At 70.5% G+C, this 56,843-nt stretch carries 50 protein-coding genes and 1 pseudogene (1 of these 51 running past the window's edge); 27 read left to right on the top strand and 24 right to left on the bottom strand.

Annotated features, from left to right (window positions below; all coding sequences use genetic code 11):
* Positions 1–1,210 carry the 5' portion of an NCS1 family nucleobase:cation symporter-1 gene (locus tag IG84_RS0125630; RefSeq protein ID WP_031061870.1) on the bottom strand. Its footprint begins 272 nt before the window's first position, so the window shows 1,210 of its 1,482 coding nt (coding positions 1–1,210); it begins with the start codon at positions 1,208–1,210; the stop codon falls past the left edge of the window.
* A gap of 277 nt (positions 1,211–1,487) precedes the next feature.
* Between IG84_RS0125630 and IG84_RS0125625 the strand changes: the two genes are divergently transcribed.
* Complete coding sequence (locus IG84_RS0125625; protein WP_031061869.1) at positions 1,488–2,333, top strand: nitrilase-related carbon-nitrogen hydrolase; 846 nt, start codon at positions 1,488–1,490, stop codon at positions 2,331–2,333.
* Between the two features lie 48 nt (positions 2,334–2,381).
* On the opposite strand, the gene IG84_RS0125620 is transcribed toward IG84_RS0125625, so the two are convergent.
* Genes IG84_RS0125620 through IG84_RS0125595 form a run of 6 tightly spaced genes read right to left on the bottom strand, consistent with a single transcriptional unit; the run spans position 2,382 to position 10,177 of the window.
* The gene (locus IG84_RS0125620) at positions 2,382–3,590 is read right to left on the bottom strand and encodes an MFS transporter (RefSeq protein ID WP_031061868.1); all 1,209 of its coding nucleotides are present in this window, start codon (positions 3,588–3,590) and stop codon (positions 2,382–2,384) included.
* Positions 3,587–5,284, bottom strand: coding sequence for a glycoside hydrolase family 13 protein (locus IG84_RS0125615; RefSeq protein ID WP_051862406.1), 1,698 nt, complete (start codon positions 5,282–5,284; stop codon positions 3,587–3,589). The genes IG84_RS0125620 and IG84_RS0125615 overlap by 4 nt, the downstream gene beginning before the upstream one ends.
* A 51-nt stretch (positions 5,285–5,335) precedes the next feature.
* Positions 5,336–6,217 (bottom strand): carbohydrate ABC transporter permease, encoded by an 882-nt coding sequence (locus tag IG84_RS0125610; protein WP_031061864.1) that lies wholly within the window; start codon positions 6,215–6,217, stop codon positions 5,336–5,338.
* On the bottom strand, positions 6,217–7,149 hold the full coding sequence (locus tag IG84_RS0125605) for a carbohydrate ABC transporter permease (RefSeq protein WP_031061862.1): 933 nt from the start codon (positions 7,147–7,149) through the stop codon (positions 6,217–6,219). The genes IG84_RS0125610 and IG84_RS0125605 overlap by 1 nt, the downstream gene beginning before the upstream one ends.
* A gap of 26 nt (positions 7,150–7,175) precedes the next feature.
* Positions 7,176–8,489: an ABC transporter substrate-binding protein gene (locus tag IG84_RS0125600; RefSeq protein WP_211266519.1), complete on the bottom strand. Its 1,314-nt coding sequence runs from the start codon at positions 8,487–8,489 to the stop codon at positions 7,176–7,178.
* An 11-nt stretch (positions 8,490–8,500) separates the two neighbouring features.
* Positions 8,501–10,177: a glycoside hydrolase family 13 protein gene (locus IG84_RS0125595; protein WP_037800872.1), complete on the bottom strand. Its 1,677-nt coding sequence runs from the start codon at positions 10,175–10,177 to the stop codon at positions 8,501–8,503.
* 173 nt (positions 10,178–10,350) lie between these two features.
* On the opposite strand from IG84_RS0125595, the gene IG84_RS0125590 reads away from it, so the two are divergent.
* A complete protein-coding gene (locus tag IG84_RS0125590; protein WP_051862404.1) occupies positions 10,351–11,520 on the top strand; it encodes an ROK family protein in 1,170 nt (389 codons plus the stop codon).
* Here IG84_RS0125590 and IG84_RS0125585 read toward each other — a convergent pair.
* A complete protein-coding gene (locus tag IG84_RS0125585) occupies positions 11,517–12,299 on the bottom strand; it encodes an IclR family transcriptional regulator (protein WP_051862402.1) in 783 nt (260 codons plus the stop codon). The two genes, IG84_RS0125590 and IG84_RS0125585, sit on opposite strands and share 4 nt — an antisense overlap.
* 108 nt (positions 12,300–12,407) lie before the next feature.
* Between IG84_RS0125585 and IG84_RS0125580 the strand changes: the two genes are divergently transcribed.
* The 3 genes from IG84_RS0125580 to IG84_RS0125570 are packed head-to-tail and all read left to right on the top strand — an operon-like array spanning position 12,408 to position 15,810.
* Entirely contained in the window at positions 12,408–13,319 is a 912-nt protein-coding gene (locus IG84_RS0125580; RefSeq protein ID WP_037800870.1) for a dioxygenase family protein, read from the top strand.
* Positions 13,316–14,146 carry a fumarylacetoacetate hydrolase family protein gene (locus IG84_RS0125575; protein ID WP_031061844.1) on the top strand — a complete coding sequence of 277 codons (831 nt, stop codon included), beginning with the start codon at positions 13,316–13,318 and terminating at the stop codon, positions 14,144–14,146. The genes IG84_RS0125580 and IG84_RS0125575 overlap by 4 nt, the downstream gene beginning before the upstream one ends.
* Positions 14,143–15,810: an FAD-dependent monooxygenase gene (locus IG84_RS0125570; RefSeq protein WP_051862400.1), complete on the top strand. Its 1,668-nt coding sequence runs from the start codon at positions 14,143–14,145 to the stop codon at positions 15,808–15,810. Before IG84_RS0125575 ends, IG84_RS0125570 begins: the two co-directional genes overlap by 4 nt.
* A 38-nt stretch (positions 15,811–15,848) precedes the next feature.
* Here the strand turns inward: IG84_RS0125570 and IG84_RS0125565 are convergent, their stop codons facing one another.
* Entirely contained in the window at positions 15,849–16,463 is a 615-nt protein-coding gene (locus IG84_RS0125565) for a TetR/AcrR family transcriptional regulator (protein ID WP_031061839.1), read from the bottom strand.
* Between the two features lie 181 nt (positions 16,464–16,644).
* Between IG84_RS0125565 and IG84_RS0125560 the strand changes: the two genes are divergently transcribed.
* The 3 genes from IG84_RS0125560 to IG84_RS0125545 all read left to right on the top strand — a co-directional run bounded on the left by IG84_RS0125560 (position 16,645) and on the right by IG84_RS0125545 (position 19,848).
* Positions 16,645–18,033: an MFS transporter gene (locus IG84_RS0125560; protein ID WP_078649381.1), complete on the top strand. Its 1,389-nt coding sequence runs from the start codon at positions 16,645–16,647 to the stop codon at positions 18,031–18,033.
* A 30-nt stretch (positions 18,034–18,063) separates the two neighbouring features.
* A complete protein-coding gene (locus IG84_RS0125555) occupies positions 18,064–19,356 on the top strand; it encodes a glycoside hydrolase family 1 protein (RefSeq protein ID WP_031061833.1) in 1,293 nt (430 codons plus the stop codon).
* 192 nt (positions 19,357–19,548) lie between these two features.
* Positions 19,549–19,848 (top strand): 5-oxoprolinase subunit C family protein, encoded by a 300-nt coding sequence (locus IG84_RS0125545; protein ID WP_382467508.1) that lies wholly within the window; start codon positions 19,549–19,551, stop codon positions 19,846–19,848.
* A gap of 7 nt (positions 19,849–19,855) precedes the next feature.
* On the opposite strand, the gene IG84_RS0125540 is transcribed toward IG84_RS0125545, so the two are convergent.
* Positions 19,856–21,364, bottom strand: a complete 1,509-nt coding sequence (locus tag IG84_RS0125540) for an AAA-type ATPase lid domain-containing protein (RefSeq protein ID WP_245659606.1) — start codon at positions 21,362–21,364, stop codon at positions 19,856–19,858.
* 174 nt (positions 21,365–21,538) lie between these two features.
* Here IG84_RS0125540 and IG84_RS0125535 point away from each other — a divergent pair, with 174 nt between their 5' ends.
* The 3 genes from IG84_RS0125535 to IG84_RS0125525 are packed head-to-tail and all read left to right on the top strand — an operon-like array spanning position 21,539 to position 24,334.
* Positions 21,539–22,537, top strand: coding sequence for an amidohydrolase family protein (locus IG84_RS0125535; RefSeq protein ID WP_031061825.1), 999 nt, complete (start codon positions 21,539–21,541; stop codon positions 22,535–22,537).
* Between the two features lies 1 nt (position 22,538).
* Complete coding sequence (locus IG84_RS0125530) at positions 22,539–23,303, top strand: metal-sulfur cluster assembly factor (protein ID WP_051862398.1); 765 nt, start codon at positions 22,539–22,541, stop codon at positions 23,301–23,303.
* A gap of 5 nt (positions 23,304–23,308) precedes the next feature.
* Positions 23,309–24,334, top strand: a complete 1,026-nt coding sequence (locus IG84_RS0125525; RefSeq protein WP_031061819.1) for an alcohol dehydrogenase catalytic domain-containing protein — start codon at positions 23,309–23,311, stop codon at positions 24,332–24,334.
* Positions 24,335–24,419: 85 nt separating this feature from the next.
* Here the strand turns inward: IG84_RS0125525 and IG84_RS0125520 are convergent, their stop codons facing one another.
* Positions 24,420–25,400: an AraC family transcriptional regulator gene (locus IG84_RS0125520; RefSeq protein ID WP_031061816.1), complete on the bottom strand. Its 981-nt coding sequence runs from the start codon at positions 25,398–25,400 to the stop codon at positions 24,420–24,422.
* 150 nt (positions 25,401–25,550) lie between these two features.
* Between IG84_RS0125520 and IG84_RS0125515 the strand changes: the two genes are divergently transcribed.
* The 4 genes and pseudogenes from IG84_RS0125515 to IG84_RS42995 all read left to right on the top strand — a co-directional run bounded on the left by IG84_RS0125515 (position 25,551) and on the right by IG84_RS42995 (position 28,999).
* The gene (locus IG84_RS0125515) at positions 25,551–25,730 is read left to right on the top strand and encodes a hypothetical protein (RefSeq protein WP_157848941.1); all 180 of its coding nucleotides are present in this window, start codon (positions 25,551–25,553) and stop codon (positions 25,728–25,730) included.
* Between the two features lie 249 nt (positions 25,731–25,979).
* Positions 25,980–27,200 carry a styrene monooxygenase/indole monooxygenase family protein gene (locus IG84_RS0125510; RefSeq protein ID WP_031061810.1) on the top strand — a complete coding sequence of 407 codons (1,221 nt, stop codon included), beginning with the start codon at positions 25,980–25,982 and terminating at the stop codon, positions 27,198–27,200.
* 74 nt (positions 27,201–27,274) lie between these two features.
* Positions 27,275–28,492: pseudogene (locus IG84_RS0125505) on the top strand (styrene monooxygenase/indole monooxygenase family protein); the annotation flags it as partial.
* Positions 28,493–28,531: 39 nt separating this feature from the next.
* Positions 28,532–28,999, top strand: a complete 468-nt coding sequence (locus tag IG84_RS42995; RefSeq protein WP_425424065.1) for a flavin reductase family protein — start codon at positions 28,532–28,534, stop codon at positions 28,997–28,999.
* Between the two features lie 59 nt (positions 29,000–29,058).
* On the opposite strand, the gene IG84_RS0125500 is transcribed toward IG84_RS42995, so the two are convergent.
* Positions 29,059–31,224, bottom strand: coding sequence for an ATP-binding protein (locus tag IG84_RS0125500; RefSeq protein ID WP_063761852.1), 2,166 nt, complete (start codon positions 31,222–31,224; stop codon positions 29,059–29,061).
* A 248-nt stretch (positions 31,225–31,472) separates the two neighbouring features.
* On the opposite strand from IG84_RS0125500, the gene IG84_RS0125495 reads away from it, so the two are divergent.
* Positions 31,473–32,474 (top strand): NAD-dependent epimerase/dehydratase family protein, encoded by a 1,002-nt coding sequence (locus IG84_RS0125495; RefSeq protein ID WP_031061801.1) that lies wholly within the window; start codon positions 31,473–31,475, stop codon positions 32,472–32,474.
* A gap of 68 nt (positions 32,475–32,542) precedes the next feature.
* Here the strand turns inward: IG84_RS0125495 and IG84_RS0125490 are convergent, their stop codons facing one another.
* Together IG84_RS0125490 and IG84_RS0125485 are read right to left on the bottom strand one after the other, a co-directional pair.
* Positions 32,543–33,655 (bottom strand): sensor histidine kinase, encoded by a 1,113-nt coding sequence (locus IG84_RS0125490; protein WP_031061798.1) that lies wholly within the window; start codon positions 33,653–33,655, stop codon positions 32,543–32,545.
* A gap of 2 nt (positions 33,656–33,657) precedes the next feature.
* Positions 33,658–34,491 carry a response regulator transcription factor gene (locus tag IG84_RS0125485; protein ID WP_051862394.1) on the bottom strand — a complete coding sequence of 278 codons (834 nt, stop codon included), beginning with the start codon at positions 34,489–34,491 and terminating at the stop codon, positions 33,658–33,660.
* A gap of 114 nt (positions 34,492–34,605) precedes the next feature.
* Here IG84_RS0125485 and IG84_RS0125480 point away from each other — a divergent pair, with 114 nt between their 5' ends.
* The 3 genes from IG84_RS0125480 to IG84_RS0125470 are packed head-to-tail and all read left to right on the top strand — an operon-like array spanning position 34,606 to position 36,769.
* Positions 34,606–35,349, top strand: a complete 744-nt coding sequence (locus IG84_RS0125480; protein ID WP_382467510.1) for a glycosyltransferase family 2 protein — start codon at positions 34,606–34,608, stop codon at positions 35,347–35,349.
* Positions 35,346–35,963 carry a TIGR04282 family arsenosugar biosynthesis glycosyltransferase gene (locus IG84_RS0125475; RefSeq protein ID WP_031061790.1) on the top strand — a complete coding sequence of 206 codons (618 nt, stop codon included), beginning with the start codon at positions 35,346–35,348 and terminating at the stop codon, positions 35,961–35,963. The genes IG84_RS0125480 and IG84_RS0125475 overlap by 4 nt, the downstream gene beginning before the upstream one ends.
* Positions 35,960–36,769 carry a class I SAM-dependent methyltransferase gene (locus IG84_RS0125470; RefSeq protein WP_031061786.1) on the top strand — a complete coding sequence of 270 codons (810 nt, stop codon included), beginning with the start codon at positions 35,960–35,962 and terminating at the stop codon, positions 36,767–36,769. The genes IG84_RS0125475 and IG84_RS0125470 overlap by 4 nt, the downstream gene beginning before the upstream one ends.
* A gap of 361 nt (positions 36,770–37,130) precedes the next feature.
* On the opposite strand, the gene IG84_RS0125460 is transcribed toward IG84_RS0125470, so the two are convergent.
* On the bottom strand, positions 37,131–38,378 hold the full coding sequence (locus IG84_RS0125460; RefSeq protein ID WP_031061780.1) for a molybdopterin-dependent oxidoreductase: 1,248 nt from the start codon (positions 38,376–38,378) through the stop codon (positions 37,131–37,133).
* A gap of 112 nt (positions 38,379–38,490) precedes the next feature.
* Between IG84_RS0125460 and IG84_RS0125455 the strand changes: the two genes are divergently transcribed.
* Positions 38,491–39,858, top strand: a complete 1,368-nt coding sequence (locus IG84_RS0125455; RefSeq protein ID WP_031061777.1) for a hypothetical protein — start codon at positions 38,491–38,493, stop codon at positions 39,856–39,858.
* A gap of 37 nt (positions 39,859–39,895) precedes the next feature.
* Here the strand turns inward: IG84_RS0125455 and IG84_RS0125450 are convergent, their stop codons facing one another.
* The 7 genes from IG84_RS0125450 to IG84_RS0125425 all read right to left on the bottom strand — a co-directional run bounded on the left by IG84_RS0125450 (position 39,896) and on the right by IG84_RS0125425 (position 48,222).
* The gene (locus tag IG84_RS0125450) at positions 39,896–41,767 is read right to left on the bottom strand and encodes a transketolase (RefSeq protein ID WP_031061774.1); all 1,872 of its coding nucleotides are present in this window, start codon (positions 41,765–41,767) and stop codon (positions 39,896–39,898) included.
* A 63-nt stretch (positions 41,768–41,830) separates the two neighbouring features.
* Positions 41,831–42,151 (bottom strand): hypothetical protein, encoded by a 321-nt coding sequence (locus IG84_RS39030; protein WP_051862392.1) that lies wholly within the window; start codon positions 42,149–42,151, stop codon positions 41,831–41,833.
* 102 nt (positions 42,152–42,253) lie between these two features.
* A complete protein-coding gene (locus IG84_RS38210; protein WP_051862390.1) occupies positions 42,254–43,198 on the bottom strand; it encodes an MFS transporter in 945 nt (314 codons plus the stop codon).
* Between the two features lie 134 nt (positions 43,199–43,332).
* On the bottom strand, positions 43,333–45,462 hold the full coding sequence (locus IG84_RS0125440) for an acetate--CoA ligase family protein (RefSeq protein ID WP_031061770.1): 2,130 nt from the start codon (positions 45,460–45,462) through the stop codon (positions 43,333–43,335).
* Positions 45,459–45,869: a Zn-ribbon domain-containing OB-fold protein gene (locus IG84_RS38205; RefSeq protein WP_037800869.1), complete on the bottom strand. Its 411-nt coding sequence runs from the start codon at positions 45,867–45,869 to the stop codon at positions 45,459–45,461. The genes IG84_RS0125440 and IG84_RS38205 overlap by 4 nt, the downstream gene beginning before the upstream one ends.
* Positions 45,870–45,874: 5 nt before the next feature.
* Positions 45,875–47,026: an acetyl-CoA acetyltransferase gene (locus IG84_RS0125430; protein ID WP_031061765.1), complete on the bottom strand. Its 1,152-nt coding sequence runs from the start codon at positions 47,024–47,026 to the stop codon at positions 45,875–45,877.
* Entirely contained in the window at positions 47,023–48,222 is a 1,200-nt protein-coding gene (locus tag IG84_RS0125425) for an acyl-CoA dehydrogenase family protein (RefSeq protein WP_211266517.1), read from the bottom strand. Before IG84_RS0125425 ends, IG84_RS0125430 begins: the two co-directional genes overlap by 4 nt.
* Positions 48,223–48,423: 201 nt before the next feature.
* Between IG84_RS0125425 and IG84_RS0125420 the strand changes: the two genes are divergently transcribed.
* Together IG84_RS0125420 and IG84_RS0125415 are read left to right on the top strand one after the other, a co-directional pair.
* Positions 48,424–49,050, top strand: a complete 627-nt coding sequence (locus IG84_RS0125420; RefSeq protein WP_031061760.1) for a TetR/AcrR family transcriptional regulator — start codon at positions 48,424–48,426, stop codon at positions 49,048–49,050.
* A gap of 97 nt (positions 49,051–49,147) precedes the next feature.
* Positions 49,148–49,948: a thioesterase family protein gene (locus IG84_RS0125415; RefSeq protein ID WP_031061757.1), complete on the top strand. Its 801-nt coding sequence runs from the start codon at positions 49,148–49,150 to the stop codon at positions 49,946–49,948.
* Between the two features lie 106 nt (positions 49,949–50,054).
* Here IG84_RS0125415 and IG84_RS0125410 read toward each other — a convergent pair whose 3' ends face one another.
* Entirely contained in the window at positions 50,055–50,717 is a 663-nt protein-coding gene (locus tag IG84_RS0125410) for a sigma factor (protein WP_417829204.1), read from the bottom strand.
* A 19-nt stretch (positions 50,718–50,736) separates the two neighbouring features.
* Between IG84_RS0125410 and IG84_RS0125405 the strand changes: the two genes are divergently transcribed.
* The 3 genes from IG84_RS0125405 to IG84_RS0125395 all read left to right on the top strand — a co-directional run bounded on the left by IG84_RS0125405 (position 50,737) and on the right by IG84_RS0125395 (position 55,108).
* On the top strand, positions 50,737–51,099 hold the full coding sequence (locus IG84_RS0125405) for a hypothetical protein (protein ID WP_031061751.1): 363 nt from the start codon (positions 50,737–50,739) through the stop codon (positions 51,097–51,099).
* 184 nt (positions 51,100–51,283) lie between these two features.
* Complete coding sequence (locus tag IG84_RS0125400; RefSeq protein WP_078649373.1) at positions 51,284–53,929, top strand: SpoIIE family protein phosphatase; 2,646 nt, start codon at positions 51,284–51,286, stop codon at positions 53,927–53,929.
* A gap of 222 nt (positions 53,930–54,151) precedes the next feature.
* Entirely contained in the window at positions 54,152–55,108 is a 957-nt protein-coding gene (locus IG84_RS0125395) for an alpha/beta hydrolase (protein WP_037800868.1), read from the top strand.
* Positions 55,109–55,154: 46 nt separating this feature from the next.
* Here the strand turns inward: IG84_RS0125395 and IG84_RS0125390 are convergent, their stop codons facing one another.
* On the bottom strand, positions 55,155–55,463 hold the full coding sequence (locus IG84_RS0125390) for a hypothetical protein (RefSeq protein ID WP_031061743.1): 309 nt from the start codon (positions 55,461–55,463) through the stop codon (positions 55,155–55,157).
* Positions 55,464–55,613: 150 nt separating this feature from the next.
* Between IG84_RS0125390 and IG84_RS0125385 the strand changes: the two genes are divergently transcribed.
* A complete protein-coding gene (locus tag IG84_RS0125385) occupies positions 55,614–56,252 on the top strand; it encodes a hypothetical protein (protein WP_031061740.1) in 639 nt (212 codons plus the stop codon).
* Positions 56,253–56,411: 159 nt separating this feature from the next.
* Positions 56,412–56,843, top strand: a 432-nt coding sequence (locus IG84_RS0125380) for a WXG100 family type VII secretion target (RefSeq protein WP_031061739.1), incomplete at its 3' end; no start/stop codon positions are given.

Raw genomic sequence — 56,843 nt, 5'->3', positions numbered from 1 at the left:
TACGCAGCAGCCAGTAGTCCGCCATGATCACGCCGAACAGCGGTCCGAGCAGGGCACCGAGGCCGCCGAGGAAGTAGTTGACCACGATCGGGTTGTTGTAGAGGTTCCAGGGTGTGATCACCAGGCCCAGGACGGCGCTCACCACGGCGGCACGCCGGAAGTTCAGCCGGCGCGGGAAGAGGTTCACCAGCGCGTAGATCGGCGCGACGAAGTTGGCCAGCAGGTTCACCGCCACCGTCAGGGCGATGAGCGCGAGGGACGCCGTCGCCAGCAGGAACATGTTCGGGATGGTCCGGACGATGTCGGTGGGGCTGGTGATGACGTGCCCGTCGAGCTTGAACTGAGCCCCGCTGAGGACGGCCACGATGGCGGCGAAGAAGAGCATGTTCACCGGGATGCCGATCACGTTTCCACGGACGATCGAGGTACGGCTCCTGGCGGACCGGGTGAAGTCACAGAAATTCAGGACGAACGTCCCGTAGATCACCACCCACAGGGCGGCGGCCTGCAGAACCTGCAGCCACATCGCGCCGCCGGTGAGCGGTGCGTCGATCGACAGGGAGATCGAGCCGTCCGCGCGGACGAACATCCACACTGCGAGGGCACACATGGTGATCAGCGTCGTGGGCGCGGCGAACGCCATGTACCGGCGGATCATCTGCATCCCGTAACTCGCGATCACCACCTGCAGGGCCCACAGCACGAGGAAGGTGATCCAGCCGAGCGTCGACTGGCCGAGTACGGAGTTGTGGTCCACTCCGCGCAGGTCGGGGAGCATCGCCACCAGCAGGGCGCTCAGCACCACGGCGGCGAGGTAGGTCTGGATGCCGAACCAGGCGATGGCGACGGCACCGCGCACCGCGGCCGGGATTTTGGCCCCGTTGATGCCGAACGCGATGCGGCTCATGACCGGGAAGGGGACGCCCGTCTTGTGCCCCATGAACCCGGACAGGGTCAGCAGGAGAAAGAGCAGGACGGAGGCGATGGCGAAGGCCGCGAGGATGCCCCACACGCTCAGCCCGAGGGCGAAGAGTCCGAGGGCGAACGCATAGTTGCCGAGGCTGTGCACGTCGTTGGCCCAGAGCGTGAAGACGTTGTAGGCGCCCCAGCGGCGCCCTTCCCGCTTGGTCGGGGCGAGGTCGTACGTGTAGAGACCGGGGCTGACGGCGGTGCCGGTCTCCACGGACGACCGGTCATCCAGGGCAGTCATCGAGGCTCCTGGGATCAGGGGATGGGAAGCAACGGATTCCACAAAGTGAAAGGCATTTTTCGTTTCGCAGAACGTAGATTCCACCGATAGACGGAGTCAAGGGTTCTGCCAGGTCGCTCGCGACGAACAGTCGTGGATGCCTTCACTGGCCCCGACCACCCGCATTCACTACGCTCCGTAGTCGCCCAGCCGGATCACCTCCCCCATTCGGCTCGCCCGCCTCCTCACCACACGCCAGACTGGAGAGATCTGCCGGGCGACGTGAGGAGCGGACCGCATGAGGGTGGCGCTGGCCCAGACGGACTGCGTGCTGGGCGATGTGGACGCGAACCTCGCCGTGGCACGCGAGCAGGCCCAACTGTCCGCCGAACAGGGAGCAGACCTCGTCGTCTTTCCCGAACTAAGCCTCAACGGCTATCACTTGGGCGCGCTGCAGCGGGACACCTCCATAGAGGTGCGTGATCCACGGTTGCTGGAGTTGAGCACGTTCGGCCCGGACGTCCTCGTCGGCTTCCACGAGCACACGAGCCTGCGCGCGTACAACACCGCCGCGCACTTCGCCGACGGCGCCCTCACACACAGGCACCGCAAGCTGTATCTCCCCAACTACCTTGCCTGGGAGGAGCGCAAGCACGTCAGCCCCGGCCAGTCACTGCGCGCGTACGACCTCACCAAGTCGCCCACCGGAGGCCGGGGCGCGACGCTGGTCTGCAATGACGCCTGGCAGCCCGCGCTTCCCTGGCTCGCCGTCCAGGACGGCGCCGAGGTCCTCTTCGTGCCGACCAACAGCGCGGCGAGCCTGGACCCTGAGGCCATGGACACCACGCTCTACTGGGACACACTGCTCTCCTATACGGCGCGGATGCTCCAGTGCTGGGTGGTCTTCGTCAACCGCGTCGGCAACGAGAACGGTGCCTCGTTCTGGGGCGGCTCCCGCGTCGTGGACCCGCGCGGCACCGTCGTGGCGCAGGCCCCGAAGTGGGAGCCGTCCCTGGTCACGGTCGACATCGACCTCTCCGAGGCCCGCCGTCAGCGCCGTGCCGTGCCCCTGGTCGCCGAGGCCCGCCTCGGCCTCATCGCCCGCGAGGTCCATCGCCTCATCGACGAGGGAGGCGACAGCTGACCTGGTGGCGCCACGATACGCCGTCAACTGCCGCCCCAGAGACGTCTGTTACTCTCGGCGGGTCTGCAGCACCCCGGCGAGCGCGAGGACGAGAAGTCCGGCGAAGGGCACCACGAGAAGGCCCGCCCGCAAGCTCGTCGCATCGGCGACCTGCCCCACCACCGGCGGGGAGAGCAGGAAACCCAGGCGCATGAGCCAGGAGACAATGGTCAGCCCCGACCCGGGCTTGAGGCCGGGCAGCTCATCGGCTTCGTGCATCGCTGCCGGAACCAGGGTGGCCACCCCGAGTCCGGCCGCGGCGAAACCGAGGATCGTCCCGGGCACCGTGGGCACGGCCAGCGCCAGGGCCATGCCTGCCCCGGCGATGAGGCCACCGCCACGGGCCACGGCACGCTGGCCGAACCGGTCGACGAGCTTGTCACCGATGAGACGGCCGATGAACTGGGCTCCCACCAGGGCGATATAGCCGGAGGCCGCCAGGGCCGCCGGTGCGTGCAGCCAGTTGGAGAGGTAGAGGGCCGCCCAGGAGTTGCCCGCGTCCTCGACGAGCGCACCGGCTGTGGCAATGAGGACCAGGGCAGCCAGTACGTAACCGGTGCGCAGACCTGTTGCCGCGCGTGGTGCCGGCTGAGGTGCGCGGCGGTCGGTCTCCGGTTCCGCGGCCGACTCGGTGTCGGGGCCGGGCAGACAGAACCGCAGGGCGACGCACGCGGCAACGGCGAACACCACTGCCGAGATCAACAGGTGCTGCCCCAGCGGGAGGCCGAGTGCGATCGCGCCGGCGGCCATGGCGCCGCCGGTGACGGCTCCGATGGACCAAATGGCGTGGAAGGAGTTGATGATGGAACGCCCGTAGCGGCGTTGTACGCGAAGGCCGTGGGCGTTCTGCCCGACATCCGTGATCGCGTCCATCGCTCCGGCCAGGAACAAGGCTCCCGCGAACAGCACCGCCGAGTTCGCCAGGCCCGCGGCCAGGATGCCCACGCCGGTGAGCAGGGTGCCGGCGACCGCCACCCGCGCCGAGCCCAGCCGGCGGATGAGTAACCCTGCCGCCAGGCCGGCCGCGATGGCGCCTGTCGGGAACGCCGCGACGGCCAGCCCGTAGGCGGAATTGCCCATGCCGAGGTCCGCCTTGATCTGCGGATACCTCGGAAGGAGATTGGCGAACAAGGCACCGTTGGTGAAGAACAGCACGGCCACCGCCGCGCGAGCCCGCCGTTCGGCCCGCGCAGGGCGGCACAGTACGTCAACGCTCATGCGCGGGACCTCACGGACGGGACGCGCGTTGAGCCGGTGGAACCGCGCAGCCACGCCGTGGCATTCCCGGGAAGCAGCTCCCCTTCCATGGGCGCACTGCTGATCAGCAGCTCGCCCTCCGGCAGGGGAACGGGCTCGCTGCCGAAGTTGGTGATGCAGTGCCACTGCTCGGCCCGTCGGAAGTGGAGGACGTCTGCCGAGCCGGTCTCGATCCAGGTGAAGTCCGCGCCGGTGTTCAGCGTGGCCCGGAGCTGGACGGCCCGTCGGTAGAGACTCAGGGTGGACTCCGGGTCGGCGGCCTGGAGCGCGGCGGCGTACCGTGCGAACCACGCGGGCTGCGGCGGGCGCGCCGGCCCGGGCCCGAAGCCGAAGGAGGGCCCGTCGGCCGACCACGGCAGTGGTACCCGGCACCCGTCGCGGCCCTTCTCGCGCCCGCCGGACCGGGTGGCGAGCGGGTCCTCCAGTACCTCCGGGGGCAGGTCCCCGACCTCGTGCAGCCCCAGCTCGTCGCCCTGGTAAAGGTACGTCGAGCCGGGCAGCGCCAGGGTGATCAGCGCCCCGGCCCTGGCGCGGCGCTCGCCGAGGGCGCGGTCGAGGGCGGGCTCGGTACCGTCCGTCAGCAGCCACTGGTGGGCGACCTGCACGGCCGTCCGCTGCGGGTCGGCGGGCAGCCCGTACCGCGTGGCCACCCGCGGCGAGTCGTGGCAGCCCAGGAGCCAGGTCGTGGTCGAACCGCTCTCCCGGGTCTGGTCCAGCCCCGAGTCGATGGCCTTGCGGAAGTCCGCTGACCGCCAACTCGCGTCCTGCATCTCGAAGTTGAACGCCTGGCCGAGGCCCTTCGCCGAGGCGTAACGGGCCCGCCGGGAGGGGTGGACACACGCCTCGGCGACGGCGAAGCGCGGCGGGTCGTACTCGTCGAAGACCCGGCGCCACTCGGCGTAGATCTCGTGCACGGCGTCACGGTCCCACAGGGGGTGCGAGCCGTCCGTATGCTGGTCCACCACCGCGACCTCCGCCCAGGGGGCGAAGGGCTCGGACAGGTCCTTGACCAGGCCGTGGGCGACATCGACGCGGAAGCCGTCGACGCCCCGGTCGGACCAGAAGCGCAGGGTCTTCAGGAAGTCCTCGCGCACCTCGTCATTGTCCCAGTTGAGGTCCGGCTGCTCCTTGGCGAAGTGGTGGAAGTACCACTGTCCGTCGCCGGCCGGCTCCCAGGCGGGTCCGCCGAAGCCGGACTCCCAGTCGTTCGGGGGCCGTTCGCCGTCGGGCCCGAGGCCGTCGCGAAAAATGTAGCGCTCTCGTTCGGGCGAGCCGGGCCCGGCCTCGAGGGCAGCGCGGAACCACTCGTGCCGGTCGGAGGTGTGGTTGGGCACGATGTCGACGATGACCTTGATGCCCGCGCCGTGCAGGTCCTCGACCATGGCGTCGAAGTCGTCGAGCGTGCCCAGGCGCGGGTCGACGTCGCGGTAGTCGTCGACGTCGTACCCGCCGTCGGCCAGCGCGGACGGATAGAACGGGCTCAGCCAGACCGCGTTCACACCCAACTGCGCGAGGTACGGCACCCGGGAGGTGATGCCGGAGATGTTCCCGATGCCGTCCCCGTCGGTGTCGGCGAAGCTGCGGGGATAGATCTGGTAGACGACGGCGTTCTTCCACCAGTCGCGGGCGGCGGCATCGGTGGTCGTATCGGGCATGCCGGGCTCCTGAGAGACGAGGGGCGAGAAGGCGAGAGGAAAACCGGAGCGCTACTTGATGGCGCCGCGGGTGACACCCGACATGACCCAGCGCTGCGCGAAGAGGTACGCGAGGAGCGTCGGCGCCATGGCCATCAGGTAGGACGCGAAGGCCACGTTGTAATTCGAGGAGAACTTGAGCTGGAAGATCTTCTGCACCACCGGGAGGGTCTGCAGCGAGGGGTCACCGATGATCAGCGACGGCATCATGAAGTCGTTCCACGACATCAGGAAGGCGAAGATGCCCACGGTGGCGTTCATCGGGGCCAGCAGCGGAAAAATGATCTTCCAGAAGGTCTGCCAGGTGGTGCATCCGTCGATGCGGGCGCTCTCCTCCAGTTCGTACGGGACCGAGCGCAGAAACGCCGTGTAGAGAAGGAGGTTGAACGAGATTCCGAACAGGATGTGCAGGACGGCGACGCCCAGCGGGTTGTCCAGGCCCACCATGGACGTCAGCTTCACCTGCGGCAGCGCCACGACCGGGAACGGGATGAACATCGCGGCCAGCAGGTAGAAGTACGACCACCTGAACAGCCGGCGGTGCCAGTTGCGTGCGATCGCGTACGCCGCGAGCGAGGAGACGATGAGCTGGCCGGCCACCGCCAGGACGCTGATCGACAGGGAGACGGCGAAGGCTCTGGGGAAGTGGGTGAGTTCCCAGGCGGCCCGGAAGTTGCCGAATTCGAAGGGCGAGGGCCAGTCGAGCCCGGTCCCCGACGCCGCCTGCCGGCCGGTCTTCAGCGACATGGTGATCGCGAAGTAGATCGGGACCAGCACCGCCAGGGTGCCCAGGACCAGCAGACCGGTCTGCAGCCAGTTGATCCGGTGCTCTTCCTTGGGGGCCTTGATGTGCTCGCTCGCGCCCGGGGTGACCGTGGGGTCGATCGTCGTCATTACAGGTTCACCTCACGGTTGCGCACGAACAGCAACTGGAGCAGGGAAACGGCGACGGTGAAGACGAAGAAGACCACGGCGTTGGCCATCTGGAAGGCGTACTCGCCGCCGTCGAAACCGCTGAAGATCGTCATGGCGACGCTCATCGTGGCGGTGCCGGGGCCGCCGTTGGTGAGGCCGACGATGATGTCGTAGGCGTTGAGGAAGCCCTTGAATCCCAGGATGGTGTTGATCACGACGTAGCCGATGAGCAGCGGGAAGGTGATGCTGCGGAATCGGCGCCAGCCGCCCGCGCCATCGAGCTCGGCCGCCTCGTACACCTCCTTCGGGATGGCCATGAGGCCGGCCAGGTAAATGATCAGGGCGCTCGGTGTGGCCTGCCAGGCCGTCACGATGACCACGGCGACCCACGCCCAGTTCTCGTTGGCGAGGATGCTGCTCTGCCCCGCGGTCCAGCCCAGTTGGGTCGCGAGTGCCGGGGCCGCGGTGGAGAAGAGGTAGTTGAAGACGTAGGCGATGACGATGCCGGAGATGACCATCGGGATGAAGTAGATCCCGCGCAGGCCCGTCTTCCATTTGATACGGCCGTTGAGGCCGATGGCCAGCAGCAGGGCGACGGCGTTGACCACTACCGTCGTGACCACCGCGAACCAGATGGTGAATCCGTACGACTCCAGGATGCGCGGGTCACCCAGCATCGAGGTGTAGTTGCGCAGGCCGATGAATTTCCAGTCACCGAAGCCCGCGTAGTTGGTCAGGCTGTAGAACATGCCCACCAGGCCGGTCAGCGAGATGAACACGGTGAACAGCAGGACGGCGGGGACGAGCATCAGGTAGTAGGTCCGGTCGGCCCTGCGGCGCCGCGCGGTGGCCGGGCTCGGTGGTGCGGTGGATCTGGCAGGGCGGGTTCTTATCGCTGCCGGTGCGCTCATCGTCTGTTTCCTTCCGGGTCACCACGTCACAGGCTGCGCTGGGCGTACCGGGCCCAGTCGTCGTCGAGCTTGCGCAGGAACGCGTCGGCGTTGCCGCCGATCAGCAGTTCCTGCAGGTAGTTGCCCAAGGGGATGGCGCCCGGGAAGTAGGTCCCGGCGCCCTGGTAGAAGCGGCTCGCGTCGACATAGGGCTGGATGCCGGCCACGCGTTCGTCTCGTATCGCGGGTGCGTTCCTGGTCGGGGACCAGGCGAGGTGCTTCGCGTTGTAGGCGTCCATCACCTCGGGCCGCATCAGGTACCGCAGGAACGCGGTGGCCGCGTTGGGTTTCGACGAGGCGTGGGGAATCCACAGTGCCAGGTCGAGGTTGACCCTGACCTTGACGTCCTTGGGGTCCTCGGTGGCCGGCAGGGCGAAGGTCCCCAGCCGCGCCTTCGGGTTGATCTTCTCGATCTCCCCGATGGCCCACGGTCCTTGGAGGTACATCGCCGCCTTGCCGTGGGCGAAGGCGACATTGCCGTCGTAGTACGTACGGCTCGGCGCATCGGCGTTGGTGTACGAGGCGAGGACGAGCATCTTCTCGACGGCGTCCTTGAAGTTTTTGCCGAAGGACACCTCGGCCCCGGGGCCGGCCTTCGGCCCGAGTTCCTTGAGCCGGGTGAAGAATCCGGCGACATCGAGGGCGCTGCCCGAGACGTAGTCGAAGAGACCCTGGGAGAGCGTCCAGGGCTCCTTGTACGTCTGCAGGACCGGGACGATGCCCCGGGCCTTGAACGTCTTGCATGCCTTCAGCAGTTCGGTCCAGGTGCGCGGGATCGCCACACCGGCCTTCTCGAAGAGATCCTTGTTGTAGATGACGCCCGCCGCGGTGATGGAGTACGGCAGCACGCTGGTCTCGGACTTGTACTGGGCGTACTGCCCTACGAGGTCCTGGACCTCGGCGTCGATGCGCCGGGCCTCCGGGAGCCTCCCTAGGTCCGACAGCTCGCCGCGGGCCAGGAAGTTCGAGGTCTCCAGGTTGTAGTTGTAGCAGCCCAGGTCCGGCGGGGCGCCCCGGGCGAACTGCGGGGTCAGCGCCGCGGGCGTGGAGTCGTGCACGACGTAGACCTCGGACTGCGCGCGGTGGAAGTCCTCGATCAGCTCGTCGAAGTACGGGATGGCCTCGGGCTTGTTCTGGAGGAAGCGGATGGTCGTGCGGCGGTCGTCGGACGAGGCGTATCCGGCGAGCAGTGCGCCGCCCGCGGCGGCACCCGCGAGGGCGCCGCCGAGCCGCAGGAGTCCGCGGCGGGAAAGGGAGTGCTGCGACACCGTTCTGGAGCGCATGGCTGTTCTGGAGCGCATGGCTGTTCTCCTCAGTCGGTGAGGTCCGAGTGGGTTTCCGCCGCGGCGGACGGCACCAGCCAGGCAGTCGTGTCCGGCGGGAGCAGTGCCCCGTCGAGCGGTCCGCTGGCGAGGACGGTGCGGCCCGGCGGGAGGGGGACCGGCGAGGTGCCGAAGTTGGTGACGCAGGACCATCCGCCGGGGCGCCGGAAGTGGACGACATCTGGCTTGTCATCGACCCAGGTCAGCGACTCGGCGGTCTGCAGTCGCCGGCGCTCTGCGAGGGCGCGCCGGTAAAAGGCGAGCGTCGAGTCGGGGTCGGCCTGCTGGGCCTCGACGGAGAGCTCGGCGAAGGCGTCCGGCTGGGGCAGATGCGCGCCGCCGGCCCCGAATCCGTACGACGGTCCGTCCGCCGTCCACGGCAGCGGGACCCGGCAGCCGTCCCGGCCCTTCTCGGTGCCCTGCGAGCGCTTCCAGGTGGGGTCCTGCAGGGCCTCGGCGGGCAGGTCGGCGACCTCGAAGAGTCCCAGTTCCTCGCCCTGGTAGAGGTAGGTCGAGCCGGGCAGTGCGAGGGCGAGCAGGGTGACGGCGCGGGCGCGCCGCAGCCCCTGTGCCAGGTCCGGCAGCGGGTCCGTGCCCCCGCTGAGCAGCCAGGCGTGCAGGTCGGTGCCGTTCGGCAGGGCGTAGCGGGTGGCGTGGCGTACGACGTCGTGGTTGGAGAAGACCCAGGTGGACGAGGAGCCGGACGTCCGGACGAGGTCGAGGTTCTGCTCGATGATCCGGCGGAACGCGGCCGGGTCCCATTCCGAGCGCAGCAGGTCGAAGTTGAAGGACTGGCCGAGCCCGTCCGGTGAGGCGTACCGGGGGCGGCGGTGGGTGGGCACCCATGCCTCGGCGACGGCGGTGCGCGGCGGGTCGTACTCGTTGAACACCGCGCGCCATGCGCGGTAGATCTCGTGCACCTCGTCGCGGTCCCGCAGGCGGTGGGCGCCGTCGGGGATGCCGTCTGCGTCGAGCTGGTCCTGGCCGGGCAGTGGCTCGGAGAGGTCCTTGACGAGCATATGGGCCACATCGACCCGGAAGCCGTCGACGCCGCGGTCCGCCCAGAAGCGCAGGGTCGTCAGGAAGTCCTCGCGTACCTCGTCGTTGTCCCAGTTGAGGTCCGGCTGCTCGGGCGCGAACAGGTGCAGGTACCAGTCGCCGTCGCCCACCGGCTCCCAGGCGGATCCGCCGAAGGCGGCGGTCCAGTCGGTCGGTGGCTCCGCGCCGTCGGGGCCGTTGCCGCGGCGGAAGATGTAGCGGTCGCGGGCCGGGGACCCGGGCCCGGCGGCGAGCGCCTCGCGGAACCACCGGTGCCGGTTGGAGGTGTGATTGGGGACGATGTCGACGATGACCCGGATGTCCGCGTCGTGCAGGGCGGTGACGAGCTCGTCGAACTGGTCGAGGGTGCCGATCCGCGGGTCGACGTCCCGGTAGTCGTCGACGTCGTACCCGCCGTCGGCGAGCGCCGAGGGATAGAACGGGCTGAGCCAGACCGCGTCGACGCCGAGGTCACGCAGGTGGTCCACGCGGGAGGCGATCCCGGGGAGGTCGCCGATGCCGTCGCCGTTGGCGTCGGCGAAGCTGCGCGGATAGATCTGGTAGACGACCGCCTGCCGCCACCACTGCTCCGCGTCCGTCGTGGGCCGATCCACAGCCGTGTCCACCATCGCTAATCCCTTTCGGTGGGTATTAAATCTAGGTTCTAGATTTATTAACTGGCTGTAAGCTAGGCGGGTATCCAGAGGGGGTCAAGGGGTTGGTTGACACAAAATCGTCGGCGTCGGCAGGGACGTCGACACGGCAGCTCCGGGAGGCGAACCTCCGCGCCGTACTGCACCGCATGTGGGACTCGGAACCGGTCACGGGCTCCGATCTGATCGCCTCCACGGGCCTGACCAGGGCCACGGTCCACGACGTGTGCGAGGACCTGACCCACCGCGGCTGGATCCATGAGGTGGAGAACCAGCGAGAGCACGGCGGCTACCGCCTGGGCCGCCCCGCGCGGCGCTATTCCTTTCAGCCGATGGCCGGTGTGATCGTGGGCGTCGACTGCGGCCAGCGCATGGCCAGGGCCACGGTCGCGGATCTGCGCGGCCACCCGCTCGCCCGGCACGACCGTGCCTTCTCCAGCCCCGAGCACACCACCGAGGAACGCCTTGACGTACTCGGCCGGACGATCCACGAGGCGCTGACGGCGGCCTCGCTCACGCCCGATCGGGTACTGGCCGTGGCCGTGGGCGTCCCCGCTCCTGTCGACGCCGAAGGACGTACGGTCGGCACGGTCAACGAGTTCTGGGAGCGGATGAACCCGGACATCGCCCAGCACCTGACGCAACGTCATGGCTGGACCGTGCTCGTCGACAACGATGCAAACCTCGCGGCGCTGGCCGAGGGCTGGCAGGGTGCCGGTCACGACCTCAAGAACTACGTCGCCGTGCTCACCGGTGAGCGCATCGGCGCCGGCATCGTGGAGGGGGGCCACCTCCTGCGCGGCGCTCGCGGCGGCGCCGGCGAGATGCGCTTCCTCGACCTGCTGGAAGGCGTCGGCAACGCGGACGGCCTCGCCAAACTGGCCCGGCAGTGGGCCAGGGAAGCGGTCCGCGATCCCGAGGCGCACCCCTCCTCGTTCCTCCGCCAACTCGCCCCCGAGGACATCGACGCCGAGGCCGTCTTCGCGGCCGCGGCCGCCGCCGACCCCCTCGCCACCGAAGTGGTCGAACGCCTCGGCACCCGCTTCGCCCGCATCACCAGCGCCCTCGCCGCCCTCCTCGACACCGAGCGGATCATCCTCGCCGGCGCCCCCGCCCCCTCCTACGCCCCGGTCCTACGAGTCATCGAACGCGAGCTGTCCCAGTACGCCCACCCGCCCTTCCCCGAGGTCGTCGCCTCCCAGTTCGGCGACGACATCGTCTCCGTGGGCGCCCTCGGACGGGCCTTGGACCACGTCCGCGAACACGCACTGGACATAGCGCTGCCAGGCGCCACGAGCGCGGAGCCTCTGCCCCGTTAGGCGTGTGACCGTGTCCCACGTGCCCCCAAGCCGCGGGAGATCGCCATGGCGGTGGCCCTGACCACCTGCTCGTAAGCCCGCGCCTTGCGGGCACCTGCGGGGACGACGATGGACACCGCGGCGACGACCTGCTCGCCGCGGCCGCGGATCGGTACCGCGACGGAGCACACGGGCGCGGGGCGCTGCCGCTCGAACACGGCCAGGCCCGCGTTGCGTACCTCGGCCAGCCGCCGGCGGAGCCGGAGCGCGGCCGACGACGGCTCCAGCCGGTCGATCCACTCGGCGCGGTAACCAGGATCGGCGGCGGCCAGCAGGACCAGGCCGACGCCGGTCTCGTGCAGCGGCAGCCGCCCTCCCACCCGGTAGGCGATCTCCACCGCACCGTGGGCCGAGAGCCGCTCCACGAGCAGCGCCTCGTCGCCGTCCCGCACCGCGAGCAGTACGTGCTGGCGGGTGATCTCGTGCAGATCCTCCAGGTACGGGAGGGCGGCTTCGCGCAGACCGTGGCTGCGCGGTGCCAGTGAGGCCACCTCGAACAGCCGCAGTCCGATGACGTAACGCCCGTGGTCATCGCGCTCCAGCGCGCCCCATCGGAGCAGTCGGGCGGTGAGCCGGGAGGCGGTGCTGGGCGGCAGACCGGCCCGGCGGCTCAGTTCGTTGAGCCCCAACGCCCGGTGTTCGGAACCGAACGCCGCGAGCAGGGACAGCGCGCGGTCGACGACCGGCTCTCCGCTCTTGGGACGTTTGCCGCGTCGGGAGGCGCCGTTGCCTTGTTCCATCGGACGAGTGTGACCGACCGCCCCAACCAATGGAACACCCGCAGACGCGGCGGATCGGCCTTCGCATGATGAGGGACACCACCACGCCCTTACTCCCAAGGAGTGAGCATGGTTCTGCCATCTCTGTCATCTGCCTCGTCCGCAGAGGAAGCCGAGCTCGACCGCCTGCGTACGGAAGTACTGGACCGGATCAAGGCCGCCGACCCGCGGCTGGCCGAAGTCGTCCGTGCGGCCGTGACCCATCTGCACGCGTTTGTACGGGAGGTCCGCCCCACCGAGGAGGAATGGCTGGCCGGCCTGGACTTTCTCGTCCGTACCGGCCATGCCTGCACGGACACCCGCAACGAATTCATTCTGCTCTCCGACATGCTCGGTCTGACCTCCGCGGTGGACGAGGTGAACCACGCCGGACCACCGGAGGCCACCCCGTCATCGGTCGAAGGCCCCTTCCACTCCCCCGCGCCGCCCCGCCCGCTCGGTGCATGGCTCGCCGAGGGGCCCGAGCGCGAGCGGGGCCGACCGATGGTCGTACACGGGCGGGTGACGGACTGCGCGGGCACACCGCTCGCAGAGGCCACCGTGGACGTGTGGCAGGCCGACGACGCGGGGCACTACGACACCCAGGACCAAGCACAACCGCCAGGAAATCTACGGGCGTTGCTCACTACCGGCGAGGACGGCTCGTACTGGTTCCGCAGCGTGTTGCCGAGCAGTTACCCCGTGCCCACCGACGGGCCCGTCGGGGAACTGCTCACGGCGCTGGGCCGGCATCCGATGCGTCCGGCCCACATCCACCTGCGAGTCGAGGCAGCGGGGCACCGGCCGGTCACCACGCATGTGTTCGTGGCCGGTGACCCTTACCTCGACTCCGACGCTGCCTTCGCGGTGAAGGACGCCCTGGTGGTCGATCCCGTGGAGTGTGACGATTCCGATGCGGCCGAGCGGTGGTCGATGAAGGAGCCCTTCCTCGACTTCGCCTTCGACGTCCGGCTGGTGCCGCTGCCGGAGGTGGCGCGGTGAAGCTCATCGGACTGCGGGAGGGGCGGGACACGGTCGTCGGGGTTCTCGTCGGGGATCGAGTCACGCCGCTGACTGAAGTACGGGACTTTTACGGGGACTTGTCCAAGTGGATCGCCCGGGCGGGCGAGGTGGCGTCGGGTGAGAAGCCACTCGCCGACGTGACGCAGGCTCCGCCGGTCCCCCCGTCGGCCCGCGTGCTGTGTCTGGGCCTCAACTACCGTGCGCACGCCGAAGAGGGCGTCTACGGCGTACCGGGCCACCCGACCCTCTTCGGCCGCTGGACGGCCTCGCTGTCGGTGGGTGACGTGCCCGTACCGGTACCCGCCAACGAGCCAGGGCTGGACTGGGAGGGCGAGATCGCCGCCGTGGTCGGCGCGCCACTCGCGAACGCCGACCCGAGCACCGCGGAGGCATCCGTACTCGGGTACGCCGTCTTCAACGACCTCACCGCGCGCACGGCGCAGAAGCTCACCGCGCAGTGGACGCTCGGCAAGAACGCCGACCGCAGCGGTCCGATGGGGCCGCTCATCACCGCCGACGAGGTCGGTCGCCTGTCCGACGGGCTGCGGCTCACCACCCGGGTGAACGGCGAGCTCGTCCAGGAGGGCAACACCCGCGACCTGATTTTTCCCGTCGGTGAGGTGTTGTCGCTGGCCAGCCGCACGTTCACACTCCAACCGGGGGACGTACTGGTCACCGGTACACCTTCGGGCGTCGGCTACACCCGCACGCCGCCGCGCTTCCTGACACCAGGCGACGTGGTCGAGGTGACGGTCGACCGGCTGGGCACCCTGCGCACCCCCGTCGTCGGAGCGGAGCAGCGATGACCGTCCACCGTACAGAGGGGCGGCCCGACCACTACCCCGTCCTCATCGCCGGTGGCGGGCCGAGCGGGCTGGCGGTCGCGATTGAATTGGGGCGAGCGGGCGTCCGGTGCTGCGTCCTGGAGCCGCGGCAGTCCGTGGTCACGGACCGTCCCCGGGCCAAGACCACCAGCGCGCGGACGATGGAGCTGTTCCGCCGCTGGGGCCTGGCGGACCGGGTGCGGGCGGCCGCGCCGCTGCCGGTGTCGTACGCCCAGGACGTGGTGTTCTGCACCGGGCTCACCGGTCGGGAGATCACCCGGTTCCGCAACGCCTTCGCACTGCATACGGAGCGGCGGGACGAGTTCGCCGAGTGCGGTCAGCAGATCCCACAGCCTGTGATCGAAGCGGTGCTGCGCGAGGCGGTGGCCGAGCTATCGTCGGTCGAATTCCTGGCTGGTTACCGCCTGTTGGCCGCCGAAGACGGGGCACGCGGCGTACGGGCACAGGTCGCCGGGCCCGACGGCCGGACCCGCACCCTCACGGCCGATTACCTGGTCGGCTGCGACGGCGCGAGCGGGGTGTCCCGTGCCGCCATAGGAGCGCGGTACGCGGGCAGCAGCGGCCAACTGCCCAATCTCAACATCACGTTCACCGCTCCGGGCCTGAGCGAGCGGGACCTGTGTGCCCGCGCGGTGCATTACTGGGTGCTGGGCAAGGAGGCCGGCGGGATCGTCGGCCGGATGGACCTCGACGGCACCTGGTGGGCCATCGCCCAGGGCGTGGACGCGACGACCGGTACGGTCGATCCGGCCGCCCTGGTACGCCAGTTGATCGGTGCCGACCTGGAGGCACACGTCCAGGCCACCGACCCCTGGTCGGCCCGCATGCTGCTGGTCGACCACTACCGCGGCGAGCGCGTCTTCCTGGTCGGTGACGCGGCCCATCTCAACCCGCCCTGGGGCGGCCACGGTTACAACACCTGCGTCGGCGACGCGGTGAATCTCGCGTGGAAGCTGGTCGCGGTCGTGCAGGGCTGGGCCGGACCTGCACTGCTGGACAGTTACGAGCCGGAGCGCCGGCCGGTCGCCGAGCGCACCATCGCCGACGCGGCGGCGCAGGAATCCCGGCTGGCCCACGCCTTCGCCCATGCCGACCTCGGCGCCGACACCCCGACCGGAGCCGCCCGCCGAACCGCCGTGACACGCGAACTGGAGGCCAAGCGCGGCGAGTTCCACAGCCTCGGCCTGGTACTCGGCTATCACTATGCAGACTCTCCCATCGTCGTGGACGACGGTTCCGCCGTGCCCGCGCACGAGCCGCTGACGTACCACGGCTCGGCCCGCCCGGGCACCCGGCTGCCACACCGCTGGCTGCCCGACGGCACCTCGCTCTACGACCACCTCGGCCCCGGTTTCACCCTGCTGCGCCTGGACGGCACCGCCGATACCACGCCGTTCCTGACAGCGGCGGCCGAGCGCGGCATCCCACTCACCGTGCTGGACCTCCCCCACCTCCCCGACGCCGCCTCGTACGGAGCACCGCTGCTCCTGGTACGGCCGGAACAGCACATCGCCTGGCGCGGACCGGACGCCACCGACGGCGGCGCGGTAATCGACGCGGCGCGTGGTGCGGTTGTCGACACTGTGCGTGGTGCGGCGCACGTCCTCAGCGCGGAGGCCACATGAGTTGTGCCGATCCCACCACTGGACGCCCCGACTCGCGATTACCGCGGGTTTCTGATGAGCGCCATGAACGCTTCGAGGTGCGCGGCCATGTCGATCGAGTCGTCGTAGAGCCAGGCGACCTGGATGCCCTCGATGAGGGAGACGATCTGGCGGGCGAGCACGCCCAGGTCGAGCCCCGGCTTGAGGCGGCCGGCGCCGAGCTCGCGCTCCAGCTCGGAGCGGATCGAGCGGACGAAGTCCGCGTCCCGGCGGCGGATGAACGCACGGGCCGGATGGTCCGGCCGGTCGGCCTCCGCGCGCAGGGTCACGTCGAGCTGGATGACACCGCGGATCTCCGCGTTGTGGCGCATGACCTCGGGCACGGCCGCCAGGAGGCCACGGTCGTCGATGAGTCCCTGACGCCACGGTCCTTCGAGCTCTTCGCGGCGTACGAGCACGGCCTCCAGGAGTGCGTCCTTGGAACCGAAGTGGTGCAGGAGCAGGGTGTGGCTCGTCCCGATGAGTTCCGCGAGCTGGCGGATCGAGAGGCTCTGGTAGCCCTTCTCCGCGAACGCCCGGAAGGCGGCGTCGACGAGCTCGGCACGCTTGCGCTCCCCGTTGGCGTACGGGGCCCGCTTGCGGCTGCGCGCTGAGGTGCGCGTCGCCTCTGCCATCCCAGCCTTCTCCCCTCGGTTCCTGCTCTCGGGCCCGCTCTCGGGCCCGCTCTCGCCCGAGAGGCTATCCCACCGTTTCCTTTTCCACCATGGTCAATAATTCGAGCGCAACCTATTCCAGTTTGGTTCAGGTTCGCCTACGGTCCTCACTGTCCTCACCCAAGGCCGGACGCCAGGCGTCATGTCTCAGCGGTCACACAGAGCCAACGGCGGCTCTGATCCGAAAGAGGAATCCATGAGTGACTCCACACCTGCACCGCACATTGCCGGTCCGGCGAGACCGGAGTCGGAGCCAGGGCTCGAGGGTGCGGAACACCCCGCAGCCGCCCCTGCACCCTCATCCGGCCCTGCGCCCGCAGGACCGACCCGCCGCACGATCGTCCTCGTCCTCGTGGCGGCGGCAGGCATGTACATCATGGTGCTCACCCTGAGCACCGCCCTGTCGCTGCGCCTGGCGAGCATCGACCCGGACGCGAAGGAGACGAGCTACAGCCTTACTGTGTCGGTCAGTTCGATCGCGCTCCTCGTCGCCGTGCCCCTCGCCGGCGCCCTCTCGGACCGTACGACCAGCCGGTTCGGCCGGCGGCGCCCCTGGATCCTCGGCTGTCTCGTCGCGGCACTGCTGGGCACCGCCGTCATCGGCGCCGTCTCGTCGATCCCCGTGATCGTCGTGGCCTACGTGGTCGCGATCATCGCCGCACAGGCCGCCTTCAACGCGTACAGCACGATCCCCGTCGAGGCACTCCCGGACGTGAAACGCGGACGGGTGATGGGGGTCATGGGCATGTTCGGCGCCTTCGCCATGTCGGGCGGCTCCTACCTGGCCGCCGCCTTCGTCGACGTACCACTGGTCATGATGGTGGCGCCCATCCTGCTCGCGCTCGCCCTCGCCCTCCCGCTGTTGTTCTTCTACAAGGACCCCGTGCGCGACCGCAGCGAGCTTCCCCCGCTCGACCTCAAGGGGATCGCGAGGACGTTCGTCGTCAATCCACGCAAGCACCCGGACTTCGGCTGGGCCTGGTTGTCACGGTTCCTCGCGGGCATCGCGATGAGTGCGATGTTCTCGTACTTCGTCTTCTTCCTGATGGACGGCCTGCACATGCCGATCGGGGAGGCCGGGCAGCAGGCGGGCACCCTCTCGCTCATCTCGGCCCCGGTCAGCGTGCTGTTCTTCACCGCCTCCGGGTGGGTCTCGGACAAGATCGGTCGCCGCAAGCCGTTCGTCGTCGTCGCCGCGCTGCTCATGGCGGCCGGACTCGTCATCGGCGGTACCGCGTCGACCTTCGCGCAGTTCATCGCCGCATGGATCGTCTTCTCCATGGGCCAGGCCATGTACCTGACCGTCGACATGGCACTGTGCGCCGCTGTCCTGCCCGACGCCCGCGACACGGGCAAGGACGTGGCGGTCATCGCACTCGCACTCAGCATCCCGAACATCATCGTTCCCGCCGCCGCGCCCACGATCCTCGCGACCGGCGACGGCCACAACTACCAACTGCTGTGGTTCGGCGCCGCCGCGATCTGCGCGCTGGGCAGCTTCACCGTCACCTTCATCAAGTCCGTCCGCTGACGCGGAGTCAGCGGACTCAGAGAGGAACCCATGACCGCCTCCCCCCATCCGTCCCCCTTCCCCGACGGCTTCCTGTGGGGCGCCGCCACCGCCGCGCACCAGGTCGAGGGGAACAACACCAACAGCGACGCATGGCTGCTGGAGCACCTCCCCCACACCCTCTTCACCGAGCCCTCGGGTGATGCGATCGACCACTACCACCGGTACCGGGAGGACATCGCACTCCTCGCGTCCCTCGGCCTCACGAGCTACCGCTTCTCCCTCGAATGGGCACGCATCGAACCCGAGGAGGGACACTTCTCACCGGCGGCGCTGGCCCACTACCGCCGCGTCCTGGAAGCGTGCCGGGAGCACGGCCTCAAGACGGTCGTCACCTACCACCACTTCACCTCGCCCCGCTGGCTCCTCGCCACCGGAGGCTGGGAAGACCCGGGGACGCCCGAGCGTTTCGCGCGCTACTGCGACGCGGTCACCGCGCATCTCGGCGACCTCATCGACATCGCCTGCACACTCAACGAACCGAACCTCCCGCCGCTCCTGGCCACCATGGGCATCGGCGGCGAGGTCCCCGAACAGCGGGCGGACGTACCCGTCTGGGCGGCCGCCGCCGAGTGCCTCGGCATCGCACCGCAACGCGTGGCCCCCTTCCAGTTCACCGCTACCGAGGCCGGTTACGAGGTGAAGCTCGCGGCGCACCGCCGGGGAACGGCAGCCATCAAGGCACACCGTCCGGACCTGATGGCCGGCTGGACCCTCGCGAACTCGGACATCCAGGCGGCCCCCGGTGGCGAGGACCGCGCCGAAGCGGTGCGGCGCGAGGTCAACGAGCGCTTCCTGCTGGCCTCCCGCGAGGACGACTTCGTAGGCATCCAGACGTACGGCCGCACGGTCTTCGGACCCGACGGCGTCGCCCCGCCCCCGGCGGACGCCCAGACGAACCAAATGGGAGAGGAAATCCACCCACAGGGCCTCGAGGCAACGATCCGGGAGGCGGCGGCCATCGCCGGCGTCCCGGTCATCGTCACCGAGAACGGACTCGCCACCGAGGACGACACCGAACGCCTTGCCTACCTCCGCACCGCGCTCACCGGAGTCGCCTCGTGCCTCGCCGACGGAATCGACGTACGCGGCTATCACGCATGGTCAGCGTTTGACAACTATGAGTGGGTCTTCGGCTACCGCCCCAAGTTCGGCCTCATCGCCATCGACCGCACCACCCAGACCCGCACACCGAAACCCAGCGCCCACTGGCTCGGCGAGGTCTCCCGCACAAACGGCGCCTCGCTCGCGTCCGACCGCCGGGCCGTCGGCGCACGAACCTGACAACAATGGCTGGAGTATCAACTGCGACCTGCTCAAGTGAGGGATGACAATGCAGCTCGATCTCAACCCGCCCACCAGTGCCGGTCCGTTGCGCTTCGGCATGCCGATCGCCAGGCCAGGGTGCCGGCGGGGGAGACGATGCCTGCGAGGAGCAGGGTGGCGCCCACGCATCAGGAGTCCAGGGCGATTGGGGTGAGGAAGGTGCCGGCGGCCGCGGCGATCCGGCTGAAGCCGGTGCCGATGCCGACGGCCGTGGCCCGGCCCGCCGAGGGCATGGTCCGCGGCGCCCTCCAGGTCCCGCCGAACGGCCTTCCGGTCCTCTTCCTCGCCGACCACCCGGTCACCGGCGGCTACCCGGTGATCGGCGTGGTCCACGAGGACGACCTGCCACTGGCGGGCCGGATCCCAGCGGGCGCTCCCATACGGTTCAGGCCCGTCGGTTGTTCGCCGGGCGAACCTGGTGCGGCGTCAACGACCGGAGACGGCGGGTGACGGCACGTCAGGATCGCGGATGTTGCGCGCGGCCAGGCACCTTGATGCCGTACTGCGCCATCTTGCGGTAGATGGTCGCGCGGCTCATGCCGAGTTGCTCAGCGGCCTGCGCCACGGTGGTGCCCGGCTCGGTCAGCGAGCGCACGATTTCATCGCGCTCGAATGCCTGGACACGGCCCAGGTTGCGGCCGTCGCCGGTGAACACCTCGGCCGGGAGGTGGTGGGTGTCGATCACGTCGGTCCGCGATGCCGCATCACGGATGACGCGGTGGAGCTGCTTGATGTTCCCGGGCCAGTCATAGGCGGCCAGGGCGCGCTCCGCGGCAGGCGTGAAGGCCACTGCGCGTCCGCGGTGGCGGCGTGCGAAGTGATCGGCGAGCGGCAGGATGTCATCGGGCCGGGAGCGCAGGGCGGGCACCTCGACCACGGTGTCGATCAGTGGGCTGAGCGCCTCGGGAATGGCGGAGTACTGTTCTGCCGTCATGGCGAACGGCTGCAGACAGCGAGCCCCTCCGCCGTCCTTGCGGTGCACCTCGCTGAACCGCCGCGCCAGCTCGGCGGCGGCCCAGGCCGGCAGGGTATCCACTCCGGAGACGATGACGCAGGTACTGTCCTTGTCCAGCTCCGGGGACCACAGCATGAGCCAGGCGTGCACGTCGTCGGGGGCCGGTGGGCGGGCGCTGAGGACACGTTCGCGTGGCTCCGTCTGCCGGCGGGCCAGAGAGATGAGGGCGGTTTTGCCCGCGCCCGGCTCACCGACGACCGCGACGACCCGCCCCTGGGCCAAGGCCGTGCGTGCCGTCGCGACCGCGTCCCTCCAGCCGGGTGAGAGCAGATGGGGAGCGTCGTCGTGCTGCTGGGAACGGTCGGCATACACGCGGAACACCTCACCGCGCGGGGTCGGCCTGACCTTCCGGCCGGTCCCCCGGGCCAGCATGAGCGCGGTGGTGTTCCCGGCCGTGGCCTGGGCCAGGGCCAGTAGCAGTTCCGAGGAGGAGTCGGACCAGGTGGTGAGGTTGACGCTGCCGGCGAGCCCGCCGGTGACCGGGTCGAGGATCGGGACCGCGGCGCAGGTGTATCCCCGCAGGTCAGTGCAGTAGTGCTCGTCGGCCCGTACCAGCGACGGAGCGCGATCGGCCAGGGCGAGGCCGAGGCCGTTGGTGCCCGCGTTGCGTTCGGCGAAGTAGAAACCGGGCGCCAGATGGACCCGGTCGAGGGAACGGTTGATCGATGCGTCGTTGCACAGCCGGTACAGCACCAATCCGTCGCTATCGGTGATCATCATGCTGACCGGCTCGTTGGCGAGCGTCCTGTGGAGCCCCTGGAGCACTTCGTAGCCGCATTCGTAAAGCAGGGAGGCGGTGTCGACCGAGCCCGTGAACACGGGCCGCATCTCCTCCGGTGACAGCCCGTAGTGCTCGCTGCGCTGCCATGACGCGAGCAGTCGCGGGGCCGCGTCACCGCCGGTTGTACAGGGCGAGACGTCCGGGTGTGGCGTGTGTCGACGGTTGTCCACTTCGACCTCCAGAGGACGCGTCACTGCGTCGGCCTCGGTCACGCTAACGCCGGCGAGCGGGGCCACCGCCGCTACGGGTGTCTCACATTGAGACGCCCAGCACCTCGCTGACATGCGTCGGCGCTTCCTAGCGTGCTTCTCGTCACCAAGCCGTACGAATAATGGAGGGACGCCATGTACAGCAAGGACGGCGAAGACTATTTCATCGTGGATGCGCATGTCGCGCTGTGGGACGCGCGCCCCGAGAACCAGCTCAACGTGCACGGGAAGCAGTTCATCGACTGCTTCTACGACTACCACCGCAATCTGGGCCCGGAATCCGAGCACTGGTCGTACGAGGAGTTCCTCTACTACGGCGGCGAGCGTCTGATGAAGGACCTGTTCACCGACGGACATGTCGACCACGCCATTTTCCAGCCGGCGCGGCTCGGGGCCTTCTACCGCAACGGCTTCGGGCAGACCGAAGAATCCTTCGCGCTCGCCCAACGGCACCCCGACAAGCTGACCTACAACCACTGCTGGGACCCCCGTTTCGAGCAGTCGGGCCTCGATCAGCTGCGACGGGACGCCGAGCGCTTCCACCTGAAGGGCGTGAAGCTGTACACCGCCGAGTGGCAGGGCGACTCCCGCGGCTACAAGCTGGACGACCCGTGGACGTATCGCTATCTGGAAACCTGCCAGGAGCTGGGCATCAAGAACGTCCACATCCACAAGGGGCCGACGATCCGGCCGCTGGACCGCGACGCGTTCGACGTCGCCGACGTGGACCGTGCGGCCACGGACTTCCCGGAGCTGAACTTCGTCGTCGAGCACTGCGGGCTGCCTCGGCTGGAGGACTTCTGCTGGATCGCCACCCAGGAGCCGAATGTGCACGCGGGGCTCGCCGTCGCGATGCCCTTCATCCACACCCGGCCGCGGTACTTCGCCCAGATCATCGGGGAGCTGCTGTACTGGCTCGACGAGGACCGCATCCAGTTCTCCAGCGACTACGCGCTGTGGACACCGCGCTGGCTCGTCGAGCGGTTCGTCGACTTCCAGATCCCCGCGGACATGACGGAGTACCCGCCGCTCACGGTGGCGCAGAAGAAGAAGATCCTCGGACTCAACGCGGCGGCCATGTACGGGATCGACGTACCGACCCGGTGCGCCGTCACGGAACCGGCGGTGGTCTGACATGGCCGCCGAGGCGCTGGAACAACTGGAGCGTGCGGCACGCAGGGCGCTGCTCGGCGTTTTCGACCCCGAGCTGGACGAGCCGATCACCGACCTCGGATTCGTCCGGTCCATCCAGGCATCGAACGATGGACGGCTGACCGTGCACCTGCGGCTGCCGACCTCCTTCTGCTCCCCGAACTTCGCCTACCTGATGGCCTCGGACGCCAAGGACGCCCTGACCGCCCTCCCGGGCGCCGAGGAGGTCACCGTCCTGCTCGACGACCACCACGACTCCGACATGATCAACCGCGGTCTGGCCGCCGACGCGGGCTACCGGGGGACATTCGGCGAGGAGGCCGAGTCCGATCTCGAGGAGCTGCGGGTGACCTTCCGCCGCAAGGCACACACCGCGGCGATGGAGCGGGCGCTGACCTCGTTGCTGCGGGAGCGTCCGGAGCTCGACGAGGGGCGGCTCCATGACGTAGTGCTCGGCGACCTGCCCGACGCGCCGGCGACCCGTGCGCTGCTGCGGCGCCGAACCGCGCTGGGCCTGGGCACGGCGCCCGCGGATCCCGTCCTGGTGGACGAGCACGGACACCGCTACCCGCCCGGTGAGACCCCGCTCCGCCTGCGCCTGGCCCGCGCGGTCCGGATCTCGATCGACGGCAACGCGCACTTCTGCCGGGGGCTGCTGCGGACCCGCTATCCGGAGTCCGCGGCCGACCAGTCCCCCCGCGCGTGGGAACCCGCACGCGCCACCTCCCCGAAGGAGAACGTTTCATGAAGGCCATGAAGGCCGTTCAGGTCGTGGGCTACCACCAGAACCTCGAAATGACCGATGTTCCGACGCCCGAGGTCACCGGTCCGTACGACGTGATCGTCAAGATCGGCGGGGCGGGCGTGTGCCGTACCGACCTCCACATCCTGGAAGGTCAGTGGGCGGAGAAGTCCGGTGTCACCCTGCCCTACACGATCGGGCATGAGAACGCAGGCTGGGTGCATGCGGTCGGCAGCGCCGTCACCAACGTCGCCGAGGGCGACAAGGTCATCGTCCATCCGCTGATCACCTGCGGACTGTGCCGGGCGTGCCGGTCCGGCGACGACGTGCACTGCGAGCAGAGCCGCTTCCCCGGCATCGACACGGCCGGCGGCTACGCCGAGTACCTCAAGACATCCGCGCGCAGCGTCGTGCGCCTCGACGACTCACTGGAACCGGCCGACGTCGCGGCCCTCGCCGACGCGGGTCTGACCGCCTACCACGCCGCGGCCAAGGCCGCCCGTCGGCTGCGGCCCGGGGACCGGTGCGTGGTCATCGGCGCGGGCGGACTCGGGCACATCGGCGTACAGGTGCTGAAGGCCCTCACTGCCGCCGAACTGATCGTGGTCGACCGCAACCCCGAGGCGGTGAAGCTGGCCGCGGCCATCGGCGCCGACCACGGCGTCGTCGCCGACGGGCAGCACGTCGAGGAGGTGCTGGAGCTGACCGGCGGGCAGGGCGCCGAGACGGTCATCGACTTCGTCGGCGAGGGCGGAGCGACCAGGGACGGCGTACGGATGCTGCGCCGCGCGGGCGACTATCACGTGGTCGGATACGGCGAGAACATCGACGTCCCGACGATCGACATCATCTCCACCGAGATCAACTTCATCGGCAACCTCGTCGGCTCCTACACCGACCTGTGCGAGCTGATGGTCCTCGCAGCACAGGGCCGGGTCCGGCTGCACACCACCACGTACCGGCTCGACCGGTACCAGGACGCCCTGGACGACCTTGCGGCCGGCCGGGTGCGCGGGCGAGCGATCCTCGTCCCGTGATCACAGCCCCCGCCGCCGACAGCAGATCATCGGCGGCGGGGCGTGGCCCTCGGCCGTCCGCCACCGGATACGACCGCGATGTCTTCTAGGACCGCAACGTCTCCGAAGGTGACTCGCCGAACTGTTGGCGGTAGGCGAGTGAGAAGCGGCCCGGGTGGAAGAAGCCCCAGCGGGAGGCGACGGTGGTGACGGTTGTGGTGCCCGGGTCGGAGGCCAGGAGTTCCTTGCGTACGCGGTCCAGGCGAACCTCGCGCAGGTATGCGATCGGTGTCGTGTCGAGGTGCCGGCGGAAGCCTTCCTGGAGGGCCCGTACGCCAACGCCGACGCATTCCGCGATCTCCGCGACCGTGAGCGGTTCGGCGGCGTGCCCCTCGATGATCTCCATGGCGCGGCGGACCGCGGGCGGTGCGACGCGTGGCTGCTCGCCGTGCAGCGCCGGCGAGTAGTTGTTGGGCTGGGCCATCAACAGCTGGGTCATGAGGAGTGATTCGAGCTGTTTTGTCACGATGGGCTGGCTCGTCATGCCGCCAGGTCCTTCCGCCTCCCGGCGCATGAGGTCGACGATGTTGAGCCAGGAGCGGGAGTCCGGTGTGGTGAGGTTCATGCCGAGCGAGAAGAGGATCGGGCGGCGCACGGTGCGGCCGAGCAGACTGCCCAGGTGCGATTCCAGGGACGATCGGTCGAACCACACGATGAGCTGCGGATTGCCACCACCCCAGCGCATATCCAGCTTTCCGGTCGGAGAGGGGACAGAAGCGAGTTCGGGGGAGGAAATGATCTCCTCGCGGCCGCAGGTGATTTCGGCGTAACCGGCGAGCGGGATCTGGACGAGGAAAAAGCTCTCCAGGTCGCCCGGTGTGATCCGGACTTCCGTTCCGTAATCGAGGTAATACAGGCCCGTCCGGTCGAAGGGCGCGCCGTGCAGCCGGGCGTCGAGCATCGCCGAGCGCTGCGTGATGCGCAGCTCATGCGGACAGAAGGCGCGGCCGACCTCGGCTCGCGCCTCCCAAATGTCCGCTGTATGGAACTGCTGGTGGTTTGCGAGGGGGAGCTCTTTAGAGGGCATGGAAACCTCCACCTACATCTCCACTGCCGAGGCGCGCGATCGGGACAGCAACCCGCGTCATCCGGATAGCGGAGACGATCTTGCCATACCAAGGTTGATCCCCGACCGCCGCGGATCCGAGAAGAAACCAGGGAATCAACGATGCAGGGAGTGCCGGGCCGCACTGCGCTCGTCACGGGCGGAGTCACGCCCAGCGGACAGCTCGTCGCATACGTGCTGCGCGTGCTGCGCGCGACCGGCGCGGCGAGAGCCGCCGAGGTCGCGCCCCCGCACGTCGTGGCCCCCTTGCCGCTGCTGCCCCGGCCCGCCCAGTCGGCCGGGTCCCTTTAGCCCGCCGGGTGCCCCAGGACCCCTCCCCCGGTCGTACGGGACACCCGGCTTCCCGCGGCTGCCCGCCGGATCCCCCCTCCGGCGGGCAGCCGCATTCCGTCTCACCGAACCCCCACTCGCTGACGCCGCCACGTCACCGGAACACTGAACCAGCGCACGGCACTGACCGACCCCGCACCGCACTGCACAGCTCAGCACCGCGCGGCACCGCTCACCACCGCACACCCCGAACCCCCGGAGGTCCCCCTCATGCGCAAGATCACCATCGTCGGAGCCGGTCAGGCCGGCCTCCAGCTCGGTATCGGCCTGCTCGACCGCGGTTACGACGTCACCCTCGTGTCAAACCGCACCGGAGACCAGATCCGCGAGGGCCGGGTCATGTCCAGCCAGGCCATGTTCGGCACCGCGCTGGCCCATGAGCGCAACCTCGGCCTCGACTTCTGGGGCGGCGCCTGCCCGCCGATCGCCGGGCTCGGCGTGAACATCGCCGACGGCCAGGGCGGCCGGGCGCTCGCCTTCGACGCGCGCCTCGACGCCACCGCCCGCTCGGTCGACCAGCGCGTCAAAATGCCGATCTGGATGGGTGAGTTCGCGCGCCGCGGCGGCCGGCTGGACATCCGCGAGGCCGGCATCGAGGACCTGGAGCGCTACGCCGCCGAGTCCGACCTGGTGATCGTCGCGGCCGGCAAGGGCGAGATCGCCGGGCTGTTCGAGCGGGACGCCGAGCGTTCCCCGTACGACGCTCCGCAGCGCGCGCTGGCCCTGGCGTACGTCACCGGCATGGCGCCGCTGCCCGACCGCCCCGGCGTCAGCTTCAACGTCATCCCCGGTGTGGGCGAGTACTTCACCATGCCCAGCCTCACCACCAGCGGCCCCTGCGACATCATGTTCTTCGAGGGCATCCCGGGCGGCCCGCTCGACTGCTTCGACGGGCTCACCCCCGACCAGCAGCTCGCGAAGTTCCAGGAGCTGCTGCGGACGTACGTCCCGTGGGAGGCCGAGCGCTGCACCGACGTCGCGCTCACCGACCAGAACGGCACCCTCACCGGCCGCTTCGCGCCGACCGTCCGCAAGCCCGTCGCCACGCTGCCCTCGGGTGCGCAGGTGCTCGGCCTCGCCGACGTCGTCGTCCTCAACGACCCGATCACCGGCCAGGGTTCCAACAACGCCTCGAAGTGCGCGGCCGCATACCTCGCCACCATCCTGGACCACGGCGAGCGCCCGTACGACGCCGCGTTCATGGAGCTGGCCTTCGGCCGTTTCTGGGACAACGTGCAGTCCGCCACGGCCTGGACCAACGCGATGCTCGGCGCCCCGCCGCAGCACGTCCTGGAGCTCTTCGGCGCGGCGAGCGCCAACTCCCGTATAGCCGCCCGCTTCGTCAACGGCTTCGACGACCCGCGCGACTTCTTCCACTGGTTCATGGACCCGGCCGCTGCGAAGAACTACCTGGCCGAGGTCAGTGCCTGAGCACCCGGCAGCCGTTGCATACTGACGGTGCGTCAGCGGCAGTACGTACGTAACGAGAGCAGGACAGCAGGACCATGAGAAGGATCGCGGTGATCGGCGCCGGGCAGGCGGGTGCCCAACTCGCCCTGGGACTCCAGGCGCACGGCTATGACGTCACCCTGGTCACCGACCGCGGCCCCGACGAGATACGTCGCGGCCCGGTCATGTCCAGCCAGTGCATGTTCGACACCGCGCTGCAGAGCGAGCGCGAACTCGGCCTGCACCACTGGGAGGACCGGGCCCCGGACATCACCGGCATCGCGCTCTCTCTCATCGGTCCGCACGGCACTCCGGAGGTCTCCTGGCGCGCGCCGCTGGAGGGCTCCGCCCACTCCGTCGACCAGCGGGTCAAGTGTGCCGCCTGGATGGAGCAGTTCGCGGAGGGCGGGCGCGGCGAGATCGTGCTGCACGAGGCGGGCGTCAACGACCTCGAATGGTACGCCCGTACGCACGATCTCGTCGTGGTCTCCACCGGCAAGGCCGAGCTGAGCCGCCTCTTCCCGCGCAACGCCGAACTCTCCCCGTACGACCGGCCGCGGCGCGCTCTGGCTCTGACGTACGTCACGGGAACGGCACCGCGGGAGGGGGAGGCCGCCGTCCACTACCGCATGGTCCCCGGCGTCGGCGAATACTTCTCCTTCCCCGCCCTCACCACCACCGGGCCCTGCGACATCATGGTCTTCGAGGGCGTCCCCGGCGGCCCGATGGACTGCTGGGACGACATCCGCACGCCCGAAGCCCACCTCACCCGCTCGCTGGACATCCTCCACCGGTTCTTCCCCGATGAATACGAGCGCTGTCGGCACGCCCAACTCACGGACCCAGGCGGTGTGTTGCGTGGCCGGATCACGCCGACCGTCCGGTACCCCGTTGCCCGCCTCGCCTCCGGCCGGCACGTCCTCGGCATGGCCGACGCGGTCGTCCTCAACGACCCGATCACCGGCCAGGGATCGAACAACGCGGCCCAGGCCGCGGCCCACTACCTCGACAGCATCCTCCGCCACGGCACGGCCGAATTCACCCCGCAGTGGATGCAGCGCACTTTCGACAACTTCTGGCGCGGCTGGGCGCAATGGGCCGTCGGCTGGACCAACTCACTCCTGGCCGACCTGAGCCCGCACCACCGCGAACTCCTTACCGCGGCGGCCGAAATCCCCTCGGTCGCCAGTGCCCTCGCCGCCGGATTCGACGACCCGCGCACGCTGTACCGCTGGTGGTTCGAGGAGGCTGAGGCGCACCGCTTCCTCGCCGAGAAGCGCGCCCAGCACGCCGCCCGCTTCGACGGCCGCGAACTGCGCCGCGCGCTGGGCCAGTACGCCACCGGTGTGACGGTGGTGACGGCCCGCGCCCCCGACGGCCGCAACGTCGGCATGACCGCGAACTCCTTCACCTCGGTCTCCCTGGACCCGCCCCTCGTCCTGTGGTGCCCCGACAAAAACGCTCCGAGCCTCCCGGACTTCACCGACGCCTCGCACTTCGCCGTCCATGTACTGGCCGCCGATCAACACCACCTCTCCCGCCAGTTCGCCACCCCAGCCGACGACAAATTCCGCGGCACCCCCACCACCCCGGGCATCGCCGGCACCCCGCTGCTGGACGGCGCGGTCGCCCGCTTCCAATGCCGCACCGTCCAACGCATCGACGCCGGCGACCACATCATCTTCCTCGGCGAGGTCGAACAGTACGAGGCCGACGGTGGCGCCCCTCTGGTCTTCCACTCGGGGTACTACCACGTGGCGACGAAGCATCCGGATCTGTGAACGGGCATGCGGGGACTGCTCCGTCCGTCTGCGTCACGCCTCGCTGCGCCGGCCCGTGATCAGTCGACCGCGGCATGCGGCGGGGCGGTCTCGGGTGGGTGGAGAGCGTAGGCCATACCGGTACCCGGGACGGCGTCGTAACCGGTGCGGAAGGCGGTCCGGTAGGCGTCGTCGCCGATGAGGCGGCGGGCCTGTTCCTCGCACGCGTTGCGGGCGGCGATGAGTTCGGGCGAGCCCATCTGAGGGGTGCCGACGGTGCGCCAGACCTGCTGGGAGACGCCGAGGAGCCGGGCGGCATGCTCGGCGCGCCCGGAGGCGACGGACGCGGAGGCGAGCAGGTCGAGGGTGATGGCGATGCCGAGGCTGTCGTGGAGGCGCTGTTTGCCGTTGAGGGCGGTACGGGCGTGGATCGCGGCCTCCTCTGCCTGCCCCAGGCCCAGCAGGGCGAGGGCGCTGAGGTAGTCGCCGTAGGCGCGGACCCAGGTCTCGCCGTTCTGGGCGCACTCGGCACGTACCTGCTCGGCGACCGCTGCGGCCTCGGCGAACTGCCCGAGGTGGACGTGGGCGAAGGCGCGGGCGCCGCGGGCCAGGCCCCATGCCGCGTCGTAACTCCCACTGGCCGGCCGGCTGCCCGGCACCGTGTCGAGCACCTCGGCGGCCTGCGTCTGCCGACCGCTCACGGTAAGACTGGCTCCCTCCAGAAAGGCGGCGGCCACCGGGGCGGTCTCGTCGGCTTCGCCCGCCACGGCCTCCCGGAAAACGCGGGCGAGGCGGAGGCTGGTATCCGTGTCGCCCTGCGCGAAGGCCGCCACTCCACGGGACCACAGGGCCTTGGCACGCACCGGTCCAGAGCCTGCTTCGAGAGCGAGGGCCTGGTCCAGGTAGTGCTGTCCTTCCTTGGCGAGGCCGCAGGCGTACCAGAGGAACCACAGTGCACCGCCCATCTCCAGTGCGGACTGTGCGTCCCCGTCGGCGAGACAGTGGTCGAGCACGGCGCGGAGGTTGGCGTGCTCGGCGGCCATCCGGTCGTTCCACATGAGCTGCTCCGGCCCCATCCACGCGTTATCGGCCCGGCGGGCGAGCGTCAGGTAGTACTGCCGTTGCCTGTCGGCCAGGGCGTCTTCCTCGCCCAGCCGGCGCAGCCAGCCGGCGCCGAACTCGCGGATGGTGTCCAGCATCCGGTACCGGTCCCCGCAACCGGTCGGCTGCCACACCAGGATCGACGTGTCGACCAGCGCCTGGAGCAGGCCCGGGATCTGCTCGGCCGGGAGCTGTGCGTCGCCACAGACCGCACTGACCGCCTCGGTGTCGAAGGAGCCGGCGAAGACCGAGAGCCGGGCCCACAGCAGTCGTGCGGACGGGCTGCACAGTTCGTGGCTCCAGCCGATCGCGGTCCGCAGCGCTTGATGCCAAGGGGGTGCCGCTCCGCTCGAGCGCGGCCGAGGGCTCCGTGCGGATTCGGCCCCCTCCCCCACCTCATCGGTCTCGCCGGCCTCGCCGAGAGCCGCGAACCGGTCCGCCAGCCGCTCGGCCAACTCCGCCAGCGGCCACTCCCGCAGCCGGGCCGCGGCCAGCTCCAGGGCCAGTGGCAGTCCCTCCAGCCGCCGGCACAGCCCCACCACCACCGCCCGGTTGGCGTCGGTGACCGTGAATCCGGGCACCGTCTCGGCGGCCCGGGCGGCCAGCAGCACGACCGCGTCGGCCTCGCCGGTCGCCCGGGTGGCGGCCTCCGGCACCGGTAACGGCTCGACGGTGAGCACCTGCTCGCCCACGACGCCCAGGAGGCGGCGGCTGGTGGCCAGGATCCGCAGTCCTGGCGCGGCCCTCAGCAGGATCTCGGTGACCATGGCGCAGGCGTCGGCCAGGTGCTCGCAGGTGTCCAGGATCAGCAGCAGCTCGCGATCGGCGAGGTAATCGGCCAGTACGTCGATCACCGGCCGGGTGCTCCGATCGGCCAGCGGCAGCGCCTCGGCGAGGGTGTGCGTCAGCAGCACGCTGCTGCGCAGGGCTGAGAGCTCCACCCACCAGACACCGTCCCGGAAGGACGGCTGCGCCTCGTACGCGGCCCGCAGCGCCAGCCGCGTCTTGCCGACCCCGCCGACCCCGGTCAGTGTCACCAGCCGGGTCTCTTCGCACAGCCGCCGCACCTGCGCCAGCTCCGCCCGCCGCCCGACCAGCTCCCTCGCCTCCGCGGGCAAATTACCCGCCCGCCGCCGACCGGTCACGTTCGCCCGCCCTTTCTCATGGTCCGAGGACGGGGCATTCTGCCAACTCCTGCCACGCTGAGTAACGATTGGACAGAAAGTGGCCGACCGCGACGGCAGCCGACCGTGACGATGCGGGAGTAGGCGATCCGTGAATCGCCATGCACTGAGCCGTACCTTTTCCGATCGGCCGCGAGCTCGTCTTACGGATCGATGACGGGCGGGTGTGCCCCCGCGGTGCGGCACGGGGTTCGTCCTAGCGTGGAGGCATGCGGGTACTGGTCACCGGCGGCGCCGGGTTCATCGGGTCTCATGTCGTCGACGCGCTGGTGGCGCACGGGCACGAGCCCGTCGTGTTCGATGTGCGCGAGGACCCGGATGCGGACGTACGGGATCGGGAGGCGGTCGCGCGTGCGTTGTACGGGGTCGACGCCGTGTGTCATCAGGCGGCGATGGTCGGGCTCGGCAACGGCTTCGCGGATGCCTGTGAGTACGTGGCGCGCAATGACCTCGGTACCGCCGTCCTGCTCACCGCCATGGCGGACGCGGGCGTACGGCGGCTCGTGCTGGCGGGGTCGATGGTGGTGTACGGGGAAGGGCGGTACGCCTGCGCGCGGCACGGGGTGGTGCGGCCGGGGCCGCGGGCGGTCGCCGATTTGGCGGCGGGGCGGTTCGAGCCCAGGTGCCCGGAGTGCGGCGCGGAGCTGAACTCCGAGCTGGTGGGCGAGGACGCCCCGGTCGACCCCCGGAACGTGTACGCAACGACCAAACTCGCCCAGGAACACCTGGCGGCCGCGTGGGCCCGTGCCACGGACGGCGTGGCGGTGTCGTTGCGCTACCACAACGTGTACGGGCCCCGGATGCCCCGCGACACCCCGTACGCCGGCGTCGCCTCCTTCTTCCGCTCGGCGCTGGCCCGTGGTGAGGCCCCGCGCGTCTTCGAGGACGGCCGCCAGCGACGGGACTTCGTGCATGTGCGGGACGTGGCGGCGGCAAACGTAGCGGCGCTGGAGGCTGCTGCGCCCGCGGGTGCGCTCACGGCGTACAACACCGGCAGCGGCGAGCCGCACACGGTCGGCGAGATGGCCCGGGCGCTGGCCGCGGCGTGCCGCGGCCCCGAGCCGGTGGTCACGGGAGAGTACCGACTGGGGGACGTACGCCACATCACGGCGGACTCGTCCCGGCTGCGGGCCGAACTGGGCTGGCAGATTCGGATCGGATTCGCGGACGGAATGCGGGAGTTCGCGCGGGCGGAACTGCGGGAGGGATGAGCACCGGCGCGCCCCGATCGGAAGGTCCGTCCGCTCAGCAATCCCGTCCGGTCCGCGAGTCGGACGGCTCAGGAATCGGCCGCGGGGAGTGTCACCTCGAAGCGGCAGCCGCCGGAGATGTTGCACACGGCGGCACGGCCCCGGTGGGCCTCGACGATGCCGCGGACGATGGCGAGGCCGAGGCCCGCGCCGGCGGGCGGGGTACGGGCGTGCGTGCCACGCCAGCCGGTGTCGAAGACCCGGGGCAGGTCCTCTTCGGGAATGCCGCCGCAGCCGTCGGTGACGGACAGGACGACACCGTCGGGGCAGCGTTCAGTGGCGATCGCCACCGTGCCGTCGGCAGGGGTGCGCCGGATCGCGTTGAGGAGGAGGTTGCCCAGTACGCGGCTCATCTCCTTGCCGTCCACCTCGACGGGCACGGGTTCGACCCGGTCGCCGACGAGCTTCACCCCGTGTTCGCGCGCGAGCGGGTCGGCTCCGGCGAGGGCGTCGCCGACGAGGTCGTACAGGGAGACGCGGGAGAGGGAGAGCGTGAGGGCGCCGGCATGGATGCGGGAGAGTTCGAAGAGGTCGCCCACCATGTCGTTGAGGCGCTCGACCTCGGCGCGGATCTGCTTCAGGTAGCGGTCCGGGTCGGCGGCCACGCCGTCCTCCAGCGCCTCACTCATGGCGCGCAGGCCCGCGAGCGGGGTGCGCAGGTCGTGCGAGATCCAGGCGACGAGTTCGCGCCGGGACGTCTCCAGGGCCCGTTCACGGTCCCGGGATTCGGCGAGCCTGGCGCTGGTGTGGGCCAACTCATCGCTCAGCGCGGCGAGTTCGGAGACCGCCGGCCGGGCGGGAGCGGCGAAGGCGCCGCCGTCACCGAAAGAGCGGGCGGCGAGCTGGAGTTCCCGGCTGCGAGCGACGACCCATCGGCCCAGCAGCAGGGCGGTGGCCAGGGACACCACGGCGGCCATCGCGACGACCGTGGTGACGACGGTCAGGTCGTGCGGGGACAGGAACATCGCCCACGCGACCACGAGGGTCCCGGCGAGCATGGCGGTCACGGCCACCGCGGCCACCACGGCGAGCGAGGCGGTGAGCGAGCGGCGGCGCAGCAGCCACAGCGCCCCCGCGCCGAGGAGTCCGGCAGCACCGGCGCCGAGGAAGGCGAACAGGGCGATGAGAAGAGTGTCGCGCACGGTCACTCCTCGCCGTCCGCGCCGCCGCCCCCGCGGGCATCGGCGCCCTCGCGGGCATCGCCGTTCGCGCCGTCGCTCTCCAGGGCGCCGTCGCCCGGATCGAAGCGGTAGCCCACGCCCCATACGGTCTGGATCAGCCGGGGCCGGGCCGGATCGTCCTCGATCTTGCCGCGCAGCCGGCGGACATGGACGGTGACGGTCGACAGGTCACCGAACTCCCAGCCCCACACGTCCCGCATCAGGCCCTCGCGGCTGCAGGCGCGGCCGGGGTTGCGGAGGAAGAACGCGAGCAGGTCGAACTCGCGGAGGGTGAGGGCGATTGGGGCGTCGTTCTTGGTGGCGCGGCGGGCGGCGGGGTCGACGGTGAGCCCGGCCGCACTCAGCAGGCGCGTTTCCCTGCCGGAGTGCGCTTCGGCGCGGGGTCGCGTGCGGCGCAGGATCGACTCCACCCGCAGCACGAGTTCCCGTGGGCTGAACGGTTTGGTGACGTAGTCGTCGGCGCCCACCTCCAGGCCCAGGATGCGGTCGTCCTCGTCACCGCGGGCGGTGAGCATGATGACCGGTACCGGGCCGCGTCCGCGCATGCGGCGGCAGACCTCCAGCCCGTCCATCCCGGGCAGCATGAGGTCCAGCACCACCAGGTCGGGCCAGTGCGCCGCGGCGCGGGTGAGCGCGGCGGGCCCGTCCTCGGCCCGGTCCACGACGTGTCCTGCCCGGTCGAGATAACCGGCGACGACCTCGGCGACCGTGGGGTCGTCGTCGACGACGAGGACGCGGGTGGCCCGGGCCCCCTCATCCACCGGCCCGGCCGGCGTCCCGTACGGCGTCTGCTCCATGCGGACAGCCTCGCACCAGTGCCCCGGCACTGCGGACCGTCAGGCGCCCGCAGCCCTTGATGTCCGCGTTTCGTAAGGAGCCGAAGTCCGATATGCGCGTTTTGCGCTCGTAAGGTGAAAGGCGTGAAGATCTCTCCCACCCGGCCGGACGTCGACGTCGTCCTGCCCTGCCTGAACGAGGCCGAGGCCCTCCCCTGGGTACTCGACCGCATCCCGCCCGGCTGGCGGGCGCTGGTCGTGGACAACGGGTCCACGGACGGTTCGGCGGACGTCGCCCGTGGCCTGGGCGCCACCGTGGTCGACGAACCGCGGCGTGGATTCGGCGCCGCCTGCCACGCCGGGCTGACCGCCGCCACCGCCGACATCGTGTGCTTCTGCGACTGCGACGCCTCGCTCGACCCGACGCTGCTCGTTCCCTTCGTGCGGGAAGTACGGGCGGGCGAGGCGGACCTGGTACTGGGCCGGCGGCGGCCCGAAGGTCGGGGCGCCTGGCCCGTGCACGCCCGCGTCGGTAACGTCGCGCTCGCCCGGATGCTGCGTCGCCGCACCGGGCTTCGCCTGCACGACCTGGGACCGCTGCGCGCCGCCCGTCGTGAGCCGCTCCTCGCCCTCGGCCTCACCGACCGGCGCAGCGGTTACCCGCTCCAGATGGTGGTCCGCGCCGCCGACGCCGGCTGGCGCATCGCCGAGCACGACGTGCCGTACCTGCCGCGCAGCGGCACATCGAAGGTCACCGGCACCTGGCGCGGCACCTGGCAGGCGGTCCGTGACATGCGCCGTGTCCTCGCCGAAGCGCCGGCCGCGCCGGTGGCGACCGCGGCATCCCCGGCATCCGCGCAAGGAGGCACCCGTCGATGACCACCCTGCTCGTCATCGCCAAGGAGCCCCGGCCGGGGCGGGTGAAGACGCGGCTCACCCCGCCGTTCACGCCCGCGGAGGCGGCGGAGCTGGCCGAGGCGGCCCTCGTGGACACGCTGCGTACGGTGGCCGCGACCCCCGCGGAGCGCCGTGTGCTGGTGCTGGACGGGAACCCCGGCCCCTGGCTGCCGCCCGGCTTCGACCTCGTACCGCAGTGCACGGGCGGCCTCGACGAGCGGCTGGCCGCGGCCTTCGCGAGCTGCGACGGCCCGGCCCTGCTCATCGGCATGGACACACCGCAGGTGACACCGGACCTGCTGACTGTCGACTTCGCCGGCCACGACGCCTGCTTCGGTGCGGCCGAGGACGGCGGCTTCTGGGCATTGGGCCTGGCCTCCCCCGATCCCTCTCTGCTGCGCGGGGTCCCGATGTCCACGCCCGCCACCGGCGCCGTCCAGCGCGACCGGCTCGTCGCCGCCGGCCTGCGCGTCCGCGATCTGCCGCGGCTGCGCGACGTCGACACGGCGGCCGACGCGCAGGCGGTCTCCGCGTCGGCGCCGCACGGCCGCTTCGCCGCGGAACTGACCCGTCTCCAGGCGGTCGCCGGCCGATGAACACCGCACACGAAGCGATAGCGCAGCACACCACTGGACGTACCGCCGTGGCCCCCTGGGCAGCCGACCCTTACGCCGACGCCCTGCGCGCCGGCCGCGGGCCGCTCTTCCTCCGGCGTACCGACGGCTGGCTGCTGCCGTTGGAGGTGGAGCGGTGGTGTGCGCGCGCCGACGCCGTGGACCGGGAGGTCCTGACCCGCTGCGAAGGCGCCGTGCTCGATGTGGGGTGCGGGCCGGGGAGGCTCGTCGTGGAGCTCGCCGCCTCGGGGCGAGCGGCACTCGGCATCGATGTCAGCGAAGCCGCCGTGGACCGCACCAACCGGCGCGGCGGGCAGGCGCTGCGGCGTTCCGTCTTCGAACCGCTGCCCGGTGAGGGCCGGTGGGGCACCGTCCTCCTGCTCGACGGAAACCTCGGCATCGGTGGCGACCCGCCGGCCCTGCTCGGCCGGCTGGCCCGGCTTCTCCTCCCGGGCGGTCTGCTGATCGCCGAAACGGTCCCGGTGGACGTGGACGAGCTCGCCAGCGTCCGCATCGTCCGTACTGCCGACCTCACCGGTGCCGGCGGCGTCCGGGGCACCGCGGGTGCCCCGTTCCCCTGGGCCCGGCTCGGGACCCCGGCGCTGCTCCGGTGTGCCCGCGCGCGGGGCTGGCATGCCGTCGGTCAGTGGGCGGCCGGTGGGCGCGCTTTCGTCGCACTGCGCAGCCGCAGCACCAGCAGCAGCGCCGAGCCGCCGAACAGCACTGCCGTGATCAGCAACCATCTGGCCGCGAAGCCGTCGCCCGACAGCCCGGCGACCGACCGGTAGCGGTCTGCCACCTGCCCGCTGATCAGCGGGAACCACACGAGCAGCAGCAGCCCCGAGAAGGCGGCCGGTACGCGTACGTACATGGCGCCCGCCCGGTGGCCGAGCGCGCCGAACGCTCGTACGGCCGCGTGGTCCGCGGCGACGTACAGCGGCAGCAGCACCAGGTCGTGCACCAGGGCGGCGCCGACGAACCACAGCGCCACCTGGAACCAGTCGTCCGCGAGCAGCCGCATGCCCGCGTAACCGGCGAGCGCGAACGAGCATGCCAGCAGGAGGAGTTGGAGCGGACTGCCGATCCGGATCCGCTTGCTGCTTCCGCTCCGGTGCCGCAGGGCGCTTCCGATACCCGGGCGGTTTACCATCACAGTTCTCCGAACGTCATCCGGGCCACCCACTTGGTGTTGAGCACTCCGGGCGCCCCGGGCACGATGACCCGCGCCGGGTAGCCGTGGTCCAGGGTCAGGGGCTCACCGTTGACCTCCAGGGCGAGCAGCGAGCGCGCATCGCGCACCTGGTTGGTGCGCAGGGCGGCCCGGCGGAAGGCACCGTGCGACTGGAGCGACTCCACCAGTACATCGGGCGCCGTGTCCGCGTCGTACCCGACGAGCTGTGCAACATCCCGCAGCCGTACGCCCCGCCACCACTGGTCGGAGGTCGACCAGCCCTCCACACAGGCGATGGGCAGCGCCGAGCTGTGCAGGTCCAGGGCCAGCAGCTCGGCCCGGCTCAGCCGGACGATTCCGGTGCGCCCCGTGACGACCAGCCGCCATGCCTCCCCGCTCGTCTCCCTCGCGGTCACCCCCACGTACGCGGCCGTCTTGTTGATCTGGAAGCCGCCGGGGCCACTGCCCGGGTCCGCTCCCCCGTGCGGCGTGAGCACGGCAGTCCGGCGCAGCGGACCGTCGAAACTGCGTCCCGCCGAGGTACCGAACAGCAGCAGTGCACCTCCCCCGACCAGCCACAGCGCACCCCGACGCGAGACGGTGGGCGGGTCGGGATGCGGGGCCCTCAACTGCCCTGCCCGCTCCCGGGGCAGCCCCTCGTCCTCACGGAGACCGCGCAGGTTCCGTAGGGCCGCGGGCACCTTCAGCACGGCATGTGCGACGAACGCGGCGAAGAACACCCACGCGCCGTAAAAGTGCAGTGGGTAGAAGGAGCCGGGGAACACGTAGTCGAGCTGGACGTTGAGCACGCCCGTCGTGAACTCGAACAGTGCGCCCCCGACCAACAGGAGCAGTGAGATGCGCTCCAGGGCGTGGGCGACCGACCGCGCGGGCGGTAGCTGGAACAGCCTGGGCACGACCGACCACAGCTTCGCCAGCAGGACGGGGACGAGCGTGATGCCGAGCGTGACGTGGACGCCCTGGGTGAGCCGGTACAGCCAGTACGGGCCGGTCGGCCAGGAGAAGAGGTAGAAGCCGAGCAGGCCCTTGTCCGGAGTCTTGTCGTTCACCGGCGACAGGTCCGGGTTGTACGCCGCGTACGACAGGAGCCCGGTCACGAACAGCACGGTGATCCCGGCGAGCAGCACCACACCGAGCGCCGAGGTGAACCAGGGGCCGCGCAGCGGGCTGCGCCAGCGAACCGGGAAGGAGGTGGATCGTGCCATGCGCCGACCGTACGGCCGGACGCCCCGCGACGGACCCCGCAACCGATGACGAAACGCTGACGTCCGCGCCTGTCAGGGCGTCGACGGCCGCCGTCCGGCCTAACGTTCCCGTGTGAACCGCGATCTCCTGCGCGATCTGTACGCGGCCGGGACCGCGGTGCTGCTCGTCGTGGCGGCCGCGCTGGCCGGCACCGCCATCGAGCGCACCGACGGCACCCTCCGCGTCGGCCGGCCTCCGCTGTACGCCAACTGGGTGCCCCACCTGGGCCCCGGCACTCCGGCCGCACTCGCCGTGGCGGTCGCCGTCGTGGCGTACGGCCCGTCCCTGGCCGCCCGCCTGCCCTGGCGTGCCCTGCTCCTCAGCGCCTGGGGCACCGCCATGGCCTGGACATGGTCCCTCGCGCTCATCGACGGCTGGCACCGCGGCATCGCCCGGCGGCTGACGACCAGGTACGAGTACCTCCAGGTCATCGACCGCTTCCACGACATCCCCGGGACCCTGCGGGACTTCACCCGGCACATCCTGCTCCACTCGCCCGGCCACTGGCCCCCGCACGTCGCCGGACATCCCCCGGCCGCGTCGCTCACCTTCGTCCTCCTCGACCGGGTCGGCCTGGGCGGCGGCGGGTGGGCCGGGGCCTGGTGCATCACCGTCGGCGCCACGGCGTGCGTGGCCGTGCTCGTGACGGTGCGGGCACTGGCCGGGGAGGGCCTGGCGCGGCGGGCGGCGCCGTTCCTTGCGCTGACGCCGGCCGCGGTGTGGATGGGCACGTCGGCCGACGGGTACTTCGCTGCCGTCGCCGCATGGACCGTCGCCCTGTCGGCGCTCGCGGTGACGAGCCGGGCGGGGCGCCGAGGACGGGCCGCCGCCTTCGGCTCAGGGCTGCTGCTCGGCCTGACCTGCTACCTCTCGTACGGACTCACGCTGTTCGCACTGCTCGTAGCGGCTGTGCTGCTGCTCGGCCGGAAGCGGAACGCGGGCAGGGTGCTCCCCTTCCTGCTGCTCGGCCTCGTCGTCGTGCCGACGGCGTTCACACTCGCCGGCTTCCACTGGTGGGACGCCTACCACCTGCTGGTCGAGCGCTACTACCAAGGAGCGGGCGGCATCCGGCCGTACGGCTACTGGGTGTGGGCCAACCTCGCCTGCACGGTGTTCGTCGTGGGGCTCGCGACGGTGGCGGGACTGCGGGGCGCCGCCGGCACGCTCGTCCGGCAGCGCGACCGCCTCCGCACCCGGCCGGGCCCGGCCGGCGGCCCCTCCGCCGAGGCACGGCTCGCCCTGCTCGTGTCCGCCGCCGTGCTCGCGCTCCTCGCCGCCGATCTGTCCGGGATGAGCAAGGCGGAGACGGAGCGCATCTGGCTGCCGTTCGCCATGTGGCTGCTGCCGGCGTGCGCGTTCCTCAGCGGTCCCCGCGGCTGGCTCGCGGCACAGGCCGTGCTCGCACTGCTCCTCAATCATCTGCTGCTGACCGCTTGGTGACCGGAGCGGATGCCGGGCGCCCCGTGCCGCGGCAGGGCTACCGCTTCAGCAAGGTGCGGGCTGCCTCGGCGATGTGGGCGCGGGAGATGCCCGCTGCGTCGAGGAGTTCGTCGGTGGTGCCGGATCCCGGCAGGTCGGTGCCGGCGAGGTGGGCGAAGGCGGGGTGGCTGCCGGATGCGCTGAGCGCCGAGAGGACGGCCTCGCCGATGCCGCCTTCGGGGTGGTGATCCTCGGCCACGACGAGAGCACCGGTGTCCTGGGCGGCGCGGGCGAGTGCGTCGGCGTCGACGGGCTTGACGGAGTACAGGTCGATGACGCGGGCCTGAATTCCGTCGTCGGCGAGGCGGTCGGCGGCGGCGAGGCATTCGTGCAGGGTGACGCCCGCACCGACGAGGGTGACCTGGTCGTCCGCGCTGTGGCGCAGGGTCTTGGAGCCGCCGACGGGGAAGGTCTCGTCGCCGGGGTAGAGGACGGGATAGGCGCCGCGGGTGGTGCGCAGGTAGGAGATGCCCTCGACGTCGGCCATGGCTGCGGTCAGGGCGGCCGCGGACGTGGCGTCGCTGGGGTAGAAGACGGTGGAACCGCGTACGGCGCGCATCATCGCGAGGTCCTCGACGCCCATCTGGGAGGGCCCGTCGGCACCGATCTCCACGCCGCTGTGGGTACCGCACAGAGCCATGGTGATCTCGGAGACAGCCGCCATCCGGATGAAGTCGTGGGCGCGGGTGAGGAAGGCGGCGAAGGTGGTGGCGTACGGACGGTAGCCGCGGACGGCCATGCCGACGGCATCCGCGATCATCTGCTGTTCGGCGATGTAGGTCTGGAAGTACCGCTCCGGGTATGCCTTCTTGAAGTCCTCGGCGTGGGTGGAGTTGCCGACCTCGGCGTCCAGGGCGACCACGTCGGGGCGGGCGCCGAGGGCGACCAGCGCTTTGCCGAAGGCGACGCGGGTGGCCACCTTGTCACCGAGGTCGAAGCGGGGCAGTTCCACGGGCTCGGCGGCCGGGGCCGGGGCGGGAGTGGCATCGGGCGGCTGGGGGCCACGTACTCGCAGGTCGCGCGGGCCGCCCAGTTCGGCGACGGCGCGTTCCGCCAGGTCCTCGGGCAGCGGCTTGCCGTGCCAGCCGTCCTTGTCCGCCACCTCGGCCACCCCACGGCCCTTGACGGTTTTGGCGACGATGACGGTGGGGGCCTGCCCATCGGCGGCGGTGGTCAGGGCCTGGTCGATCGCGTCGAGGTCGTGGCCGTCGATGACGATCGCACGGCAGCCGAACGCCTCGGCGCGGCGGGCGTAGCTGTCGGTGTCCCACTCCAGCTCGGTGGGACCGCTCTGGCCGAGCCGGTTGACGTCGATGAGGGCGGTGAAGTTGGCCAGCTCGTGGTGGCCGGCCTTGTCTAGGGCCTCCCATACGGAGCCTTCGGCCATCTCGCTGTCCCCGCACAGGACCCACACCCGGTAGGGCTGCTTCTCCAGGTACCGGCCGGCCAGCGCGATGCCGACGCCGTAGGCAATGCCCTGGCCCAGAGAACCGGTGGCCACGTCCACCCAGGGCAGCACCGGCGTGGGGTGGCCCTGCAGCCGGTGGCCGAAGCGGCGATAGGTCGTCATCAGCTCCTCGTCGCCGACGACACCGGCCGCCTTGAACATCGCGTACAGCAGGGGTGACGCATGCCCCTTGGAGAAGATCAGGTGATCACCCGCGGGGTTGTCGGGCGCCTCCCAGTCGTAACGCAGATGACGGGACATCAGGACGGCCATCAGATCGGCCGCCGACAGACTGGAGGTGGGGTGCCCGGACCCGGCCCCGGTGCTTGCGCGCACCGAGTCCACGCGCAGTTGCTGCGCGAGCTCGAAGAGCTGGGCCGAGTCGCTGGCAGGGCCGAGTGTGGTGTTACTCACCGTGGTCATGGCGGCGCCTTTCGTAGGGGGCGGCGGATGCCGGGTGATGGGTTCCCGGATCCGGGCGGCTGATTACCGCCCGGAGCCCGTCTTTGGCCCCTTTGGCCGGACGGGAGGAACAGTCCCCGGCTCGGCGGCGACGGTGGGCAAGGGGCGGAGCGCCGTCTTCGGGCGTCGCCACGGACCACGGAAGAGCAGGGACACGGGTACGAAGAGGGCCATGCAGCACACCGCCACGAACAGCCAGGCACGCCAGCCGTACGCCTCGACCACGTGGGGCACGATCAGCAGCACCAGGACGGCCATGGCCTTGGTCAGGAAGCTGAACACTCCCCAGGCGGTGCCCTGCAGCCGCGGGTCGACGTCCTCCGCGTTCTCCGAGAAGTTCGCCATCCACGGCCCGTAGGCGCATCCCATGGCGCCGCCGAGGAGTGCACCGGTGACGGCGATGTGCCAGTGCGGGACGCCTTCGCGCCCGATGAGGCTCGCGAGGTATCAGGCGAGGATCGCGGCAGCCGCTGTGCCGGCCACGCACAGTGGCTTGCGCAGCTGCAGCCGGTCCGAGACGCGGCCGGCCACGATGAGCGTGAGGATGTTCAGTACCCAGAACGCCGACATGACCTGGGAGGCTCTCGCGGCTTCCAGGTCGAAGCTCTCCGCGAGCATCGTCTGCCCGTAGAGGGTGAGAGTGATGTACAGCACGAGCCAGGAGGCGATGCCCACCACATGGGCCCAGATGGCGCGTTGGGCGAACAGGTCGCGGGCGCGGGGCGGCGCGGAACGGTCCGTCCGGGCCACCGACTCCTGCTCGGACTGGACGATGCGGGCCCGGAGTTCGGGTGAGAGGTCCGCGATGTTGAAGGCGATCACCACGGAGAGGATGAGCGAGACCACCCCCATGATGACGAACTGTGAACGCCAGGAGTCATCGAAGAGCGGCAGTGTGAGGCTCGCGACCGTCGCGGCCAGGAAGCTCGCCCCGACCGGCCCCCAGGTCCAGAAGCCGAATGCCTGGGCGCGGCCCATCCGCGGGGAGAAGTCCCGCACGAGCGGCGCGGTCCCGGCCATGGCCATGCCGTCGACGACCGACAACACGGCGCGTACAGCCAGGAGTTGACCGGGCGAGTGGACCGTGGTCATCAGGAAGCAGCACACCGCGGTGAGCATCAGCAGGGGCACGATCAGCCGGACACGGCCCACGGCGTCGGTGAGTCGCCCGCCCACCACCGAGGCGACGGCCCCGGCGACGAGTGCCGTCGCCGAGACCGCGCCATAGGTGCTCAGCGAGATGTCCAGGTCTTCGAGAAGCAGCGGCACCACCGGGGCGATCTGCCCCTCGTAGGAAGCGATCAGGACAGCGAGCACCGCCATGGAGAGGATGCGCATCCGCTGTCCACTGGTCGGGTACTCGTCGAGTTCGCGCACATGGAAGAGCCTCATTGCTCTGCCCGCCCTTTCCTTGAAGGGGTCCCCCGAGAACGTCTCGGTGGGTGACGCGGGTGTGCCGGGTGTGCCGGGTGTGCCGGGTGTGCCGGGTGTGACAGGTGTACGGGATGGAGTGGTACGCGGCCGGTTCAGGCCCAGGTGACCAGCGCGTCCAGCGCCTCCACCCGTGCACCGCGCACCCACAGGGGGTTGACCTCCAGCGACTCCAGGCGGGGGCCCAGCGACCCGGCGAGCTCGCCGATCCGCACGACCACCTCGGCGACGGCGTCGAGGTCGGCGGGCTCGGTGCCGCGCGCCCCGTCGAGCAGTCGTGCGCCGCGCAACTCGCCCAGAGCGCTCCGGACGTCTGCGTGGGTGACCGGCAGCAGGCGCAGCGCCGAGTCCGCGAGGACCTCGACCCAGACGCCACCGAGCCCGACGGCGAGGGTGAGCCCCCAGGTCGGGTCGCGGACCACGCCGACGAGGAGCTCCGTCCCGCCTGTCCGCTGCGGCTGGACGAGCACCGCCGGGTCGGCCCCGTAGCCGCTGCTCTGCAGGGCGGCGCGTACGTCCCGGAAAGCGCTGCGTACGGCGTCGGGCCCGGCAAGACCCAGCCGGACGCCGCCGATGTCGCTCTTGTGCTGAAGGCCGTCGGCCGCCGCCTTGAGGACGACGGGATAGCCCAGGCGCTCGGCGGCAGCGACCGCTTCGTGCTCATCGGCGGTGCGCACGGAGGGAACGACTGGCACGCCGTGCTCGGCGAGGAGCCGCGCGGCCCGGTGCTCCGCCCACGTCTCCCCCGGCCGCCCGGGAGTGACGTCCGCCGGCGCGGGCGCGGACAGCTCCTCTCGGAGCACGTCGGGCAGCGACCGGGACCAGCGCACGGCCGCGCCCAGCGCGTTCATGGCGTGGTCGATCCCGCCGGCGATGTACGGGAATCCGGTCTCCTCCTGCAGGCGGCGGCCGGTCTCGGTGATGTCGGTGAGTACGTTTCCGCTGACTACGACCGGTTTGTCGGTCTTCCGGATGCATTCGGCGAAGGCCCCGAAGTACGCGCGGGCTGCCTCGGGGTCGGCCGGTGGAACGCGGGGCAGGTCGACGAGTGCCAGCACGACGTCGATGCCGGGGTCGGCGGCGACGGTCTCCAGCGCACGGGCGAGGAGGGTGCGGTCGACCAGTACGTATCCGGTCACGTCGAGCGGGTTCTGCACGGTGGCGAAGTCCGGCACGGCCTCCTTGAGCCGGGCCGTGGTCCCGGGCGCGAACGGCGGGATCTCCAGCCCCTCCTGCTCGGCGCGGTCGGCGATGATCTCGCAGGCGCCGCCGGAGGGGGTGACCACGCCGATCCGTCCTCCCGGCAGCGGACCGGTCCGGGCGAGCAGCCCGGCGGTGAGGATCAGCTCCTCCAGTGAGTGGACGCGGAGGACGCCGAGCCGCCGGAAGGCGGCGTCGACGACGCGGTCGTCGCCGACGAGCGCACCGGTGTGCGCCTGCGCCGTACGCGAGGCGAGGCGGCTGGCGCCGATCTTCAGCGCGACGATCGGCTTGCCCGCCTCGGCCGCGCGGCGGGCGACCCGGGCGAACTCCTCGGGGTGACGCACCGTTTCGAGGAAGAGGGCGATGACCTCGGTCGCCGGGTCGTCGACCAGGTGGTCGATGACGTCCGTGACGCTGAGCGACATCTCGTTGCCCATCGACGTGAGCATGCTCAGGCCGACGTTGCGGGCGTGCATGAAGTTGAGCACGGCGCTGGCGAGCGCCCCGCTCTGCAGCACCACGCCGACCGGCCCGGCCGGTGGCGGCTGGGTGATGGCGAGGCCGTACGGGGTGATGCCGGCGGCGGCGTTGACGTAACCGTTCCCGTTGGGCCCCAGCACATTGAGGCCCTTCTCCCGGACGAAGGCGTGCAGCTCCTCCTCGCGCCGCCGTCCCTCGGTGCCGGTCTCGCCGAACCCGGCGGTGAGCACGACGTAGTTGCGGATGCCGAGCTCGGCGCCCTCGCTCAGCACGTCGAGCACGGCCGGTGTCGGCACCATGACGTACGCCAGGTCGACCGGCTCGCCGATGGCGGTCAGGCTCTTGTGCGCCTTGCGGCCGTGCACCTCGGGTGTGCGGGGGTTGACGAGGTGGACGGGGCCTGTGAAGCCGTGGCCGAGCAGATTCTGGTACGTGCTCAGCGACCAGCCCGACTTGTCGGTCGCGCCGACGAGCGCGATCGACCGCGGTGCGAACAAGCCCTGCAGCGAGGTGGCCCTGCCGGGCCGCACGACGGCCGTCATGCCACCATCTCCGCGCGGAAACAAGGGAGTTCGGGCGCTTCGGGCGCGTCGCCGAGCCGAGTGATCTGCAGGCGTACGCGGTCGCCGATCGCCACCGGCTGCTCGCCGACGATCCTGGACATCATGCGGACTCCCTCGTCGAGGTCGATCAGAGCGATGGTGAACGGGGTCTGCTCCGCGAAGGCCCCGAAGGCGCGGTGGACGACGGTCTTGGAGTACACGGTCCCGGTGCCGGCCGCGGCTACGGGCGTCAGCCGCTCGCCGAAGCAGTGCGGGCAGACGATGCGCGCGGGAAAGACGGCACGCCCGCAGTCGCCGCAGCACTGCAGACGCAACTCGCCCACGGCGATGCCGTCCCAGAACGGCTTGGATTCCGCGTCGATGACGATGGATGGCAGGTCCGGCACGCTGCTCAGCTCCCGGAGAGGACGACGGTCGAGGTGGACGAGAGCACGCCGCCGGTGCCGTGGACGAGGGCGAGCTCCGCCCCGTCGACCTGGCGCCCTAGCTGGTCCCGGTAGTCGTGGCGGAGCTGCCGGGTGGCCTCGATGAGCAGGAAGATCCCGTACATGCCGGGGTGGGTGTACGAGAGGCCGCCGCCGTTGGTGTTCATCGGCAGCTCGCCGCCGGGCGCCGTGCGGCCGTCCGCCACGAAGCGGCCGCCCTCGCCGGGCTTGCAGAACCCCAGCGACTCCAGAGTGAGCAGCACCGTGATCGTGAAAGAGTCGTAGACCGCCAGTAGGTCCACATCGGCGTGGGTGACCCCGGCGCGCTCCAGCGCGAGCGGCCCGGTGCGGGCGGCCCCTGTGACGGTGAGGTCCGGCATCCGGGAGATGGACGAGTGGGTGGTGGTCTCGGCATGGCCGCGGACGACGACGGGGCGGGTGGCCACGTCCTGCCAGCGGTCCTCAGCGGCGACCACGACCGCGCCGCCGCCATCGGTGACGAGGCAGCAGTCGAGCTTGTGCAGCGGCTCGGCGATCAGCGGTGAGGCGAGGACGTCGGCCACGGTGATCGGGTCGCGGTAGTACGCGCGCGGGTTGAGGACCGCCCACCTCCGCGCGCTCACCGCGACCTCGGCCAGCTCTTCGCTCGTCACGCCGTACTCGTGCATGTAGCGCGCGGCGGCGAGCGCATACGCGCCTACGGGCTGCGGCAGGCCGAACGGCTGCTCGTACTGCTCGGTCAGTGTCGCGGGCCGCGGACGGCCGCGCGTGCGGTCGCTGCGCTGGGTGCTGCCGTAGGTGATGAGCGCGACGTCGATGAGTCCGGCCTCGATCGCCGCTGTCGCGTGGCCGACGTGGGCTTCGAACGAGGAGCCGCCGATGTTGGTGCCGTCGAGGTGGTCGGGCTGCATGCCGAGGTACTCGGCGAGCGTCAGGGCCGGGGCCCAGGACCAGTTCCCCGCCGTGAACAGCCCGTCCACGTCGTCCGGGGTCAGTCCTGCCTCGGCGAGCGCCGCTTTACTGGCCTGGGCCTGCTGGGAAAGGACGGTGAGATGCGGCGTTTTACCGAGGTCGGACTCGGCGACGCCGACGATCGCCGCGCGGCGCCGGGGGCTCATTCGCCGATGCCTCCCAGCCGCACATGGCCCTTGAGAAGGTTGCGGGCGATGGTGCGCTTCTGGATCTCGTCGGTGCCCTCGAAGATCCGCAGCAGGCGCAGCTCGCGGTACCAGCGCTCGATGGGCAGCTCCTTGGTGTAGCCCATGCCGCCGTGGATCTGCAGGACGCGGTCGACGACCTGGTTGGCCATCACGGCACCGTTGAGCTTGGCGATGGAGGAGGCGTGCCGGGCATCGAGGCCCTGCTGGACCCGCCAGGCGGCGTAGAGGGTGAGCCACTTCGCGGACTCGATCTCCACCTGGGAGTCGGCTATCTGCCACTGGATCGCCTGGTAGTCGGCGATGGGCCGGCCCATGGAGTGCCGGGTCGGGGCGTAGTCGACCGCCATCTGCAGCATCCGCTCGGCGGAGCCGATCGCGCGGGCCGGGATGAGATAGCGGCCCTGCCCGATCCACCGCATGGCGAGCTCGAAGCCCTTGCCGACCTCGCCGAGGACGTTGCGGCCGGGAACGCGCACCTCGTCGAAGACGAGCGAGGCCGGGCCCCACTCGCCCATGGTCGCGATCGGCTCGGACTTCCAGCCCATGTCGCGGTCGGCGAGGAAGCAGGTGACGCCGCCGTCGGCGCCCTTGTCCGGGTCGGTGACCGCGAACACCATCACGAAGTCGGCCTCGTTGCCTCCGGTGATGAAGATCTTCTCGCCGGTGATCAACCAGTCGTCACCGTCGCGCACGGCGCGAGTGCGGATGTTGCGGGCGTCGGAGCCGGCGCCGGGCTCGGTGATGGCGAAGCAGGAACGGCGCTCACCCTCGATGGTGGGCAGGAGGTACTGCTGCTTCTGCTCGTCGGTGCAGGCGTAGAGGATGTTGTCGGCACTGCCGCCGAAGCTGAAGGGGACGAAGGTCCGGCCGGTCTCCATGGCGATGATCGCCGACATCACGGCACCGAGGTCCATTCCCCCGTACTCCTCCGGGGTGTTGACCCCCCAGAAGCCGGACCTGCGGGCCTTGGCGCGGAGTTCGGCGATGACCTCCGGGGCGACGCCCGGCCGCCCCGCACGCTCGTTGCGCAGGACCTCCTGCTCCAGCGGCATCACCTCTTTGGTGATGAACGCCCGGACGGTGTCCCGGATCTGACGCTCTTCGGTGGATAGCGAGAAGTCGACCATCGTCTGTCCCTTCCTGCCGTTGGGCACGCAGGGGCCCGTACCGACCAGGGCTCTGCGTACACACACTCTTCCTAGAACAGAAATCTAGGAATGGGCTCAATGTGCATGCGCCGCTGCGGAGGGTCAATAGGCGGGAACGGGCTCTGTCTTGGGTATGGCGCTCGGCAGTGACCAGTTCTAAAATCTGATTCTGTTTTGGCAGCCACTCCGGAAGGCAGGGGCGATCCGATGCCGCGCAAGGCGGAGCAGCGCCCGGCCAAGGAGGGCGCATGGCAGTGGGGCCGCACGGCACAGACCCGCAGGGCGCTCCTCGACGCCGCCCGTGAGGTCTTCTGCGAACAGGGCTTCACCGAAGCGAGCGTCGCGGCAGTGGTGCGTCGGGCCGGCTCCAGCGTCGGCAGCCTCTACCACCACTTCGGCGGCAAGACGGAGCTCTTCGTGGCCGTCTGGGACGACTACGAGAGCAGCCGCGAGCGCAACGCCGCGGATGCCGTGGCACGGGCCCGCAAGGCCGGGGAGTCGGACCCGCTGGAGCTCTTCCTCGTCGGCACCCGGTCGTTCCTGGAGGACTGCTGGCGGCGGCGCGACCTCGTCCGACTGTGGATGGACGGCGACGCCCCGCCCGGCTTCACACTGATGCGCCGCGCGCGCGGCCGGGAGTGGGTCCGGCAGAACGCCATTCTGCTCAAGGCGGGCGATGCCCCCGCCGACCGGCTCGTCGTCAGCCTGATGACCTCGATCACCGGCGAGGCCGGCCGGGAGATCGCCGCCTGCTCACGCAAGCGCGACGCGGATGCGCTGACCGACACCACCCTCACCCTCATCCGCAGACTCGATCCGCTCGGCATCCGCTGAATACCACTGGTAAGCACGGCATCGACGGTGAGCACAGCACCATCGGTGAACACAGCACCGCCTGTACGACGCGCACATGAGCCCGAAGGGGGTATCCGTGGCCCAGACCGAAGACGGGACGGCGTACTTCTCACCCGATCCCGATCACCACGACACCCTCGTCCCCGCGCCGCACGCCCGCGGCTGGTGGGTGCCCGGCACGGTGCACAGCCGCCTCCTCGGCGGCCTGGCCGCCCGGGCGCTGGAGCGCGAACACGCCGCGGAGGGGCTGCACTTCGCCCGGCTCACCGTCGACATGTTCCGCGCCGCTCCGCACGCCCCGGTCCGCGTCGAGACGACCCGGGTACGCGAGGGCCGGCGCATCCGCGTCGCGGACGCGGTCGTCCACGCCGACGGCACCCCGGTGGTGCAGGTACGCGCCGTACTGCTGCGCACCAGCACCCCGCCGCCCGGCCGGATCCCGTCGGCCGGCCCGTGGGACGCGCCCCCGCCGGACGAACTGCACTCCCCCTACGGGGAGAAGACCGGATTCTGGCGGTTCGACGAGGAGCTGCGGCCGGTGCGGGAGTGGCAGGGCGAGGGACGACGCCGCATCTGGATCCGGGAGCGCCACCCCCTCGTCGCCGGGGAGGCCCTGTCCCCCCTCGTGCGGATCGCACTCGCCGGGGACACCGCCAGCCCGCTGGCCCACGCGAGCGACGAGGGCCTGGGCTACATCAACGCCGACTACACCTTGTGCCTGAGCCGGCTGCCACTCAGCGACGAGGTCGGCATGGAGGCCGGGGCGCACACCGCCGAGGACGGCATCGCCGTCGGACACTGCACCCTGTACGACACCGCGGGCCCCCTCGGTTACTGCGCCACCACGGCGCTCGCGAACCCCGCACCGGCCCGGTGACCGCGGACGGCCGCGGCAACGAGCCGTGCACGCCCCCACGAAAAAGCGCGTGCCCAGCGAACCCCGCATGACATCAACCGCGGCAGTTGGCTCCACTGCTCGGTGTCTACGCCCACGGCCGCAGCTTCTCCGGATTGCGGACCGCCCAGATCCGGGTGACGCACCCATCGGAGACGTCGAACGAGGCCACGGTCATGACGACGCCGGCACGCTGGGCCACCAGGCCCGGCACACCGTTGACCGACCGCTCCAGGAGTTCGAGCCCCGGAGCCTTATCGGCGATGGCGACCATGTACTGGGCGATGCGCGCGCCGCCCTCGACCGGGCGCAGGACGGTACCGACCATGCCGCCGCCGTCGGCGGTCATCACGGCGGCCGGGTCGAGGAGACCGACGAGGGCAGCGATGTCCTTGCTCTCCCATGCCTCTTTGACGTGTCTCACCACGTCGGCCCGGCCGGTCACCGTGACCGGACCGCGCGCGACGTTCACCCGCTCGTCCAGGACGATCTGGTCGGCGGGGTCCGCAAGGCCGGTGGGGCCGGCGCCGCCCGCGTGGTCCCACTCGGTGCGGTCGGGCAGCGGCTCGGGCAGCCACGCGCCGACATAGCGTTCACGACGGGCCCACGCCGAGCCCAGCAGGTCCAGGCAGATGCGGCTGGTCACCGTCGTCAGCCAGGCGCCGGGCGACAGGATCTCCTCCTGCCGGCTGCGCGGCAGCGCGTACCAGCGTGCGTAGGCATCCTGTACGACGTCCTCGGCCTCGGACACCGAACCGAGCAACCGAACGGTGACGGCAACGGCGAACGCACAGCGCACCTCCTCGTTCCTGCAGCTCGCGATCGCCCTGCAGACCCTGACCATCTTCCTTCAGGCGGTCTCCGCCGGACTGCTGCTGACCTCCTCCTACGGAGAGACACTGCACAGCGTCGGAGCCCGTGTGATGTACGGGGCGTCGATGCTGTACGTGCTCGCGGCGGTGCTGGCATGGAAACCGGGCGGCGGCTCGCCCCGGCCTCTCTGGCACGCGTCCGGTTTCCTCGCACTCGCCTCGGTCCAGGTCGTCCTCGGCATCGCGCACGTCCCGTCGGTCCATCTCCCCCTGGGCGTCCTGATGTTCGGCCTGAGCGTGCTGGCGCTGGCCCGGCGCTGAGGTCCGATACGGGGCCCACCCGCTGCTGCTGAAGCAGGTGCGGGGCGACCCGGCGCCGCCCCCACTCCGGCGGTACCTCCTGATGTACCGGGCCTCACCCAGGTGGTGGATTCCGGCGACGCGCCGACCGGACACTCGTGGAGGGAGAGAGCCACGCGGCAGCCGCCTGAAGCACACTGGCCGCATGGACCACATCAGTCAGCCGGGGGCGGCGCCCTCGCGGAGGTTTCCCCCGGAGCCGGAGAGCGTGGCACTGGCGCGGCGTTTCGTGCGGACCGTCTTGGAGGATGTTGCCTCTGAGCCGGTGGAAACAGCCGAGCTGCTGGTCAGCGAGCTGATGACCAACGTGGTACTCCATGCGCGCACGGAGGCCGAGGTGTCGGTCCGGACGCGGGACGACAGGGTTCATGTACGGGTGAGCGATCATCAGCCGTCCTACGGGTTGGTGCCGCAGGGACGCCTGCCTCCCTACCCCGGCCCGGGGCAGGGACTGGCCGTGGTCGAGAAGCTGGCATCCCGGTACGGGGTCGATACCAGCGAAGAGCGCAAGACCGTGTGGTTCGAACTATGGCTGGACGGACGACCGCCACCGCCTTCCGAGTGGCAGACCACTGTGCCGCCGGCCGGCCCCACCCGCACTGTCACGCTGGTCGACCTGCCCGGCGCTCTGTACCTGGCCTCCCAACAGCACCGGCACGCGCTGCTGCGTGAGCTCACTCTTGCCGCGGCCGGCGGAGAGCGCTTCGGCGTGCGTCCGGAGGACCTTGCCACCGCGCACGACGTGAACAACACGATCAGCGCGTGCATGACGGCCGAACTGGAGAAGCAGCCTCCGGCCGCGCACATCCACTCCCTGCGCCTTTCCCTCCCGGCGGATGCCACGAGGGCGGTACTCACCCTGCGCCACGTGCTCGACCTGGCCGAGGAGGCGGCCCGGGACGAGCGTCTCCTCACCTGGCCGGCGCTCCCGCAGAACCGCGTCTTCCGCCAATGGCTCTTCGACCAGATCATCAGCCAGCTCACCGGCGGACCCCCCACCGCGTGGACCGTGGTGCCCCGAGAGCCGAGCTCCAGCCCCTCGGAGCTGGTGCCCTGCGACGCCAGCCACGTGTGGGCCAGCCGGGTCCCCACCATTGCCGCCGACGACGAGAACCGGATCATCGCCGCGAACGGACCGGCGGCCGACATGCTCGGCTGGCAAGCGGACGAACTGATCGGCCGCCGGCTCACCGTTCTCATCCCGGAGCACTTGCGGGAACGCCACGTGGCGGCGTTCAACTCCCTCCTGCTCAGCGGCCAGTCACGCATTCTGGGCCGCTCCGTACCGCTCCCGGCACTGCACCGCGACGGCCGCTTGGTCCCCATCCGCCTGTTCATCCAGACCCAGGGGACGACCGACGGCCGCACCGTGTTCGTCGCCCAGCTCGCCCCCAGGACGGCTCCCCCCGCCCCCTCGCCACACCCTTCCGAAGAGAGCCGGCACGTGGCGCCGCAGGAGCCGGGCGGTCCGGAACTGCCGGACGTCTCGGAAATCCTCACCAGGGAGGCCAGTGCGGAAGCCGGCGGGTCGACGCTGGCACAGCGGCTCTCCCTGCTGACCGACATCGGGGAGGCGCTGAGCAGCTCCTCGAACCTGGACGAGGGACTGCAGCGAGTGTGCAAGCTCCTGACTCAGCGGCTGGCCGACTGGTGCGTGGTGGACCTGCTCGACGGGCCCGGCCAAGTGGAGCGGGTCTGCGTCACCCACCGCAGTCCCCAGGCACTGCCCGCCGAGGCGTACGCCGGCAGGCTCCCGCCGGTGACCGAGGCCGCACGGGGGCCGCTGGCCCGGGTGCTGCGCGGAGCCGGCCCACTGCTGCTCACCGAAGCCCCGTCACCGGGCCGGGCCGAAAGCCCCCTCGACACCCACTACTACGAGCTGTTCGAGCGGATGGGCGCAAGCAGTGCCATGGTCGCTCCGCTCCGGGTCCGCGGTGCGGTCTTCGGCGCCCTGACCCTGGCCCGTACCGGCGAGGGCCGGTCGTTCACCGATGAAGACCTGCCGCTGATCGACGGCCTGGTCCGCAGCCTCTCCATGGGGGTGGAAAACGCCCGTCTGTACCAGGAGACCCGGCAGATCGCCGAGCGCCTCCAGCGCTCCCTGCTGCCCGTACTGCCGGACATCGGCCACCTGCAGATGGCCGCCCGGTACGCGCCCTCCTCCACCACCGCGCAGATCGGCGGCGACTGGTACGACGGCTTCGTCGTCCCCAACGGACGGACCGCCCTGGTCATCGGCGATGTCACCGGGCACGACCTGGAGGCGGCCGTCGCCATGAGCCAACTGCGCAGCATGCTGCGCGGCATCGCCATCGACCGCCAGGAGCCCCCGGGAGAGGTGCTGCGCCGCCTGGACATGGCGAACCACAGCTTGTACCGCGAGGCCACCGCCACCTGCATCTACGCTCTCGTCGCAGGTCCCGAGAGCGGCCCCTGGGAGCTGAAGCACTCCTCCGCCGGGCACCTGCCACCGCTGCTGACCACCAGGGAAGGCGGCACCCGCTACCTGGAGGGGGGCGCCGGCCTGCTGCTCGGCATGGAACCGGACATGCCCCGCCCCGAGGCGACGGATCCACTCCCGGCCCACTCGACCGTACTGCTGTACACCGACGGCCTCATCGAGCGCCGCGACGAATCCCTCGACGACGCCATGGCCAGGCTCTGCCGGCACACCGCCGCCCTGGCACGCGAACCCCTCGACGTGTTCTGCGACGAACTGCTCATCGCCCTGAGCGCCGACAGCGCCGACGACATCGCCATCCTCGCCCTCCGTCCAGTACCCCAAACCTGACCGGAAGCGGCTAGTCACCCTCTCACCTGAAAAGTGAGAAGAAATCGCCCATTTCAACCTGTAGGCATTGACATGCCGCTTCTCCGCATGGCTATAGTTCCGCTCGCTCGAATAACGCAGGCGTTCGAGCGCCACCCCCCACGCCCTGTTCGCGCTGCTCGCTCCACGAGCATGCGCCCAGACTCGCGGGTGCCTGCTCACTGTGGTGAAGGGCAGGCTTCCATGACTTCCATGCGGCGTTACCTGGTATACGTCACGTTATGCACCGCACTCATTGCGGCACTCCTGACGCTCGAGACGGGCAGCAGCCAGGCCACCAACGCCGGCGACGCCCGCGCGGCGGTGCAGCCGGCAGACGCCGGGGCAGCGGCGTCCCGCAGCGAAGCCACCTACGCCTACGGCTCGCACACCCGCCAGAAGCTGGACGCCTACTGGAACCCCACCAGCGGCACACAGCCGGGCGTCGTCATCCTCCATGGCGGTTACTGGTACGAGGACGCCGGCTGGGCCACCTGGTCCCGCACCTTCGCCGACGCCGGGTACGCCGCCTTCTCCGTGGACTACCGCCTCAACTTCGACGCCCCTTGGCCGGCCCAGCGCAATGACGCCCTCTCCGCGCTCGCCTGGATCAAATCCAACGCCGCCCGCTTCGACCTCGACCCGAACCGCATCGTCATCCTCGGGTCATCCGCAGGCGGCCAGATCGGCACGGCAGTCGCCACGTACGGTTCAGGAAACACGCGCATCAAGGGCGTCGTCGGCCTCTCCCCCGTCAACTCCCCCTACCGCGCGTGGAACGACGGCAACCACGACACCAGCACCGCCAAGGAACGAAAGGTCCGCGACAACGCCACCGTCCTGACGCGCTGCTACCCGGACCCCGCAGACACCGGCACCTCGATGCACCCGAGCTGCTGGGGCACATGGAAGGACACCGTCGTCAAGAACCGCGCCTCCGGCGCCAACGACGCCCCCATGTACCTCCTCCACTCCGCAGGCGACTTCATCCCCGTCGCCCACTCCACCGACCTCGAACGCGCCGAGGAGGTCGACCACGACATGCCCGCGAACGGCGTCAAGGTCGAAACCGTCCCCGGAGACGCCCACGGCGGCGCCCTCCTCGACGCACCCGGCATCAAGGACAAGGTGCTGTCCTGGATCGCCGCGCGCACCGGCTGACCGCCAGTGCGCGTGCAGCGGGGCCGACCGGAGTGCTCCCCGCCGGTCAGGAATTCTTGGTCCCCTTCTCCAGTTGCTTCGCAAGGTCCAGGTCGGCCTTCGTCGCTTCGCGGTACACCGTGTCGGCCATGTCCGCCAGTCCGGAGAGCTGCTTGTCGATGTCGCCGCGGCCGTCTTCCCAGTTCTCCTCGAAGCTCTCCATCTTCTCCACGACGCCGTCGTCGCCCATGTCGTCCGCGTAGTTCTCGAACATCTTCTTGGTGCCGTTCATCCGGCCCTTGATGGACCGCAGCCGGCCGCCGAAGCCTTCGAGCTCGCTCAGCGGTATTGCCAGCCGCCCCTCGTCGTTGCTCACCCAGAACCTCCCCTGCAAGGGCAATCACACGGTCACCTGAACACCCAGCCTATGCGCAGGCACCCACCACCGCGCCACCGCGGTTCCGCCCGCCCGTAAGGTGGGCGGCGACCCCGGCTACAAGATCGGGCCGCGGGAGGGGAGTAGACGATGAGCCGTAGAAACGAAGCGCAGACCATCGAGCGCAGCGGATTCCACATCAAGGTGCCGAAGTCCTGGTGGGAGTTCGACATCCGACCCGCATCGCGGGACGACACCATTCGGCAACTGGTCAACGAACGCGTTCGCCGGCGCCCGGAGTTGGCCGAGTACCGGGACGTCTTCTCCTCGTTTCTCCGGAAGGCCGCCCGCGACGCCTGGCAGTCCGGCGCGCTGTACTGCGGCTGCATGGCGGAGTCCTTCGGCGGCGCGGCACCCGTCACCGCCTCGGTGACCGTGTCGGTGATCGGCGCGCAAACCGACGACGGTGAGATCCTGCCCACCGATCCTCAGCTCATCGCCCAACAGATCAGCCCCCGGAAGGCGAAGCGCGAGGGCGACGCGTGGCGCGAGGTCACCACCGTCGAGATCCCACAGGTGGGACCCGTGGCGCGGACCCACGGGGTCGAGGACATCACCGTCCCCGGCGACGAGCGCACCGTGCGGGCGGTGCTGATGCAGACCTTCATTCCCGTTCCCGAACAGCAAGGCACGGTGGCGCTGGTGTCCGGCAGCAGCCAGGTGCTGGATCTGGCGGACTCCTTCTTCGACATGTTCGACGCCATCACCTCCACGTTCCGCTTTGTGTGACGACTCCGCCGTACCGTGACCGTCTCGCGTCTCGCGTCTCGCTGAACACTCGGACCTGCGGGTCCACCGAGGCTCCCTTCACCCTTGTGAGTGACGCAAGTTAGGGTTGCTCTGCGACATCACATGGGCTGCAGTTGAGTGTGTTACGGGGGAGTTGACGTGGGCGGCCACCGGCCGACGGACTGGCACGTGCTGGACCTGGAGAAGGACCCGACCCCCGGCGATCCGGACCGTGTGCGGCAACTCGCCCGCGAATTACACGAGTTCGCCGAGGACGTCGGTACCGCGCTACGGCAGATCACCAGCATGGCCTCCGAGGACGCCGTCCTGAAGTGGTCCGGCCGCTCCGCGAAGAAGTTCAAGGAAGAGTTCGACGGCGTCCCGGGGAATCTGCGGAAGCTGCGGACCTCCTACGACATGGCGGGCGACGCCATCGCCGCCTACTGGCCCAAGCTCGAACGTGCCCAGTCCCTGGCCGACCGGGCCCTGAAGAAGGGCCGCGAAGCCCGCGCCGACCTGAACGCCGCCCAGGGCCGGCTGGACTCGACCACCGACTGGGTCAAGACCGCCACCGCGAAGACGAAGGCGTAC

It is taken from the genome of Streptomyces ochraceiscleroticus, from assembly GCF_000720485.1.
Taxonomy (GTDB): Bacteria; Actinomycetota; Actinomycetes; order Streptomycetales; family Streptomycetaceae; genus Streptomyces; species Streptomyces ochraceiscleroticus.
This window is presented reverse-complemented; position numbering and strand designations above follow the sequence as displayed.

Excerpts from the sequence above, each read along its gene's own strand:
- IG84_RS0125625 (WP_031061869.1), top strand. The coding sequence starts at position 1,488 with ATGAGGGTGGCGCTGGCCCAGACGGACTGCGTGCTGGGCGATGTGGAC.
- IG84_RS0125620 (WP_031061868.1), bottom strand. The coding sequence starts at position 3,590 with ATGAGCGTTGACGTACTGTGCCGCCCTGCGCGGGCCGAACGGCGGGCT.
- IG84_RS0125615 (WP_051862406.1), bottom strand. The coding sequence starts at position 5,284 with ATGCCCGATACGACCACCGATGCCGCCGCCCGCGACTGGTGGAAGAAC.
- IG84_RS0125610 (WP_031061864.1), bottom strand. The coding sequence starts at position 6,217 with ATGACGACGATCGACCCCACGGTCACCCCGGGCGCGAGCGAGCACATC.
- IG84_RS0125605 (WP_031061862.1), bottom strand. The coding sequence starts at position 7,149 with ATGAGCGCACCGGCAGCGATAAGAACCCGCCCTGCCAGATCCACCGCA.
- IG84_RS0125600 (WP_211266519.1), bottom strand. The coding sequence starts at position 8,489 with ATGCGCTCCAGAACAGCCATGCGCTCCAGAACGGTGTCGCAGCACTCC.
- IG84_RS0125595 (WP_037800872.1), bottom strand. The coding sequence starts at position 10,177 with ATGGTGGACACGGCTGTGGATCGGCCCACGACGGACGCGGAGCAGTGG.
- IG84_RS0125590 (WP_051862404.1), top strand. The coding sequence starts at position 10,351 with ATGTGGGACTCGGAACCGGTCACGGGCTCCGATCTGATCGCCTCCACG.
- IG84_RS0125585 (WP_051862402.1), bottom strand. The coding sequence starts at position 12,299 with ATGGAACAAGGCAACGGCGCCTCCCGACGCGGCAAACGTCCCAAGAGC.
- IG84_RS0125580 (WP_037800870.1), top strand. The coding sequence starts at position 12,408 with ATGGTTCTGCCATCTCTGTCATCTGCCTCGTCCGCAGAGGAAGCCGAG.
- IG84_RS0125570 (WP_051862400.1), top strand. The coding sequence starts at position 14,143 with ATGACCGTCCACCGTACAGAGGGGCGGCCCGACCACTACCCCGTCCTC.
- IG84_RS0125565 (WP_031061839.1), bottom strand. The coding sequence starts at position 16,463 with ATGGCAGAGGCGACGCGCACCTCAGCGCGCAGCCGCAAGCGGGCCCCG.
- IG84_RS0125560 (WP_078649381.1), top strand. The coding sequence starts at position 16,645 with ATGTCTCAGCGGTCACACAGAGCCAACGGCGGCTCTGATCCGAAAGAG.
- IG84_RS0125555 (WP_031061833.1), top strand. The coding sequence starts at position 18,064 with ATGACCGCCTCCCCCCATCCGTCCCCCTTCCCCGACGGCTTCCTGTGG.
- IG84_RS0125535 (WP_031061825.1), top strand. The coding sequence starts at position 21,539 with ATGTACAGCAAGGACGGCGAAGACTATTTCATCGTGGATGCGCATGTC.
- IG84_RS0125530 (WP_051862398.1), top strand. The coding sequence starts at position 22,539 with ATGGCCGCCGAGGCGCTGGAACAACTGGAGCGTGCGGCACGCAGGGCG.
- IG84_RS0125525 (WP_031061819.1), top strand. The coding sequence starts at position 23,309 with ATGAAGGCCGTTCAGGTCGTGGGCTACCACCAGAACCTCGAAATGACC.
- IG84_RS0125520 (WP_031061816.1), bottom strand. The coding sequence starts at position 25,400 with ATGCCCTCTAAAGAGCTCCCCCTCGCAAACCACCAGCAGTTCCATACA.
- IG84_RS0125510 (WP_031061810.1), top strand. The coding sequence starts at position 25,980 with ATGCGCAAGATCACCATCGTCGGAGCCGGTCAGGCCGGCCTCCAGCTC.
- IG84_RS0125495 (WP_031061801.1), top strand. The coding sequence starts at position 31,473 with ATGCGGGTACTGGTCACCGGCGGCGCCGGGTTCATCGGGTCTCATGTC.
- IG84_RS0125485 (WP_051862394.1), bottom strand. The coding sequence starts at position 34,491 with ATGGAGCAGACGCCGTACGGGACGCCGGCCGGGCCGGTGGATGAGGGG.
- IG84_RS0125475 (WP_031061790.1), top strand. The coding sequence starts at position 35,346 with ATGACCACCCTGCTCGTCATCGCCAAGGAGCCCCGGCCGGGGCGGGTG.
- IG84_RS0125470 (WP_031061786.1), top strand. The coding sequence starts at position 35,960 with ATGAACACCGCACACGAAGCGATAGCGCAGCACACCACTGGACGTACC.
- IG84_RS0125460 (WP_031061780.1), bottom strand. The coding sequence starts at position 38,378 with ATGGCACGATCCACCTCCTTCCCGGTTCGCTGGCGCAGCCCGCTGCGC.
- IG84_RS0125450 (WP_031061774.1), bottom strand. The coding sequence starts at position 41,767 with ATGACCACGGTGAGTAACACCACACTCGGCCCTGCCAGCGACTCGGCC.
- IG84_RS39030 (WP_051862392.1), bottom strand. The coding sequence starts at position 42,151 with ATGGCGAACTTCTCGGAGAACGCGGAGGACGTCGACCCGCGGCTGCAG.
- IG84_RS38210 (WP_051862390.1), bottom strand. The coding sequence starts at position 43,198 with ATGAGGCTCTTCCATGTGCGCGAACTCGACGAGTACCCGACCAGTGGA.
- IG84_RS0125440 (WP_031061770.1), bottom strand. The coding sequence starts at position 45,462 with ATGACGGCCGTCGTGCGGCCCGGCAGGGCCACCTCGCTGCAGGGCTTG.
- IG84_RS0125430 (WP_031061765.1), bottom strand. The coding sequence starts at position 47,026 with ATGAGCCCCCGGCGCCGCGCGGCGATCGTCGGCGTCGCCGAGTCCGAC.
- IG84_RS0125420 (WP_031061760.1), top strand. The coding sequence starts at position 48,424 with ATGCCGCGCAAGGCGGAGCAGCGCCCGGCCAAGGAGGGCGCATGGCAG.
- IG84_RS0125400 (WP_078649373.1), top strand. The coding sequence starts at position 51,284 with ATGGACCACATCAGTCAGCCGGGGGCGGCGCCCTCGCGGAGGTTTCCC.
- IG84_RS0125395 (WP_037800868.1), top strand. The coding sequence starts at position 54,152 with ATGACTTCCATGCGGCGTTACCTGGTATACGTCACGTTATGCACCGCA.
- IG84_RS0125385 (WP_031061740.1), top strand. The coding sequence starts at position 55,614 with ATGAGCCGTAGAAACGAAGCGCAGACCATCGAGCGCAGCGGATTCCAC.